This window comes from Rhodococcus sp. H29-C3 (genome assembly GCF_030063405.1).
In the GTDB taxonomy this organism is placed as follows: Bacteria; Actinomycetota; Actinomycetes; order Mycobacteriales; family Mycobacteriaceae; genus Rhodococcoides.
In genome coordinates this window covers 1-56,661 of record NZ_JASITC010000018.1, presented here as the reverse complement: position 1 = coordinate 56,661, position 56,661 = coordinate 1, and the positions used below count along the sequence as shown (strand labels likewise).

General features: G+C 63.7%; 47 protein-coding genes and 1 pseudogene. 28 read left to right on the top strand and 20 right to left on the bottom strand.

From position 1 onward, the window contains the following. Positions 1 to 129 precede the first annotated feature (129 nt). Positions 130 to 876, top strand: a pseudogene (locus QMK32_RS23010) (IS256 family transposase); the annotation flags it as partial. 139 nt (positions 877 to 1,015) lie between these two features. On the opposite strand, the gene QMK32_RS23005 reads toward QMK32_RS23010, so the two are convergent. From QMK32_RS23005 to QMK32_RS22985, 5 genes are all read right to left on the bottom strand, one after another. Then, positions 1,016 to 1,471: a hypothetical protein gene (locus QMK32_RS23005; protein WP_283477757.1), complete on the bottom strand. Its 456-nt coding sequence runs from the start codon at positions 1,469 to 1,471 to the stop codon at positions 1,016 to 1,018. Positions 1,472 to 2,094: 623 nt separating this feature from the next. Beyond that, complete coding sequence (locus tag QMK32_RS23000) at positions 2,095 to 2,535, bottom strand: SRPBCC family protein (RefSeq protein ID WP_283477756.1); 441 nt, start codon at positions 2,533 to 2,535, stop codon at positions 2,095 to 2,097. Beyond that, entirely contained in the window at positions 2,528 to 3,775 is a 1,248-nt protein-coding gene (locus QMK32_RS22995) for a hypothetical protein (RefSeq protein WP_283477755.1), read from the bottom strand. The genes QMK32_RS23000 and QMK32_RS22995 overlap by 8 nt, the downstream gene beginning before the upstream one ends. Next, complete coding sequence (locus QMK32_RS22990; protein WP_283477754.1) at positions 3,772 to 4,497, bottom strand: YdcF family protein; 726 nt, start codon at positions 4,495 to 4,497, stop codon at positions 3,772 to 3,774. Before QMK32_RS22990 ends, QMK32_RS22995 begins: the two co-directional genes overlap by 4 nt. 20 nt (positions 4,498 to 4,517) lie before the next feature. After that, complete coding sequence (locus QMK32_RS22985) at positions 4,518 to 5,099, bottom strand: DUF6461 domain-containing protein (RefSeq protein WP_283477752.1); 582 nt, start codon at positions 5,097 to 5,099, stop codon at positions 4,518 to 4,520. Between the two features lie 119 nt (positions 5,100 to 5,218). On the opposite strand from QMK32_RS22985, the gene QMK32_RS22980 reads away from it, so the two are divergent. Continuing rightward, positions 5,219 to 6,157: an esterase/lipase family protein gene (locus tag QMK32_RS22980; protein ID WP_283477751.1), complete on the top strand. Its 939-nt coding sequence runs from the start codon at positions 5,219 to 5,221 to the stop codon at positions 6,155 to 6,157. A 21-nt stretch (positions 6,158 to 6,178) separates the two neighbouring features. Here the strand turns inward: QMK32_RS22980 and QMK32_RS22975 are convergent, their stop codons facing one another. Genes QMK32_RS22975 through QMK32_RS22965 form a run of 3 tightly spaced genes read right to left on the bottom strand, consistent with a single transcriptional unit; the run spans position 6,179 to position 10,478 of the window. After that, complete coding sequence (locus tag QMK32_RS22975) at positions 6,179 to 7,276, bottom strand: saccharopine dehydrogenase NADP-binding domain-containing protein (RefSeq protein ID WP_283477749.1); 1,098 nt, start codon at positions 7,274 to 7,276, stop codon at positions 6,179 to 6,181. After that, positions 7,273 to 9,264 (bottom strand): condensation domain-containing protein, encoded by a 1,992-nt coding sequence (locus QMK32_RS22970; RefSeq protein ID WP_283477748.1) that lies wholly within the window; start codon positions 9,262 to 9,264, stop codon positions 7,273 to 7,275. Before QMK32_RS22970 ends, QMK32_RS22975 begins: the two co-directional genes overlap by 4 nt. A 2-nt stretch (positions 9,265 to 9,266) precedes the next feature. Continuing rightward, positions 9,267 to 10,478 (bottom strand): class I SAM-dependent methyltransferase, encoded by a 1,212-nt coding sequence (locus QMK32_RS22965; protein ID WP_283477746.1) that lies wholly within the window; start codon positions 10,476 to 10,478, stop codon positions 9,267 to 9,269. Between the two features lie 67 nt (positions 10,479 to 10,545). Between QMK32_RS22965 and QMK32_RS22960 the strand changes: the two genes are divergently transcribed. From QMK32_RS22960 to QMK32_RS22930, 7 genes are read left to right on the top strand one after another with little or no spacing between them, the layout of a single operon-like run. Beyond that, on the top strand, positions 10,546 to 14,526 hold the full coding sequence (locus QMK32_RS22960; protein ID WP_283477745.1) for a non-ribosomal peptide synthetase: 3,981 nt from the start codon (positions 10,546 to 10,548) through the stop codon (positions 14,524 to 14,526). Beyond that, positions 14,523 to 21,032 (top strand): type I polyketide synthase, encoded by a 6,510-nt coding sequence (locus tag QMK32_RS22955; protein ID WP_283477744.1) that lies wholly within the window; start codon positions 14,523 to 14,525, stop codon positions 21,030 to 21,032. The genes QMK32_RS22960 and QMK32_RS22955 overlap by 4 nt, the downstream gene beginning before the upstream one ends. Before the next feature lie 29 nt (positions 21,033 to 21,061). Next, positions 21,062 to 22,609, top strand: coding sequence for an ABC transporter substrate-binding protein (locus QMK32_RS22950; RefSeq protein WP_283477742.1), 1,548 nt, complete (start codon positions 21,062 to 21,064; stop codon positions 22,607 to 22,609). Between the two features lie 41 nt (positions 22,610 to 22,650). Next, a complete protein-coding gene (locus QMK32_RS22945; RefSeq protein WP_283477741.1) occupies positions 22,651 to 23,574 on the top strand; it encodes an ABC transporter permease in 924 nt (307 codons plus the stop codon). Then, entirely contained in the window at positions 23,571 to 24,374 is an 804-nt protein-coding gene (locus QMK32_RS22940) for an ABC transporter permease (RefSeq protein WP_283477739.1), read from the top strand. Before QMK32_RS22945 ends, QMK32_RS22940 begins: the two co-directional genes overlap by 4 nt. A 32-nt stretch (positions 24,375 to 24,406) precedes the next feature. Further along, positions 24,407 to 25,786, top strand: a complete 1,380-nt coding sequence (locus QMK32_RS22935) for an ABC transporter ATP-binding protein (RefSeq protein ID WP_283477738.1) — start codon at positions 24,407 to 24,409, stop codon at positions 25,784 to 25,786. After that, positions 25,783 to 28,305: a class I SAM-dependent methyltransferase gene (locus QMK32_RS22930; RefSeq protein ID WP_283477735.1), complete on the top strand. Its 2,523-nt coding sequence runs from the start codon at positions 25,783 to 25,785 to the stop codon at positions 28,303 to 28,305. The genes QMK32_RS22935 and QMK32_RS22930 overlap by 4 nt, the downstream gene beginning before the upstream one ends. A gap of 12 nt (positions 28,306 to 28,317) precedes the next feature. Here the strand turns inward: QMK32_RS22930 and QMK32_RS22925 are convergent, their stop codons facing one another. Beyond that, the gene (locus tag QMK32_RS22925) at positions 28,318 to 29,232 is read right to left on the bottom strand and encodes an NAD(P)/FAD-dependent oxidoreductase (protein ID WP_283477734.1); all 915 of its coding nucleotides are present in this window, start codon (positions 29,230 to 29,232) and stop codon (positions 28,318 to 28,320) included. Between the two features lie 110 nt (positions 29,233 to 29,342). On the opposite strand from QMK32_RS22925, the gene QMK32_RS22920 reads away from it, so the two are divergent. Further along, entirely contained in the window at positions 29,343 to 30,083 is a 741-nt protein-coding gene (locus QMK32_RS22920; RefSeq protein WP_283477733.1) for a class I SAM-dependent methyltransferase, read from the top strand. Between the two features lie 226 nt (positions 30,084 to 30,309). Here the strand turns inward: QMK32_RS22920 and QMK32_RS22915 are convergent, their stop codons facing one another. Then, positions 30,310 to 30,957: a TetR/AcrR family transcriptional regulator C-terminal domain-containing protein gene (locus QMK32_RS22915; protein ID WP_283477732.1), complete on the bottom strand. Its 648-nt coding sequence runs from the start codon at positions 30,955 to 30,957 to the stop codon at positions 30,310 to 30,312. 48 nt (positions 30,958 to 31,005) lie between these two features. On the opposite strand from QMK32_RS22915, the gene QMK32_RS22910 reads away from it, so the two are divergent. Further along, positions 31,006 to 31,989 (top strand): NAD(P)-dependent alcohol dehydrogenase, encoded by a 984-nt coding sequence (locus tag QMK32_RS22910; RefSeq protein ID WP_283477731.1) that lies wholly within the window; start codon positions 31,006 to 31,008, stop codon positions 31,987 to 31,989. 124 nt (positions 31,990 to 32,113) lie between these two features. Here the strand turns inward: QMK32_RS22910 and QMK32_RS22905 are convergent, their stop codons facing one another. Beyond that, entirely contained in the window at positions 32,114 to 32,746 is a 633-nt protein-coding gene (locus tag QMK32_RS22905; RefSeq protein WP_283477729.1) for a hypothetical protein, read from the bottom strand. A 64-nt stretch (positions 32,747 to 32,810) separates the two neighbouring features. Here QMK32_RS22905 and QMK32_RS22900 point away from each other — a divergent pair, with 64 nt between their 5' ends. Further along, positions 32,811 to 34,256 (top strand): HNH endonuclease signature motif containing protein, encoded by a 1,446-nt coding sequence (locus QMK32_RS22900; protein ID WP_283477728.1) that lies wholly within the window; start codon positions 32,811 to 32,813, stop codon positions 34,254 to 34,256. A 169-nt stretch (positions 34,257 to 34,425) separates the two neighbouring features. Here QMK32_RS22900 and QMK32_RS22895 read toward each other — a convergent pair whose 3' ends face one another. Then, a complete protein-coding gene (locus QMK32_RS22895) occupies positions 34,426 to 34,737 on the bottom strand; it encodes a cupin domain-containing protein (protein WP_283477727.1) in 312 nt (103 codons plus the stop codon). Positions 34,738 to 34,894: 157 nt separating this feature from the next. On the opposite strand from QMK32_RS22895, the gene QMK32_RS22890 reads away from it, so the two are divergent. Together QMK32_RS22890 and QMK32_RS22885 are read left to right on the top strand one after the other, a co-directional pair. Then, positions 34,895 to 36,367, top strand: a complete 1,473-nt coding sequence (locus QMK32_RS22890; RefSeq protein ID WP_283477726.1) for an MFS transporter — start codon at positions 34,895 to 34,897, stop codon at positions 36,365 to 36,367. Between the two features lie 38 nt (positions 36,368 to 36,405). Further along, positions 36,406 to 37,107, top strand: coding sequence for a type 1 glutamine amidotransferase domain-containing protein (locus QMK32_RS22885; RefSeq protein WP_283477725.1), 702 nt, complete (start codon positions 36,406 to 36,408; stop codon positions 37,105 to 37,107). A gap of 119 nt (positions 37,108 to 37,226) precedes the next feature. On the opposite strand, the gene QMK32_RS22880 is transcribed toward QMK32_RS22885, so the two are convergent. Further along, on the bottom strand, positions 37,227 to 38,210 hold the full coding sequence (locus QMK32_RS22880; protein ID WP_283477724.1) for an NADPH:quinone oxidoreductase family protein: 984 nt from the start codon (positions 38,208 to 38,210) through the stop codon (positions 37,227 to 37,229). Between the two features lie 24 nt (positions 38,211 to 38,234). Beyond that, positions 38,235 to 39,551, bottom strand: coding sequence for an MFS transporter (locus QMK32_RS22875; RefSeq protein WP_283477722.1), 1,317 nt, complete (start codon positions 39,549 to 39,551; stop codon positions 38,235 to 38,237). A 217-nt stretch (positions 39,552 to 39,768) separates the two neighbouring features. Here QMK32_RS22875 and QMK32_RS22870 point away from each other — a divergent pair, with 217 nt between their 5' ends. Together QMK32_RS22870 and QMK32_RS22865 are read left to right on the top strand one after the other, a co-directional pair. After that, the gene (locus tag QMK32_RS22870; RefSeq protein WP_283477721.1) at positions 39,769 to 41,433 is read left to right on the top strand and encodes a class I adenylate-forming enzyme family protein; all 1,665 of its coding nucleotides are present in this window, start codon (positions 39,769 to 39,771) and stop codon (positions 41,431 to 41,433) included. A 97-nt stretch (positions 41,434 to 41,530) separates the two neighbouring features. After that, positions 41,531 to 42,091, top strand: coding sequence for a TetR/AcrR family transcriptional regulator (locus tag QMK32_RS22865; RefSeq protein ID WP_502943744.1), 561 nt, complete (start codon positions 41,531 to 41,533; stop codon positions 42,089 to 42,091). On the opposite strand, the gene QMK32_RS22860 is transcribed toward QMK32_RS22865, so the two are convergent. Beyond that, positions 42,088 to 42,783 (bottom strand): phosphonatase-like hydrolase, encoded by a 696-nt coding sequence (locus QMK32_RS22860; RefSeq protein WP_283477718.1) that lies wholly within the window; start codon positions 42,781 to 42,783, stop codon positions 42,088 to 42,090. The genes QMK32_RS22865 and QMK32_RS22860 overlap by 4 nt on opposite strands. Continuing rightward, the gene (locus QMK32_RS22855) at positions 42,780 to 43,523 is read right to left on the bottom strand and encodes a GntR family transcriptional regulator (RefSeq protein ID WP_283477716.1); all 744 of its coding nucleotides are present in this window, start codon (positions 43,521 to 43,523) and stop codon (positions 42,780 to 42,782) included. The genes QMK32_RS22860 and QMK32_RS22855 overlap by 4 nt, the downstream gene beginning before the upstream one ends. A 170-nt stretch (positions 43,524 to 43,693) precedes the next feature. On the opposite strand from QMK32_RS22855, the gene QMK32_RS22850 reads away from it, so the two are divergent. The 8 genes from QMK32_RS22850 to QMK32_RS22815 all read left to right on the top strand — a co-directional run bounded on the left by QMK32_RS22850 (position 43,694) and on the right by QMK32_RS22815 (position 51,336). After that, entirely contained in the window at positions 43,694 to 44,791 is a 1,098-nt protein-coding gene (locus QMK32_RS22850; RefSeq protein WP_283477715.1) for a TIGR03364 family FAD-dependent oxidoreductase, read from the top strand. Between the two features lie 23 nt (positions 44,792 to 44,814). After that, positions 44,815 to 45,723, top strand: coding sequence for a phosphate/phosphite/phosphonate ABC transporter substrate-binding protein (locus QMK32_RS22845; RefSeq protein WP_283477714.1), 909 nt, complete (start codon positions 44,815 to 44,817; stop codon positions 45,721 to 45,723). Beyond that, positions 45,720 to 46,514 carry a phosphonate ABC transporter ATP-binding protein gene (locus QMK32_RS22840; protein ID WP_283477713.1) on the top strand — a complete coding sequence of 265 codons (795 nt, stop codon included), beginning with the start codon at positions 45,720 to 45,722 and terminating at the stop codon, positions 46,512 to 46,514. The genes QMK32_RS22845 and QMK32_RS22840 overlap by 4 nt, the downstream gene beginning before the upstream one ends. Next, the gene (gene phnE, locus QMK32_RS22835) at positions 46,511 to 47,332 is read left to right on the top strand and encodes a phosphonate ABC transporter, permease protein PhnE (protein ID WP_283477711.1); all 822 of its coding nucleotides are present in this window, start codon (positions 46,511 to 46,513) and stop codon (positions 47,330 to 47,332) included. Before QMK32_RS22840 ends, phnE begins: the two co-directional genes overlap by 4 nt. Continuing rightward, on the top strand, positions 47,329 to 48,345 hold the full coding sequence (locus QMK32_RS22830; protein WP_283477710.1) for a zinc-binding dehydrogenase: 1,017 nt from the start codon (positions 47,329 to 47,331) through the stop codon (positions 48,343 to 48,345). The genes phnE and QMK32_RS22830 overlap by 4 nt, the downstream gene beginning before the upstream one ends. A 120-nt stretch (positions 48,346 to 48,465) precedes the next feature. Then, a complete protein-coding gene (locus tag QMK32_RS22825; RefSeq protein WP_502943743.1) occupies positions 48,466 to 50,625 on the top strand; it encodes an MMPL family transporter in 2,160 nt (719 codons plus the stop codon). Positions 50,626 to 50,655: 30 nt separating this feature from the next. Further along, positions 50,656 to 50,886 carry a YgaP-like transmembrane domain gene (locus tag QMK32_RS22820; protein WP_283477709.1) on the top strand — a complete coding sequence of 77 codons (231 nt, stop codon included), beginning with the start codon at positions 50,656 to 50,658 and terminating at the stop codon, positions 50,884 to 50,886. Positions 50,887 to 50,925: 39 nt separating this feature from the next. Then, positions 50,926 to 51,336 carry a DUF302 domain-containing protein gene (locus QMK32_RS22815; RefSeq protein ID WP_283477708.1) on the top strand — a complete coding sequence of 137 codons (411 nt, stop codon included), beginning with the start codon at positions 50,926 to 50,928 and terminating at the stop codon, positions 51,334 to 51,336. 70 nt (positions 51,337 to 51,406) lie between these two features. On the opposite strand, the gene QMK32_RS22810 is transcribed toward QMK32_RS22815, so the two are convergent. From QMK32_RS22810 to QMK32_RS22795, 4 genes are read right to left on the bottom strand one after another with little or no spacing between them, the layout of a single operon-like run. Next, entirely contained in the window at positions 51,407 to 52,132 is a 726-nt protein-coding gene (locus tag QMK32_RS22810; protein ID WP_283477707.1) for an MFS transporter, read from the bottom strand. Next, on the bottom strand, positions 52,108 to 52,524 hold the full coding sequence (locus tag QMK32_RS22805) for an MFS transporter (protein ID WP_283477705.1): 417 nt from the start codon (positions 52,522 to 52,524) through the stop codon (positions 52,108 to 52,110). Before QMK32_RS22805 ends, QMK32_RS22810 begins: the two co-directional genes overlap by 25 nt. A 43-nt stretch (positions 52,525 to 52,567) precedes the next feature. Next, entirely contained in the window at positions 52,568 to 53,236 is a 669-nt protein-coding gene (locus QMK32_RS22800) for a class I SAM-dependent methyltransferase (RefSeq protein WP_283477704.1), read from the bottom strand. Positions 53,237 to 53,238: 2 nt separating this feature from the next. Beyond that, the gene (locus QMK32_RS22795) at positions 53,239 to 54,303 is read right to left on the bottom strand and encodes an NAD(P)/FAD-dependent oxidoreductase (RefSeq protein WP_283477702.1); all 1,065 of its coding nucleotides are present in this window, start codon (positions 54,301 to 54,303) and stop codon (positions 53,239 to 53,241) included. A gap of 106 nt (positions 54,304 to 54,409) precedes the next feature. Here QMK32_RS22795 and QMK32_RS22790 point away from each other — a divergent pair, with 106 nt between their 5' ends. The 4 genes from QMK32_RS22790 to QMK32_RS22775 all read left to right on the top strand — a co-directional run bounded on the left by QMK32_RS22790 (position 54,410) and on the right by QMK32_RS22775 (position 56,537). Then, on the top strand, positions 54,410 to 54,988 hold the full coding sequence (locus QMK32_RS22790; RefSeq protein ID WP_283477701.1) for a helix-turn-helix domain-containing protein: 579 nt from the start codon (positions 54,410 to 54,412) through the stop codon (positions 54,986 to 54,988). Between the two features lie 141 nt (positions 54,989 to 55,129). After that, positions 55,130 to 55,399 carry a metal-sensitive transcriptional regulator gene (locus QMK32_RS22785; RefSeq protein ID WP_283477700.1) on the top strand — a complete coding sequence of 90 codons (270 nt, stop codon included), beginning with the start codon at positions 55,130 to 55,132 and terminating at the stop codon, positions 55,397 to 55,399. A gap of 32 nt (positions 55,400 to 55,431) precedes the next feature. Continuing rightward, positions 55,432 to 55,932, top strand: coding sequence for a hypothetical protein (locus QMK32_RS22780; protein ID WP_283477699.1), 501 nt, complete (start codon positions 55,432 to 55,434; stop codon positions 55,930 to 55,932). Between the two features lie 224 nt (positions 55,933 to 56,156). After that, positions 56,157 to 56,537, top strand: coding sequence for a histone-like nucleoid-structuring protein Lsr2 (locus tag QMK32_RS22775; RefSeq protein WP_283477697.1), 381 nt, complete (start codon positions 56,157 to 56,159; stop codon positions 56,535 to 56,537). Positions 56,538 to 56,661 lie beyond the last annotated feature (124 nt).

The window sequence follows — 56,661 nt, the reverse complement described above, 5'->3', positions numbered from 1 at the left end:
CCCGGACAGCCCTTGTCTGATCAGTTCGAAGTAGCGACGCTTGATCTCCAGCGGTGACTTGTTCCACGCATACTTGGGCATGCGAATCCTCTCGGGACAGGATTCGCTTCGATCAGTAGAAACCGCCGCGTATATCCGGTGATGTTCATCGATGCCGTGCACGTCAAAGTCCGCGACGGGCAGGTCACCAACAGGCCGATGTACGTGGCGATCGGTGTCACCGTCAACGGTGAACGCGACATCCTGGGGATCTGGGCCGGCGACGGCGGTGAAGGCGCGAAATTCTGGCTCTCGGTTCTAACGGAGATCAAGAACCGCGGCGTAGCCGATGTCTGCATCGCCGTGTGCGACGGACTCAAGGGCCTGCCCGATGCGATCAACACCGTCTGGGAACTGGCAGTGGTGCAGACATGCATTATTCATCTGATACGCAACACCTTTCGGTTCGCATCCCGGAAGTACTGGGATGAGATGTCGCGTGACCTGCGGCCGGTGTACACCGCTCCGTCGGAGTCGGCGGCGAAGGAACGGTTCACCGAATTCGGCAAGAAATGGGGTGAGCAGTATCCGGCGATCATCAGGATGTGGGACAACGCGTGGAGCGAGTTCGTACCGTTCCTGGACTACGACGTGGAGATCAGACGGGTGATCTGCTCGACGAACGCGATCGAGTCTGTCAATGCCCGCTACAGGCGCGCTGTGCGGGCGCGTGGGCACTTCCCGACCGAGCAGGCAGCACTCAAGTGTCTGTACCTCGCCACACGAGCTCTGGACCCGACAGGGAAAGGTAAGGCACGATGGGCAATGAGGTGGAAGCCAGCGCTGAACGCGTTCGCGATCACCTTCGAAGGACGCATCACCCCAAACGGTAACTAGCCGACGCCGAGGTCGGATCCACCGTTAATCTGACACTCCCCCGTCGACTGCCCGCTCTTGATGAGAGCGGCCCAGTCGGCGGGCCCTTTTCGCGACGAAGCGCGGGGTGCACGGTTAGTCGAGGTCGCGTTCAGAGCCCCTATCCGGTGTGCTGCGTGATGACGTTCAGGAGGTTGTCCGTGGTGGCGCTGTATCCGCCAAGCGAGAGACGCTTGCAGCCGTCGAGTTCGACTTGCATCTGCGTTCCTCCGGAGCCGTCGGGACGCAGTAGCTCGATGGCGGCGAAGTGTTGGGCGGATTGCTCGCAGGGTGGTGCTAGCGGGAGTTGCAGGACTGTCTGCATCAGAGTTCGGCTCTGTTCGAGAGTAAGACGGTCCCGTGACCCCTCCACGGGTACATCACCATTGACGAACCGGCATATTCGCAGTCTGCCGACATCGTCGATCGGCGTCGCTAGTTTTGTAGCTTCTCGATACTGCGGGCGCTCGTCACCCGGGTCGCTTTCGTTGGTCGTGGAGAACGTCAGCACTGTCTGCACGCATTCTCCCGGATTGTCGGCGGCGATTCCATCGATGACGTGACGATCTCTCCCCACTTCGTGCAGTAGATCAAGCTTCTTCAAAGGGGATGGCTCGTATCCGCATGGGGTGGTGGGCCATTGGGGTCGAATCGCGTGGCCTTCTTGATTGACTAGCCACAGCCCTGAGGGAGGTTGTCCGACGATGGCGCAGCTGGAGTCCGAGTTGCTACCGGAATAGCGCTCAGAGGGGTCCTGAATGCTTCGTAGACGTCCCCGACCCGCCCCTCCAGCTGCACTGCGTCGATGGTCAGTTGCCCGTTCGGGCTTTCACCGCGTTCGCAGCGGACTACTGCAACGGGTTCGAAGTCCTCTGGGGGGGGTAGCCCGGCACGATCGTCGACGGTTCGTCCGCCTGAGGCCATTCGACCGCGGCGGCCAGCGGTGTCTGTATGTCAGGCAGTAGGCAGTCGGCCATGTCTACAACTGCGGCATCGTCGGGTGTGAACGTGTCGATGTTGTCCCCACCACCAAAGGGCGACCCGCATCCTGTGGTCACGAGAAGAGATGTCACACCGATAACGGATAGTTGAACTGCCCGTCGGATCATTGACCGGTACATAGGTCGAGAGTACGGCCACTGGAAGCGCCATCTCGAGCGGAGAGCGCGTAATAGGGCGGAGCGTCATGCATCAGATTTCTCAGCCGTCGAGCACGTCGTTCAGTTTCGACAAGGCGACCTTCCAACCCCGCTCCAACGCGTTCCGAGCCATCTTCTGCTTGCGGTCGCTGATATCGAAGCCTGCGTGCGTCAACAACAGTCGAGTACCGCGGCCTTGCGAAGCCAATGAGAAGTCGAGGGTCCATCGCGCAGGCGAAGGCGCCCGCAGATCGACCCAACTGTAACCAAGCCGCTCACCCTGTCGCACACGCAGGATTTCGCACGCGATCTCACCGGTGGGTCGCGTCGGCACTGCCAGAATGAATCGGTTCCCGATGGTCGTGTCGAACCCGACCGGACGCATCAACCACTGCGCGAGCAAGTCCGGCTCGGTGATTCCTCCCCACACCACCTCCGGTGGTCGGGCGTAGAACTTGCCGATCTCGACCACAGCCGGATCGAGCTCCATCGAATCAGACATCGGAGCTCACTTCCCGGCGCTTCCGGAGAATCACAAATGCCACACCCGCCGCCAGGACCGAGCCGACGGACACCGCAGTGGACGTCCACATCCAGGCGGTCGGAGAGAACGTCGGCTCGATCGTGCTGAGCGGGGTATAGGCCGTCCACCCGAACTCGGCGACGATCGGAATCGACACCGCGATCGGCGTCGTCACCGACATCGTCGCGGCGGGTGCATTCGTAGGAAGCAGCGATGCGTAGAGCAAGCCGACGGCGAAAGGAAGCACGAAAACGCTGGCGCCCATATTGATCCAGTCGAGAGGTGGATCGGTAAACAATCCCGTAGCAGCGACCACCGCCAGGAGCACGAAACCCGTCATCGGTGAACGCCATCGCCACCCGACCACCGAGCCCGCCAACAACAGCGCCACGAACACGAGCGCTGTCGACATCTCGAACGAACCGGTGGAGCCGGCACCCAGATACGCCAGCGCGGCGAGAACGACTGCCCCCGTCGCAGCAGGAAGAGCGAACGCCGCGCCGACCAGGAGCGGGATCACCACAAGCCCGAGCAACCACCGATTCTGCATGGCCTCGCCGGTCCCGAGGCTCCACACCGACCGCTGGAACAGCCAGTACAGCACCAACCCGGCAACAGGAATTACTATCCCTACAAACAGGACTCGACCCTTGTTGTCCACGGGTACGGGTTCTTTTTCGAACGCTTTCATCCACGCCGACGCAGCCAACAGGGCAGCGAACACACCCAGGGCAACCAGCAGATACTTTTGCGGAGCAGCAGGTTCGAGGTAGTCGGCGTAGCGAGCCGGGATGCCTTCGCTCTCCAGCGGGCCTGCCATGACCGTCGCGGAGACCACGCCGACCACCAGAGCGCACTGCAATGTACGACGCTCCCGCATGCCGGTGAGAGCTGCGACGCCGCCGAGAATCAGCCCCGCCGCAAGCGCCCGCAGTTGCAACTGTCCGGCCGGTTGCACCAGCGACACCACCGCAAGCAGCACGACGCCGAATCCTGCTGCCGCACCGGCAATCCGGGTACGCGAAACGACCGTCGCGATCACCACGGCAACAATCGCACCGAGGGTCGCCCCCGACGCCGCACTATAGAAGAAGACATCGAGGCGATCACCGCCGGAGAAGAATGCGAATTCTTGCGCGACTGTCGTCGTCAGCGTCAACGCCGCCACGAACGCCCCCGCGAATAGCGTCACGTGCGCGAGTGCGCGCTTCCCATTCATCCGTTGACGTTCTGTAGGAAGACCACGAAGGCAAGTATGCCAACGAGTAAAACGGCGTCGACTTTCCAATAGCGCTGCAGCACAGCCGCGAATTCGCGTAGGAAGGCCTTTTGTGAGTAGGGCCGGGCAGCTCCGGCCCCCGTCACATGAGCGTTGATACCCAGATCGCGGGTGAGCCCTGCTGTCCGCAGCACATGAAAGTCGCTGGTGACGACAATCATCGGCTCCGATGTCAGGCCCGCCGAGTCCAGTAACTCCTTGCTGAACACAAGATTCTCACGCGTATTCCGCGATTCCGTCTCCGAAAAGACCTTCGCCTCCGCGACCCCCCGCGCGGCGAAGTACTGCTTCATCGCAGTGGCCTCGGCCACCGACTCGTCGGTCCCCTGCCCACCCGACACGATCAGAGCAGGCCAGCCTCCGGCGTCGACCTGGCCGTTGTACACCTCGAGCGCACGATCCAACCGGCTCGCCAACAATGGAGTGACGCTGCCGCCCGGACCCAACGCACAGCCCAACGCGACGACGGATGCACCCCCCTCCGGTGGCTCGATACGTCCGTAGATCACAGCGTGCGCGGCAAACGCAGCGAGCTGCACAACCAACAACACCGCCGCCCACAGCACGAAAAACCACAACTCGAGAACGACCACCGCGATCAGAAGTACAAGCCCGAGCACCGCGACGAGGCCGAGCGCAACCGCACGTGCGTCAAAGGACATTTGTCGAACCTATCCGACAGCTATGCCCCACCGCAGGTCTCGGTGATCAAAGGTTCGATCGGATCAGCCGTCAGAGCAATCACTCCCGCGAGCCGCGCCTGCATACACAAACCACCCGACATCCATTCCTCCCAATCGATCTCGTCCTCTTCATCCAGGTAACCCTCGGGAGCCGAGCGATCCGACGGGTCCGCCACCCGCCCCAACTCGAAATGCCGCTCGATGCCGCCGTCGACGGCGTACACGAACGTCGACAGCAAATTCACATCCCACTGCACAGTGATGCTGGTGCCGAACGCATCCGACAGCCGCTCCGGCAGCGGCGACAACACCGCATTGATCGCGAACTCCTCGAGCACCCACACCCAGCCCCCGGCAACACCCGCAAACCTCTGCGCCAGATCATCATCGCCGAGCGAATCCATCCACTCGTCGTCACTCATCCCCGCAGCCCGGCGCACCTTCCTCGGGTTCACGGAATTGAACACCTCGAGCACAGCCTCCGGGTCAGCGGAATGGACCAGCGTGAAACACAAGCCCATATCGAAGCGGTCGTCCTCCTCGACCCACGCAAAATCGTCCTGAGAAATTTCTGTCGTCATCTGGATAGCTTCCCACCACACCGGCTTGTGGGCACAGTCGTCACCAGAGCGAGGGCTAGGCACTACCTTCTTTGGCCAATCAGACCCCCAGGCAACCAAGAATTGGCTAGGTTCTCGGGATGCAGAGGAAACTGATTGCGGCGCTCGGCTCAGTAGTTGCGTTGCTGTTCACCGCAACCGGTCAGGCCTCGGCGGCGGAGCTCCCGGTGTCGTACAACTTCTTCGGCGGTATCGTGCCGGAACTGACCAACCCCGGAGGTTCTCTACCCGGTTCCAACGACTACGGGTGCGTGCCGTCCGAGGAACATCCCGACCCAGTGGTGCTCGTTCATGGAACCGGCGGGGCGCAACAGACCAACTGGGGGACGTACGTCCCGCTGCTGAAGAACGAGGGATACTGCGTCTTTGCGCTCACCTACGGTGCGCCGAACGGATTGCCCTGGCCGGCTACCGCCGTCGGGGGCATGGAACGCATGGAGGACAGCGCAAACGAGTTCGCCACCTTCGTCGACGGAGTTCTCACCGCTACCGGCGCATCCAAGGTAGATGTCGTCGGCCACTCACAAGGCACGATTCTGCCTGCCTACTACGCGAAGTATCTGGGCGGCCGAGACAAGATCGACAAATACGTCTCGATCGCACCCGCATGGAACGGCACCACCGTGGCGGGAACGGACCTCATTTTCGAACAGGCCCGGCGACTCGGAATCAAAACCGAGGACTTACCGATCTGCCATGCGTGTGGGCAGCTCGATCCCGGCTCCTCGTTCATGCATGCGATCCGGGAGGGTGGCTATTACTACCCCGAGATCGAGTACACGAACATCGCGACGAAGTACGACGAACTCGTCGTCCCGTACACGTCGGCCCTGCAGCCCGGTGGCGACAACGTTCACAACATCCTCGTCCAAGATGGATGCGACGTCGACTTCACCGAGCACGCCGGCATCGCCGGATCCCGGCGAGCGGCCTACTTCGTGCTCAACGCTCTCGATCCCGAGAACCCGCGGCCGGTCCCCTGCGATCGTGCGGCACCACTGTCCGGCTCGACCTTCTGAGCTCCGAGCGTCCGGCAAGCCTTAATGCACCACCAACTCGTGCACCAACGGATCCGCTCGGAGCCAGTGCACCGCGTCGATCGGGTCGATCGCCTCGGCCGCCAAATGAACGCCGGGCGGGACTTTTCCCCGCACGATATGTTCTGTGGCAAGAGCTACCATCGAGCCGCTCAGACCGTACGAATCTTCGGCGCGCAGAACCACCCGAGTGATACCGCGGTCGTACCCACGCGCAGGCCTACCGGTGAACAGCATCACATAGAACGACCCGAACTCGTCCTCGTCCGCGACTGTGGCATCGACGATCGACGGAATGAACGGAGCCAACTCGTCGTGATCCGGAGAATCCGACAGTTGCGCCCACGCGTGCGTCATCACCCGAGTGAGTCGGTCGGAAGCGAAGACGTTGTACGCGCGCACCTCGGCGATCCCCGGAAGATGTCCCAGCGATTGCGCCTCGGTCGTCAGGTACGGCCACGCCTGAACCGGCCTCGGGAATCCCGGTAACTGGACGTCGCGAAGAGGCGCCACCGAGTTGGATGCGATCGCAGCGTCCTGCATCGACGCCATCGCCTCGCCGAATCGATCACCGCGAGTCAGAAGTCCGTCGGCTGCCGAGAGCGGGGTGAACCGAGCCACCCCGCCGACGTATGTTTCCAGCCGTCGCAACGGCCGTCCCTCGGTGATCAAGCGTGGCAACAGGCCGGACAAGCCCGGCATGGCCCCCGCCGAGAAGATTGCGGTCCGCTCGGGAAAGATGGCCGCAGCTCGAAGTGCATCGGCGGCCGGGAGGTCGCCACCGACATCGACGTAGTCCGCGCTGACGGAAAATGCCGCCTGCGCAACGGAATCGAGTACGAGGTACGAAGGACCGGCGCAGTTGACGACGACACTGCATCCCGAACAGAACTCTTCGAGATCGCCTCCGTCGGTCAAATTCAACCGCACCGCCTCGGCGGGCCCCACGCATTCTTCGGCGACAGCCATTGCCGCATCGAGGTTTCGGCCGCCGATGCGCAGCGATCCTAGGCCGGCTGCGGATATTCGTAACGCTGCGGTACGGCCCACCGTCCCGGATCCCCCGATCAGTCCGATTACCGGGACGCTACTGCCGCTCATTGAATAACCCCCAGCCGCAACCGAACTGCCGACGCTGCGCCCGCCACTGTCGGATCGTCGAGGAAGTCTCGGATGGCAATGGCTGCACCGGTTTGCTTCGAGAGCAACGCCACCACGCGAACGGCGAGCATCGAGTCTCCGCCGAGGGCGAAAAAGTGACCCCCGCGATCGAGGACCGGAACATCGAGGAACTCTTCGAACACCTCGCACACGGTGTATTCGAGATCATCGATCGGGGGACCGCTGTGTTCGTTGACCGGAGGATCAGGAAGCAAACCCAACCGCATCCGATCGTCGGCGACAGGATGGGCGGCGCGGGGAAGGTCGGGGGCAATGTCCCACCCTTTGCCTGCGGCGAGGTCGTGAATGGTGGAAACGAACTCTTCGAAGGCCACCGATACCTCTGCCGCGTCGAAGATCTCGTCGACCAGAGAGAACACGGTCACCACTTCGTCGCCGAGTTCGAAGCAGCGGACTTCGAGGGCGACCTGTGGAGTGCGAAGCTGATGGAAATAGTCCGCGATGTCGACCGTCCCCAGGGGTCCGGCGTCCGTCGAGGCCGTTCCGCCCATCGCAGCATCCACTCCGAGGACGCTCTGGAACACGATCGGGGCCGGCGGACGACGAGTCCCTCGCCGGCGGGCGAGCTCGCGACCAGCTTCGACACCGGAGACGAGGTTGTGTGATGTGTACTCACTGGACACCGATTGCACGGACGCCGCCAACTCGGCAAAGGTTGCGTTGGGATCGAGTTCGAGCGGCATGAGCATTGTGGCCGCGAATGCACCGACGACCCGATGCACGTCCGAATGTAAGGGCAATCGGTTGAGTTGCAGTGCATTCAGCAGCAGGTGCGAGTGTCCGGACCAGCGTGCGAGAACCGTGCCGAACGCGGTGATCATGACCGTCGAGGCAGTGACGTCGCGTGCGGTGCATTCCGCTCGCAACGCCGCCCATTCGCCTGCCGAGAATCGCGCCTCGCGATTACCCATCGTGACAGGTCGGACGGACTTGGGGTCGGCGATCAGTGGAAGCGCAGGCGGTGCAGGCAGGTGGTCGAGACGATCCCACCACCACACGCGGTCGGCCAGCCAGGCCTCGGTACGGCTCAGCCCCGACAGCGAGGACACGTAGTCACCGAAGTCTATCGACAGCGGAACAAGTGTCGCGTTCCAGTCGGCCGCGTAGGCCAGCAGGTCACGGTTCATCGCGCCCGACGACCATCCGTCGAAAGTCAACAGACTCATTCCGAGGTGAAGGCGTCCGCGCCCACCCGGTAGCAGGGTCAGACGAACGTCGATGCCCGGGCCCGTGATCGGGTCGGGGCCGTGCTCGCTCATGTCCCGGCGCACTTTCGCCAGCGTCGTTTCGATCTCCTGTTCGCCGCGATCGCGCAGGTCGTGCAGCGTCACCTGCGGCAGAGCCGATGGATCCGACTCCGCGAGTACGTACTGGCGGCCGTCCGGCGTCACTCTGGCCCGTAGCGTCGGCTGGTGGCGTGCCAGACGTCCGAGTGCGTCGGTCAGTGCATCCTCGGCCTCGTCGCTATCCATGCCGTCGAGCGCGTAGTCGAGATAGTAGTGCGCGGACTCGTAGGACAGTTCCCAGCCGTCCTGCTGTCCGACGAAGTACCCCTGCTGCAACGGCAACAGAGGAAAAGTCGAGCCTGGATCCTCGCGTCTCGAGATCTCGATGTTCAACGCACGGGCCGGTTCGTTGGAACTTCGCCGTTCGACGAGCTCTACGAGTTGATCGAGTGTGGTTTCGACTCGGACGTCGGAGAGCTCGAGTACTATGTCGAGGCGTTTGCGAACCAGCGCGGACATGCGGACGGTGAGCACGGAATCACCACCGAGTCGCAGGAAACTGGCATCACCGACGATGTTGTCCGGTTGCAGATCGAGCAGTTCCACCCAGATTTCTGTGAGCACTGGACGGATGGCGTCAGTGCTCGATAATGCTGGGACGCCGACTACTTGGGCTGTCATGTTCACTGTCGTCTCCGCGGGGGTTGTAGGGGATCGGGCCGGACTGCGACAAGTAGTCGCTGCGAGAACGCTTCGAGCGGATCGCCTGCGCGGGGTAGATCGACGCACGGCCGGAGCCCGGCGGACGTCATCGCAGCGGTCCACTCGTCGGAGGTGAGGTAGGTGCGATGTGACCCGGCACGGATATCGGTTCGTTCCGGCGGCCCGGACCCGTCCGGCATCGACAGCGCGAAGGGCATCGTCGTCAAAGATTGCGCATGCTCGACGACCGTCTCGATCAGCACGACAACCCCGCCCGGCGCGAGAAGATCGTGTACTTCACGCAGGAGGACGTCGACGTCGACGGCGTTGTGCGCCATCGTCGCCGCGAGGACGACGTCGTAGCTCACGCCGTCTGGACCACCGCCTCCAACCTGGTCGGCGACCGGTTCGGTGATGTCCACCGTCACGAACGTCATCGCCTGCGCCCACGGCTCGCGCGCGAATCGCGTTCGCGCGATGCGTAGAAAGTGCGGGGACAGATCAGTGAAGACGTAGCGCTCCACGCGTGCGTCCCCGAGCGCTCCCAGGATATGTTCGGACGTAGCGCCCACACCTGCGCCCAGTTCGAGGATCCTCAGGGGCGCCGCCCGGGTGCACGCGAGATCGGCGACCACAGCCGCAGCGGCCGCATTGAGGTAGCGGCTGACGACGTTGGTGCCGTAGACCTCGAGCGCTGTGGTCGCGTCGCCATCGGGGTAGAGAATCGATTGCACGCTCACTGTGCCCCGCAACAGGTCGACGGCATAACGGAGCGAATCGAGCAAGAGCGTGGGCAGTGACGTCGAATAACCCACTCGTACACAGGCATCGATCATACGTTTGCGCGCGGCCGTCAGGTCCTGCCTTCGGGGTCGTTCGACCAACCTGACCCGGCCGTCATCGACAACGTCCACCATTCCGGCGTCCGCGAGGTCCTCGAGCCAGCGTTCGACGACCCACCGATGTTCGGCGGAGGTGGCCACCCGTTCTACGAGGACTCGTCTGTCACAGCCATGTGTTCCATCGATGTCGGTATTGCGCGCAAGCACGTCCGCGAGACCGACGAGAACCAGACGATCGAGCGCGTCCACCTCGTCGGCCCAGCTCGCGACCGGCCATCCACTGATCGCTGCGAGACCGTACTCGTCGGCTACGAGCTCGAGTTGCCAATCCGGGGCGATAACGATATTCATTGTCATCTAAGCTAACAGACGAACCGCTCGTTTCAAGCCATCCCCCACAGCCGAAGGGACGCCACTCATGCCGTCGACCGAGAACAATGACGTCACGGATTTCCGAGCCGAGGACCCCATCGACGTCGTTCTCGACGCACTCGGGGACATCGTGGAGACGCCCCCCGAGGCCATCGACTCGACGGCAATTCTCACCGCGCTGGGTATCGACTCCTACACCGCAGTGCGGTTACGCCGCAGATTGCTCGAAGACACCGGTGTCGATCTCGAATTGACCGATTTTCTCGGTGCCGCAACGGCATCGAGCATCGCCCAGCGCATCGGCAGGCAGAGAAACGAAGCCGGCCCCGCGCCGTCACTCACATCGCCGACGACATCGGAAGCCGACGAGCACCCGGCCGACAACTCATTCGAGCTCGGCCCGGTTCAGCAGGCATACCTCGTCGGACGGGAACCGGCTTTTCCGCTCGGGGGCGTTGCCACCTACTACTACTACGAATACGACCGAGCGACAGCAGACACCCACGCAGATTTGCGCACACTCGAAAATGCTTGGAACGCAGTGGTTCAACGGCACCCGATGCTGCGATTCGTCGTCAACGCCGATGCGCGCGGTGTCGTTCGCGATGCCTGCCCCAGGTACAGCTTCGATGTCACCGATCTGACGCAGGCAGCACCGGAGGCATGCACAGTCGCACTGAACGAACTCCGCCGAGAAAATTCCCATCGCGTCCTTCCAATCGAGACCGGCCCGCTGTACGACATTCGCGTAGCTCTGCTCCCCGGTGGCATCACCCGCCTCTTCATCGGCTTCGACATACTCGCCCTCGACATGGCCGGGTGGATCACGCTGATGCGAGAGTGGGGTGCTCGAGTGAACGGGCAGAACGATTTCCCGCCGCTGGGCACGCCGTTTCTGGACATCGTCCGGGCCAAGACCATCGATCCGGACCACCTGTCCAGGCGCGCGGCCGACCTCGAATACTGGAGCGCGCGTTCACGCGAGCTCCCTGCCGGCCCGAAGCTGCCCTGGCTGGCCACCCCCGACAGCCTCGGCATCCCCCGGTTCACCCGCTGTTCAGCTGATCTGACTGCGCAGGAATGGGATTCGCTACGACGTGCGTGCGCATCGCGCGGACTGACACCGACTGCCGTGCTGCTGGCAAGCTTCGCCATGACACTCCGACAGTGGGGTGCCACCGAGAATTTCGCTCTCAACACCACTCTCTTCGACCGGGACCACTCGGACGACAAGCAGGCCACGACCGACTCGATCGGCGACTTCACGACCACGATACTGGTCGAGATTCAACCGGTCGAACACTGCGATTTCGAGACATTCTCGGCCGCCGTCAATCACCGGTTCTGGTCCGATATGGACCACCGCACCGTATCCGGGATGGAAGTGCGGCGACTGACCGCCGATGCATCGCTGACGCCCACTCATCCAGTGGTCTTCACCAGTGGACTGGGACTGTCCAACGGAAACGAATCCCCCACGGAATGGCTCGGCACCGAGATATTCGGCGTCTCGCAGACACCTCAGGTATTGCTCGATCACATCGTGCGCGAGGACAGTGGCCGACTGCTCATCGCGTGGGACACCGTCGAGGGAGCCCTCGATCCCGACTTCGTGCGCTCGATGGCAAGTGCGCATGCGCGGCTACTGCAGCGATTGGCCCACGACGACTCCACCTGGACGGACAACGCCCTCACCCACGATCCCACCTTCCTCCCTCCGGAACCCGTCACACCCAACGCATTCGATGCTGCGGGCCCCCTGCTGACCGATCCGTTCGACGCCCGCACAGACCGATCCACACCCGCCGTCATCTGCGGCAGCACCGAGTTGTCCGCGGACCGGGTCCACCGCGGTGCTGGAGATATCGCTGCGGCACTGGCCGGGCGCGGAATAGGCCCCGGCGACGTTGTCGCCGTCAGTTCCGAGAAAACTCCGGCGCAGATCATCGCCGTTCTCGGCATCGCGGCGAGCGGGGCCGCTTACGTTCCGGCCGAACCGAACTGGCCGGCGGAACGCATCGCCAGCGTCGTCCGCCAGGCCGACATCACGCACGCTCTGATAGCGGTCGACAACGACCGCAGCCAGTGGCCCGACCACGTCGAAGTCATAACATTCGACTCAGCCGGCAAGGTCGATACAGACGGCTCCGTGGACCTCCAGCCAACCGCTCCTTGCCGCCCGGACGCCGGCGATCTCGCGTACATCATCTTCACCTCCGGCTCGACCGGTGAACCCAAGGGCGTGTCCGTCGAACATCGCGCGGTACGAACCACACTCGACGACCTGATGGGGCGCTACCCGCTCACCGCAGACGATCGAGTGCTCGGGCTCTCCGCCTTCAGCTTCGACCTGTCGGTGTTCGACATATTCTCGGTGCTCGGGGCCGGTGGCGCATTGGTACTGCCCGACAGCACACGACTGCGCGACCCCGGGCATTGGATGGACGTGATGTCACGTCACCGCATCACACTGTGGAACACGGCTCCGGCGCTGCTCGAAATGCTGGTCGAGTACGTCGAAATCGAACCGGAACGGGCGCGACACGCCTTTGCCTCGCTCAGACTCGTCTTCCTCTCCGGCGACTACATTCCGACGACACTCCCGGACCGTCTGCGTGCTCTCGCGCCCGAGGCCACGATCGTGAGTCTCGGCGGTGCAACGGAGGCCTCGATCTGGTCCATATTCCACCCCATCGGCCACGTCGATCCGGAATGGACGACTATCCCCTACGGGCGTGCACTCGGCGGACAGAGCTTCCATATCCTCGACGACGGTGTGGCGTGCGCGGTCGGGCAGACCGGTGAGCTGTACATCGGCGGCGGCGGCCTCGCGCGGGGGTACATCGGTAACCCGGAACAGACCTCGGCGAGGTTCGTCATGCACCCCGCTACGGGCCTACGCCTTTATCACACCGGCGATCTCGGGCGGTGGCGTACCGACGGCGCTATCGAGTTCCTCGGCCGAGTCGATCGCCAGGTCAAGATTGCCGGACACCGAATCGAGCTGGGTGAGATCGACTCGACCCTCGAGCGCCTCCCCGAGGTCCGTGCCGCAGTCGCCTCCTCCGTTCCCGGCCCCGACGACCGCCCACGCCTGATCTGTTTCGTCGTCGACGCGGCAACCGGAAACCCTGCCGCCGACACCGATCTCGTCGCGGCCCTACAAGTTCACCTTCCTCCGTACATGATTCCGAGCCGATTCGTGCGTCTGCCGTCGTTGCCAGTCACACCGAACGGCAAGGTCGACCACCACGCCCTCCCGAATCCGTTCAAACGCGAACCCGCCCCGCAAGTCCCCACCCTCAGTGCCGAACCCGCCCCGCAAGTCCCCACCCTCAGTGCCGAAGACGTGCCGCAAGCTATCGAAACGCCCTCCGGTGACGCACGTCTCGACGTTCTCGCCGATGCGCTCGCCCGCGGTCTCGAGCTTCGCCTCACGGTGACAGCAGGGGTCCTGTCGCCACGCAAGTCCCTCGACGCTGCCATCCAGTGGGCCGATCGCACCGTGCGTCACCTCGGCGATGCCGTCGCCGTGCACGAGGTGCATGCGACGAACGGTTTACTCGAGCTGCACATTCGGGCCCTCGAATCGGCAGCGACGGGACCGGTTGGCCCGGCGGACTCGACAGAACGGGAGAACGCCGACAAACCGAGGAAACACGTCGATTCGAAGATCGAGGAGTTGGTGAACAGAGTGTTCACCGACCTCCTCGGCGAGGACATCGATCCGGCGACGCCGTTCTTCGACGCGGGAGCAACTTCGCTGACCCTGGTGCTCGCACACCGACGATTGAGCGCCGCCGCATCCTTCGACGACTTCACGGTGATCGACCTGTTCGCCAACCCGACCGTCAACTCGCTCACCTCGTTCCTTACCGATCTCGGCAAGGCCCCCGCCTACAGCCCAATAGCGGCACCGCCTCTGGAACACGCATCCAGACTGCCCCGCACATCGAAACCCGGCGCAGTCGACCGCCTCGACGCCCGACTCGCTGCTCGCCTGCACGCAGCCGAGGTCGCACGATGACCGGTCATGTTGCCGTCGTCGGTCTCTCGACGCGCTTTCCCGGCGCCGCGACAGTCGATCAGTACTGGTCACTGATTCGCGAAGGACGCAGCGGGCTGTCACGGCTGAGCACCGAGGAACTTCTCGCCCGCGGCGTATCGCCATCGATGGTCCGCGACCGCAACTACGTACCGGTCGCCGGCATCATCGACGAGCAATCCCACTTCGATTCGGCAGCATGGGGATTCACCGAAGCCGAGGCGTCGACTCTCGATCCACAACACCGCATGTTGATGGAGTGTGCGTGGCTCGCGCTCGACGACAGCGGACACGGTCACGGTCGTGGTGCCGGCGCGGTCGGCGTCTTCGTCGGATCCACCCAGAGCGGCTACCTGGCGCACAACTTGGCCGATCGATGGGATTCGACGGGAGGCGGGCACGATCCACTGGGAAGTATGCAGACGGCAATTGCGACACAACCTGACTACCTGCCCCTGCAGATCGCCTACCGCCTCGGCCTGACCGGACCCGCGATAGCGGTCTCGACCAGCTGTTCGACGTCCCTCGTCGCCATACACCTTGCGACGCAATCGTTGCTGTCGGGCGAGTGCGATACCGCGCTCGCAGGCGGGGTGTCGGCAATCGTTCCCCAGGGACGCGGATACCTGCACGTCGAGGGTGGAGTGTTCTCGCGGGATGGCGAGATCGCTCCGTTCGGGGCCCGCGGTTCAGGCATCGTCTACAGCCAGGGCGCCGGCGCCGTCGTCCTGCGAAGACTGGACGACGCGATTGCCGACGGCGACCCGATCCTTGCAGTGCTGCACGGATCCGCAGTCAACAACGACGGTACCGACAAAGCCGGATTCACGGCACCCTCCGTACGAGGTCAGGCCCGGGTCGTAGCGGAAGCGCTAGCCGCTGCCGATGCGGTGCCGTCGGATATCGGATTGATCGAGGCGCACGGAACAGCGACGAGGCTGGGCGACCCGATCGAACTCGCAGCGTTGCGCACGGTATTCGGCCGAAGCGGGCCGCCCTGGTGCGGTCTCGGTTCAGTGAAAGGCAACATCGGACACACCAATTCCGCCGCCGGTATCGCCTCCTTCGCCAAGACAGTCCTCGCGATCCATCACCGGACCCTGCCCGTCTCGCTCGGCTCCGATGTGCCGGCGGAAGGCCTGCGGCTAGCGGAGTCACCGTTCGAACTGCTCCGCGAAACCCGCCCCTGGGACACGCCCCCACTGGCAGGAGTCAGCTCGTTCGGCATCGGCGGCACCAACGCCCACGTCGTGCTCGGCCCCGCACCGGTCGTGTCCGCCCGGCCGACGGTATTCGAACGGCCCGTACTGCTGATCTCATCAGGCGCCACAACCGGTGGGGTCCGTGCCACCGCCGATGCCATCGCAGACTTCGCGCCGCTGACATCGCCGGTAGATCTCGCGCACACCCTCGCCGTCGGCCGCGCCGAGCTCGAGCACCGGACCGCTGCCGTGCTCGACCCGGCGCAGCCGCTTGCACGTCCATCGTTCTCCGAACCAGTCGCGGCGCGCACACAGGCGCCCTCACTGATTTTCACCTTTCCCGGTGCAGGCGGGCACTACCGCGGCATGGGCGCAGATCTATACCGCGACGAGCCGGTGTTCCGCACCGTAGTCGACGAGGTCGCCGAACTACTCGTCCCGCACATCGGTGCCGACGTCCGCGACATCTTCGACCGCAACGACACCTCCGACCGGATCCGCGATGTCGCCTTCGCCGTGCCTGCCCTGTTCGCAATCTCCCTCGGAACCGCTCGCCTGCTGCAATCCTGGGGTCTGACTCCGACTGCGATACTCGGCCACAGTCTCGGCGAATGCACGGCCGCAGCTTTCACCGGCGCATTGACGCTGCCCGACGCGTGCACACTCGTCGCTGCGCGATGCACCGCTGCCGCGCGATCTGCGGGTATCGGCGCGATGATGTCCGTCGCACTCCCCGAGGACGAAATCCGCAGCATACTGACCGACCTACCTGCACTCGACTTGGCCGCAGTGAATGGGCCGAACTCCTGCGTCATCGCCGGTACACATGACGAATTGCGTTCCGCTGAGGACCTTTTGAAGGGTCGCGGTGTCGATGTCAGCATGCTGAACCTGGCCGCGGCAATGCATTCCCGGCACGTCGAGTCCGCACTGGGAGACGTCGAGCGGGCAGTACACTCGTTCGCGCAACCATCTTCTCCCTCCCGTGTCGGCTCGGTATTCAGCACGGTCACCGGCGATGTCGTCGAGGACGCCACCCTTCGGCAATCCTCGCACTGGGTCGGGCAACTTCGGAGTCCCGTTCAGTTCTCGCGGGCACTCACCGCAGCGGTGAACTCTGCGCGCGGCGATGTGGCAGTGGTCGAGGTCGGACCTGGTTCGTCGTTGACGGGTCTGGCCCGCGCTCACGGATTCGGCAACGCCGCAGCGACCGTATCGACGATGAATCGCGATGAGTCGGAGTCCATTACCGTTCGCGCAGCCGTCGGTCGGCTCTGGTCGGTCGGTGTGCCCGTCGATGTCGCGGCAGTATCCGGTGCCAGCGGCCGGCCGGTACGGGCGCCCGGCTATCAATTCGATCGCAGACATCTGTGGATCGAACCGGCAGACGCCGAATCGGTGACCACCACCGCATTCGTCGACCTGCTACAGCTTCCGCTGTGGCGGCAACTACCGCCCGCGGGCACCGTCACCGCACCGAGCGGGGTATGGGTGATCGTCGGCAAAGGCCCTGTCGCAGAAGCACTGCGTCGCCGGTTCGAGCAGTTGGAGGTCACCGTCCTCGAACCGGACGGCAGCCCGACCGAGGTCAGCGGTGTCGTCACTATCGCCGACGCCGCCGAACACGGTGACGAGGCGGTGGAGGCCGTAACCACGTTCGCCGAGACAGCCGCGCATCTCGTTCCATTACTGATCGACGGTGCGCTCTGGATGTCGGTGACCTACAACGGGACAGCCACCGCTCACAGCGACACCATCGACCCGGTGGCCGCTGCGGTGCGAGCATTGCCCCGGATTCTCGGCCAGGAATGCCCCGGTCTGCGCTGGGCTGCAACCGATCTGGGTATCGACATCGCCGTCGATCCGCAGAAGTGCGCCGACGTTGTCGTGCACGAGGTAACCGACGCGCTCGGACGCCCGGCAACTCGCCCCTCCTCGGACGTCACCGTGGGTGTGGGTACGCGGTGGACGAGCACCCTGACATCGTGGCCCGCCGTCGAAACGCCCGAGGCCGCTGTGCAACCCGGAACACAGGCATTGATCGTCGGTGGATCAGGGGCGGTCGGTCGACTTCTGAACCGACACCTGTCCGAGCTCGGATACGACGTCGTGGTCACCTCTCGTCGAGACCGCTCCCACACCGACGCAGATTCCGGCGCGGACCGTCACATCGTCAGCGATGCAACGGACGCCGCCGACCTCGCCGACGTGATGGCATCGATCGACGCGGAGGGCGGCCCGATCGGCCTCGTCGTCCACGCAGCCGGGGTAGCGGCCAGCGTCGCTCCCATCACGCTCACTACCGGAGTATCGGAGGCCGCTCGTGCTCACCTCGATTCCAAACTGACCGTGGCACAAAACATTCACCGAGCCATCTCGGGACTGACCGAAGACCGCCGACCCGTCGTGGTGCTGTGCATGTCCTCGGCCACCGGAATGCTCGGCGGTATCGGGATGGGCCCTTACGCCGCGGCGAACATGGCAATGGACGCGTACGCCGCGGCGACGTCGAGTCACCGCACCCGGTGGGTCAGCATCGGGTGGGACGGGTGGCGCCCCGACCTCGGGCAATCGGAGGTGGGATCGACCATCGCCATGTCGGGTGCCCTCGACGCCGACACCGGACTGGCCGCCTTCGACCGCATCCTCGGCTTGGCTCGCACCGGACGCTGCCCGGCCGTCGTGGCGGTCAGCACATCCGATCTCGACGCACGTTCCCGCACAGCATCGGTTCCCCGGAAGCGAACGGCGGCCGACTCGGATCTGTCGGACCTGACCGACACTCAACAGGGTGTGGCCGAAATCTGGTCAGAGCTGTTCGGTACTCCCGTCGAGGAAGCCGACGCTGACTTCTTCGCGCTCGGCGGGCATTCACTGCTGGGGACCCGCATGCTCGATTCGGTGCGTCGACGATTCGGCGTCGAACTCGGTCTGCGGGACCTACTTACAGCTGCGACGCTGGCGGAGTTCTCCGGACGCGTCGATGCCGCAGGCGAATTCACGGCAACTCGAAACGCGGAGAGCGCAGTCCCGGCGTTGTCGGACGTTCTGGGAGCTGACGCAACATTCGAGATGACCCGCGTCCAACATGCGTACTGGATCGGACGCGACGGCGGATACGAGTGGGGCAACGTCCCGTGCCACTTCTACCTCGAATACGACTGCGTCGGATTGGATCTGGAGCGATACGGCAGAGCGCTCGACGCGGTCATCGCACGTCACCCGCTGCTGCGTAGTGTTGCCACACCCGACGGACGCCTGCGGACACTCGACTCGGTTCCGCCATACCGAATCCGAACCCGCGATCTCACCTCGGCAGACGCTGAAACCAAGGCGCGCTCCCTCGCGGCGATGCGGCAACGCATTGCCGAGAAGCCTGGTCCGCCCGATCGCTGGCCGCTCGTGCAGATTGCCGCTGCCACGGTCGAAACGAACCGGGTTCGCTTGTTCATCGGCGTCGACGTCCTGATCTGTGACGCTGCGAGCTGGTGGATTATCGAATCGGAACTGAAGACCTTGTACGACGACCCCGATCTACCGCTGCCGGCGCTCGATCTCCATCCGGCACAGTGCTCGTCGGCGATGGTGATACGACGGCATGGACGGGCAGGGGTCGAGGCCGAGCGTTACTGGCTCACCCGCGCGGACTCGATTCCCGGCCCGCCCGAACTGCCGATTCGTGCGGGACTCGATCGACGTCCACGGTTCGTACGACGGGCCACAGCGCTGCGCCCCGAGCAGTGGAGTCGATTCGTCACCGAATGCCGACGCCACCGCATCACACCGACAGCTGCCCTGCTCACGATGTATACCGATGCACTGCGAACATGGTCCACGACTGAACACTTTTCGGTGGTACTGACATTGTTCGACCGCCCGCCGGTTCACCCCGACGTCAACAAGGTGGTCGGCGACTTCACCTCGCTGATCGTGCACGAATCCGAGGCACATGCCGGTTCGACGTTCGCGGACCGGGCACAGGCGACGCAACGCAGGATGTTCGACGACCTCGATCACCGCGAGTACTCGGCGCTGGAACTTCTGGCCGAGCAGTCGACGCGCTCCGGGGAGCGGCGCTCTATTCCCGTCGTCTTCACCGGGGCTCTCGGAGTGCACGACATGGTCGATGACTCGGGCTCACTCGAGTGGGTGGGTACGCAGGTTCACGCGGTCGGTCAGACACCACAGACCTGGCTCGATCATCAGGTGCTCGAACAGGACGGAGAGCTGCGGTTGCAGTGGGATGCTCTGGACGGGCTGTTCGCTGACGACGAGCTGGATCAGCTCGTGGCCCGGCACACCGAAACGATCGCGCACCTCGCCGACAACGACGAGGCGTGGACACACTCGAGTGGTACCACCGATCTGCCAGCAGTCGATCCCGCCGACGTTCTCGTCCCGTTGCGGGGCGCGAGGGCCTCGGGAGGGGCTGATGGGCCCACACTATTCCTGATTCATCCGTCAGGCGGAGACGTACTGTGCTACGCCGAGCTGTCCCGGCGATTGGCAACCGACGTCGCTGTCGTGGCGCTGACCGATCCGCAGCTCACCGGGGACATCCCCGGCCAGAATTCGATCGAAGCGATTGCCGCGCAGTACCTCTCGGCACTGCGGAACCGGTATCCGACGCCGCTGAGAGGTTGGCTGCTCGGCGGCTGGTCCATGGGCGGAACATTGGCCCAGGAGATGGCACGGCAACTCTACGACGACGGCGAGCACACGGCGCTGATCATCATGCTCGACTCCAACGACCCGACCTACATCACCGCCATCGAAGGCACGACCACACAACGCGACACAGAGGTCGCGCGTCGCCAACTGGGTGCACTGGAGGCGTTCCTCGACATCGACCTCGACATCGGTGAGGCCGCGTGGAGCGAGATCGCAGACCTCGATGTCTGCGAGAGAAACAACGTGATCGCCGCGAAGCTCCGCAGTCGTCGACTGCTCGGTCCTCGCGACGACGGTTCGTCACGGCGCGAGGTATTCGGGCGCCACCTCAGTGCTCTCGCACGTCACGAACCTCGTCTGCTCAGCGACCCGAACACCGAGACCGTTCTCGTTCGCTGCACCGAACTCGCGCCGAACAATTCGGGGATCGGCATGGGCATCGACGACACACCAACCGAATTCGCGGTGGACCTCGGCTGGTCACGTCATCTCACCGGACCACTGACCGTGGTCGACGCCGACGCCCATCACTACTCGATTCTCCGGGCCCCCGCCCTCGATGCTGTCCTCGCCCATCTTGATCGCGCTCTCACCAAAATCCTCGACCGCCACTGATGTCATCAACCGAAAAGAGTAAGAAACTCATGCGATATCGCACCCATCGTTCTCCATCGACTCCGCTTCGCGCGGCCACAGCGCTGGCCGCGTCGGTCGCAGTGTTGACCGGTTGCGCGACCTCGGAAGACCCGAACACCAGCGGCAGTGAAGTCGGTTCGTCCGACGTCTTCCGTTATGTCGCACCGGGTTCGTCGGCCGCGAGCACCTACGACCCGCACGGACTCCTGCCCGCAGAGAGTGACGTGGTCCGAATGGCCCTGACCTACGACCCCTTGACCGTTCCCGGTGCCGACGGACAGACGCAACCGCGCCTGGCCGCATCCTGGGAACCGGACGAGACGTTGACCGAGTGGACCATCACGCTGCGTGACGACGCGACGTTCTCCGACGGCAGCAAAGTCACCGCCGCAGATGCACTGTTCTCCTTGCGCCGGATGGGCGAGAAGTCCGCGGAAAACTCCGGACGCATGGAGCGTTTCGATCTCGCGGCCTCCGAGGCGACATCGGAGACGACACTTTCGCTGCGCACCAAGGAACCGTATGCGGAGGTCGGTCAGGCGCTGGAAGGATCGACCTTCGTCGTGCCCGAGGGCAGCGCCGACTTCACCGAATTGGTCCCGGGATCGGGCCCGTTCCGTCCGGCCGCCACCGACGGTCAGGTAGAGGTATTCGAGCGCAACGACGACTGGTGGGGCCCCGTTCCCCCGATGGGCACCATCGAGATGCGAGCGATCCCGGATCCGCAGGCCAGGGCCGAGGCCGTCATGTCGGGGCAAGCCGACCTGGCCGCCGGAGTCCCTGCGTCGGCGGTCGTCGGGCTCGGCGATGAATCGGACATCGACGTGGTTCGCCACCCGGGCGCAACTCTCTACCCCCTGGTGATGCGCACCGACACAGCACCCTTCGACGACAACCGTGTCCGCGAAGCCGTCCGCAATGCCCTCGACCGCGAGCAGCTTCTGGATGTCGCGTTCCTGGGTCAAGGGCAACTCGGCAATGATCTCATCAGTCCGCAGGACCCGGCCGCGCCCGATCTTCCGCAGCGGACCCGTGATCTCGACCGTGCGCGCGAACTGATGGCAGAAGCCGGTCTGGCAGACGGCGTCGACGTCACACTGAACAGCACCACCGCGTACCCCGGAATGGACAGTGCTGCAACGCTCATCGGTCAGCAGCTCGCCGACATCGGCATCCGGGTGAACGTCGAACTCTCGCCCCCGGATACATATTTCCAGGACGTGTACGCTCAACGCCCCTTCTACGTCAGCTACCTCGGCGGCATTCCATTTTTCGACATCACCCAGGTGGTCCTGCGTCCGAATGCACCGACCAACGAGACGGCGTGGAGCGATCCCGCGTGGTCGGCGGAGCTTGCCGAGACCGTCGCCGAGCCCAACGACACGACCCGCAACGAGGGCGTCGCCGGGCTGATGACCACCCTCCGCGACGAGGGCGGGTACGCCATCTGGGCAGCCTCGGACCGCCTCGACCTCGCGGCACCTGGAGTGACCGGAGCGCCCGAAGGTATCGGATTCGCCAGTGCGTTCATCGACCAGGTCGAGCTCCTCGATTGATACCTTCATCACCCGATTCGAATGGGTTGCGGCTGTGTGCGGTGCTTGCTTCAGCGGCGCGCGCAGCCGTGGTACTCGTGGCAGTCTCGATCATCGTCTTCGCCGTCATCGCTCTTCTTCCCGGTGACGCCGTCTCACTGCGCGCGGCGGGGCGCATGACGCCCGAACAACTGTCTACGACGCGTTCCGCGTCCGGTCTCGACGATCCACTCACTACTCGCTATTTCGCATGGCTGAGAAGGATAGCCACAGGTGATCTCGGCACGTCGACAAGCACGGGCCGGAGCGTGGCGTCCATGCTCGGCAACCGGTTGGCGGTTTCCGCGAGCATCGTGTTCGTCGCTCTCGTCATTGTCATCCCGCTGATGGGAGTTCTTGCGGTGCTCACTTCGCACGGTGCGGGGCGTCGATCGGCCGGAGCGGCCGCGATGACGGCCGTTGCGGCACTTCCACAGATCGTGGTTGCGGCTCTCGGTGCCGCGATCCTGTCCGGGTGGGCGGGACTCGTCCCACCCGTCTCCCTTCTGCCCCGTGATGAGTCACCGCTGGCTAATCTGGATTTGTTGCTGTTACCGGCGCTGACCCTGGCCCTACCCGCGAGCGCGTATGGAGCGCTGATGCTGCGTGGGCCGCTGGTCGACGCCGCGGCGACGGCATACATCGTCGATGCTCGGATGCGTGGCGTTGGCCGCATGCGGTTGGCCGGGTCCTACCTTTTTCCTGTCGTCGTGGCTCCGGCCGTTCGCGTGTTGTCGTTCATTCTCGCCGGCCTCGTTAGCGGAACTGCATTGGTGGAGAGGATTTTCGGCCTGTCCGGTCTCGGTGAACTGTTCGTGACCTCGATCGCGACGCGCGATGTGCCAGTGGTACAGGCGATCTCGATGCTCGCCGCAACCGTGGCAGTGGTCGGTATGACCGTCGCCGACGTCGTCGCCGCTCGCACCACCAAAAGGGATGCAACATGATCGGGAGCTCTCGGTGGTTGCTGCGGTGGCTCGCCATGCTCGTACTGGCTGCGGTACTCGTCTTCGCATTGTTCGGCCGGTATCTCACCGATCTCGACCCGCTGGAGACAGTGGCCAGTCCTTGGACGTCGCCGAACGGCGACCACCCTCTCGGAACAGACGCTCTCGGACGCGACGTACTGTCGCGAATCTACTGGGGTGGAGCAACTTTGACTTCCGTCGCTCTCGTCGCCGCTGCGGTCGCGACGTCTGTCGGCGTTGCGGCCGGCCTCTGGGCCGGGTGGTCGGGCCGTCGAATCGGCCTCGGCGTCAGCACCGGGGCGGACTTGCTTCTGGCAGTCCCTGCCGTTCTCGTCGGACTGATTCTGGCCGTCGCACTTCCGATGCCCGTCGCGGTCACGGCTGCGACCGTCGTGGCGGGTGCTCCGCTCACCGCACGTGTCGTCGCCGACGTGTCCGCCGATGCCCGCCATGCGACGTACATCGACGTTGCGCGCATGCGCGGTGATTCTCTGACGTCCATTCTCGTGCACGAAATCTTGCCGTCACACACGGCAGTGATCACGGCCGACTACGGACTGCGGGTCATCGTCGCCCTGCAACTAGTGTCCACTATTAACGCGCTTGGCTTGGGAACGTCACCACCGCAGCCAGATTGGGCGTCGATGATCCTCGAGAACTATTCCGGCATTTCACTGAACGCTGCGGCGACCGTCGCGCCAGCGGTGGCACTCGCGGTACTTGCAACGATGATCGCTGTCGCCTCGACGGCGCTGAGCGCTAGGCGAGACCCGGTATGAACACGATGCCCTGCGCCCTTACCGTCCGGGGATTGACGGTCACCGACACACGCGGACAGTCCCCGCTGCGCGGATTCGACTTCGACACCGCAGCCGGAGAGGTCGTCGCACTCGTCGGCCCTTCCGGCTCGGGCAAGACCACTGCGGTCTCCGCTTTCCTCGGGGCGCTCCCAGCGGGATTGGCCGTCACCGCCGGGTCGATCGACTGGTCCGGCACGGGCTCGCACGGGAGTAGGGCATGGCGGAGAAGCTCAGTCGGTTACGCCGCTCAGGACCCGTCCTCTGCGCTGCATCCCGGCTACTCTGCGTGGCGCTCGGTTGCCGAGGCGGCACGCATGCGCGGTTGTTCGCGGGATGCCGCAGCCGCATCTGCACGCGCCATTCTGATCGAACTAGGGCTTACCGATGACCAGATCGACTCGCCACCACATCGGCTTTCGGGTGGCCAGGCCCAGCGCGTTGCGGTGGCCCGCGCATTGGTGGCTTCACCGGAATTGGTGATCCTCGACGAACCCACCTCCGGTCTCGACGATAGCTCCCTTGAACCGGTACTGGCAGCTATCACTGCCCGGCGGCACTCCAACGGCGTGACGGTCGTCATCACCCATGACCGGCGCATGAGTGAGGTCTGCGATCGAATGCTGCGAACCGCACCAGCTGCCTTACACCGGCACGCGTGTGCGACCGGCACCGCGCGAACAGGCAGAACTGCACTCGAACTGACCGGCTTCGGAATCAGTACGCACCAGGGACGTGTGCTCTTGGCTCGAGCGGCCCTCACCATCGGCGCCGGCGAGCTCGTTGTTCTGCGCGGCCCGTCCGGGTGCGGCAAGACCACATTGCTGCGCGCGATATGCGGACTGCACACTTTCGACGGCACAATGCAGCTCGACGGTCGTGCTGTGGCCAGCCGGGTCGGTAACCGATCAGCGGACACCCGCGCCGCCATCGCACTGGTCGGTCAGAACCCGAGAGATGCGCTCAACCCCACCCACACCATCGAACGCATCCTCCGGCGGCAGATCACACGTCTACGTCCACAGGCGGACGCGCAGGCCGAGGCCGAACACCTTCTTGGCCTCGTCGCTGTGCCCGCGGCCGCTTTGCGTCGCCGACCGCACGAACTATCCGGTGGTCAGCGCCAACGCGTGTCCATCGCCCGTGCACTTGCGGGTCGCCCGCGACTCCTCGTTGCCGACGAAATGACCACATCGCTCGACCACAACACGGCAACCCTGATCAGCGACCTGCTCGACGAGCTCAGAGAATCCAACATCGACACCGACGGCGGGATGGCGGTCCTGGCCGCAACTCACGACGAACACTTGATCAGCCGCGCTGATCGCGTCGTCGAGCTGAACAGCCGATCCATCAACGAAGTTCGACAGGACACGAGGAGAACACAACGATGACCGACACCCGATTGCCCAATCACACCGACCTCACCGCGGCCGCCGCTGCTCTTTCCGCGCACCCCTGGGTCGCCCGTGTCGACACCGACGACATTCACGGCGAAGGCGAACACGGCCTTCGAATCGTCGTCACCGACGAGTCCGTGGCAACGACGAGAGCTGCGGGCTCGGCGATTGTCGGCGGGCTCACCAACGAACATCTGACGCACTGGACGGAAGTCTACGACTGGACCTACAGTACTGCGCAGCAACATGATTCGGACGATGATTTGGCGGGCTGGCGTGCCACCGACACAGGCGAGCCACTCCCGGCCGAGCACATGACCGAATGGGTCGAGCGGACAGTTGATCTCGTTCTCGCGCAGCATCCGCGGAACATACTCGAGCTCGGGTGTGGAACCGGATTGCTGATGCGCAGGCTCGCCCCGCACGTCGAGCGATACGTCGGTACCGATGTGGCGGGCGATGTGGTGGAAAGGCTTTCGGCGCAGGGTATTGCCGGAACCAGCTTCGTGAAAGCCGGCGCACACGAACTGCGCGGACAACTCGTCCAGGACGCCGTCGCGGCCACCGGCGCCGTCCCGGACTGCATACTGCTGAACTCCGTCACGCAGTGCTTTCCCGACACACGGTATCTCGCAGCCGTCGTACTCGACGCGATCGACTACGTTGCATCCGGCGGCACGGTTATCGTCGGTGACATCCGCCACTCGGGCCAGCTGCTCGACTTTGCCCGCTGGGCCGAGACGGCCAAGAATCCCGACGGTGACCCCGGAACTCTCGACAACCGGGTCGCGCACCGTGCGGCTACGGACAGTGAACTGTCGGTGGACCCTTCGACGCTGGCATCCATCGCGTCCGCATCGGGCCGCGAGGTCTCGGTGCTCACGTACGCGAAGACGTTGCAAGACGATTCCGAACTCACCCGGTACCGGTTCGACGCCGTGTTCACCGTCGACGCACCCGCAGAAGGCGGACCCCCTGCCGTGACGTCATGGCAAAGCCTCGATCGCAACGGAACCGGGCTGACGGAACTGCGAGGCCATGTCGAATCCGGACCCACTCTTGTTGCCGGGATCCCTCGCTCCGTCACCGCCGCGGCACTGCGCTCGGCCCTGACCGGGACGGATGCCGTGGTGTTGATCGACCCGACCGATACCGCCGTGTTCCGGGTGGCCTCGCCCCCTGGCGCCGGCGCGATCATCCCCGCCGATCCACCAGCGACCGGTGTTCCTCACGAACCGCTCGGCGCGTTCGCACGCAGCCGGATGCTCGACGTCGCGCGCACGGTACTGCGTCGAGCCGGAATAACCCGTCCGGCAGGCATGCGCGTCGAACTTCCCTCAGGTCGCGGCCTCGACATCGTGGCGGCGACTCGTCGACGACGCGAGATCGACCGTGCAGGACGATGCGCGGTATCCGGCACACCGGAACCCATCATCGATGCGGCACTGGCACGCGTGCCGGGCGCAATCGAACGGCTCGACGCCATCGCGCTCAGTGCCCTGACAGGTTTCCTGCACTCTGACGCCGGTGTCTGCTCGGGTGTGCCCGTGCTCGTCGACGAGGTGGCATCGACACTTCGTGTTGCCGATCGGCACCGATGGATACTGCGTCGCTGGATCGAGGTTTTGTGCGAGCAAGGACACGGATCGATGCGCGGCGCCGACACATTCGTCCTCGGCGATTCTCGAACGGCGTCGAACGATGCGGACGACCGAGAGCTCGCGCGCGCATGCCGTTCCCTAGGATATCCGTCTGCAATGGCCGAGTTCTACTCGACAGCGTTGTCCTCGCTCGGCCCGCTTCTACGCGATGAGATGTCGGCGCAGGCGATGATGTTTCCGGACGGTGACATGACCACCTCGCTCAGCAAGGACGAAAACAACATCAGCAACCGGTACCTGCACGGGGCCGCCGCCGCGGTCATCGCCGAGGCGGCTCGGACCCGCCCTGGGCCCCTTCGCATTCTGGAGCTGGGTGGTGGCGCTGGCGGTGGAACACAGGCGGCGCTCGCTGCACTCGGCGACCGGGATATCGACTACCTCTTCACCGATATCTCGCGATTCTTCACCACCTCGGCCGCTGACCGCTTCGGTGATCGACCTGGGTTTCGAACGGCCATCGCCGACATCGATGTCCAGCTGACTGCTCAGGGTCTCGAGGCGCGCTCGTTCGACGTGGTGGTGGCAGCCAATGTTCTCCATTGCGCGAAGGACGCGGCGGTATCCGTTGCAGCCCTGAGTGACATGCTTGCGCCGTCGGGGATCGCGGTCGTGATCGAGGCAGTCCGGGAGCACTACCTGGTACTGCTCACGATGCAGTTTCTTCTCTCGCCGCGAAACGGCGCACTTCATCCGGGTAAGCTCGACCGGCGCCGTGGGAGCGTCTTCCTCTCCGGTGCCGACATCCAGCACTACCTGTCCGTCAACCGTATTCGTCCGTCCCTCGACCTCCCAGAGGAAGGGACACCGCTGGCAGCCCCGTCGCAGCGCCTGTACGTCGGGCAGACGCTGTGACAGAGGCGGACGTCAGCTCGCGAATGCCTCGCTGAACAGATCCTGTTCCAACCACACTGCGGCGCGGACACCGTCCGCGGCCGCCGAGGCCACCAAGGTCACCGGCTCGGGCACCGCGGCAAGGTGCGCCGCGTCGCCACCGGCGGACACTCCCGGAACGGTAGTCTTTCCGAATTCGTCGACCCGCACGCAACCGTCGTCGAAGTGCTCGCACCCCAGCGTACGGGTGAGTGTGGTGTTGGGAGTTGTCGGCGCACGGTGATAGAGGGCTTGCCGTTCGAGAACGGAGCCGTCGGCGAAATGCACCGTCAGGGAGCCGAGTTCGCCTTCGATATGGGTAACCGGAGTCTCCACTACCTGTGCGCCTACCTTGTCCAGCATCGCGCGCAACGGATCCGGAATGGTCGAAGGGCCGTCGGTGCACACCACTACATCGTCGGAGAACCGGTCTGCGACGTAGGCTGCGAGCGCAGCATTCGAACCGTTCGCCAGGACAGCGAGCGTCAGTCCGTCAGTTTCGAATCCGTGGCAGAAGGGGCAGTGAAACACCCCCGACCCCCACAGTTCAGCTAAGCCGGGGATCTCCCACGGAACATCGGTGACGCCGGTGGCGAAGAACAGCTTGTGAGCCTGCAGCGGTGCCCCGTCGCCGATCGTCACCTCGAATGCACCGTCGACTCCGCCGACCGCGCTGACCTGACCGGCCACCCGCTCGACCGTCGGGTAAGCGTCGATCTCGGCGCGCCCGTCGGCGAGGAGCTGAGCCGGTGCGCCGCCGTCGCGGCCGAGGTACATGTGCATTTCGGCCGCGGGTGCGTTGCGTGGCTTCCCACCGTCGATCACCAGGACTGACCTTTTCTGGCGCCCGAGCACCAGCGCTGCGCTGAGTCCGCTTGCACCTGCGCCCACGATGACAACGTCGTACATGACAAGCATCTCCGATCGGCGGCCAATTGGCCGCTATTGTTGCAAGTGATTATCATTGTCAATGATAGCCGACGCTTGGCTGGTCGGATGGGACAACCTGAAGGACCCACGTGTTCGCGTATACAGACCCGTACATTCGATCTGCCGACCATCTCGATCTCCTCAGCGCAGGGCAATGGCAATCCATGGCCCCCATCGTCAGTGAGGCCTTGACCGGGATCCGCGATGGTGTCCGAGAGATCGTGGAACTCGGGGCTGGTACCGGTCTCGGAATCCGTGTCATCTGCGATGCGGTACCGAACGCACGGATCGTGGCGATTGAGCCGTCGAGTCCCCTCCGCGCTGTTTTGTTACATCGCATCGCATCCGATACCGACATGCGTTCCAGGGTGACGGTCGAGAACCAGCCGTTCCCGGCGGCGCGACTCCCCGAATCGTTCGATGCCCTTGTCATGATCAATACTCTCGGCCATCTCGACCGCTCTGCGCGAGAGAAACTTTGGCAGGTGATTGCCACAGGGCTGCGGACCGGAGGCTGCGCGGTAATCAACCTCCAACAGCCGACCACATCGACTGCCGTCCCGGAGTTCGAGATGGCACGCGAACAGGTCGGCAATCGCACTTACCACGGCTCTGCGTGGGCGGAGCGCATCGATGACACAACCATGAAGTGGCACATGACCTACCGAACGAGTGAGGGTAGCAACGAGATCGACGCGACGGACGTCGAGTACCTGTGGAACGTGATCGACTCCCGCACGCTGGAATACGAACTAGCACAACATAATTTGTGCGTCAGTGCTACAGGTGACGAGCGAGCCGGGGTGTTTCTCATCGAATCGAGCAACTAGGGTGCCCACCGCCCCGTGCCGCAGTAGGGCCATGTCGGCGATACCGTCTGCACCGACAATCCGATCTTTCGTCCGGTACGGGTCGGTTTATCCAGCATAGGAGCCCGGTTGATTCGATTGAGCCTCGAGAACAAAGACCTCGATGGAGCGATCGTTCGAGGTTCGTCACCCCCGCCATCGTCCATGCCGTGGTCCCCGTTCTGCGGAAGCCTTGTGTGCACGGTCGTCACCGAAGCGCGCCCGCGCCGTCGATGACCATCGCCAGCCCCACTTCGAAGGAATCCGCGAACGAATACCCCGGTTGCATCACGTGCTCCCCGGCAAACTGGGCCATCCGCGGGAAGCTCGTCAGATCCATCGACTCCCGAATCTTCGGCGCCGAACTCGGAAGGTCGATGCTCGCGAGCATGCTCTCCTGCAGCGCGAAACCATAGACGAACGCGTCGACCACCGCGTAAGTGTGCGCAGCGCCGGACAGCGAAAAGCCGTTCGACAGAAGCACATCGAGCACAGATTCATGGCTGGTCAACGTCGCCTCCCCTGGACTCACCCGCGTCTCCATCAACGCAGTCGCCCACGGATGCCGACCCAGCGCCAGGCGAAGAGACCGCGACCTACTCGCCAGCTCTTCACTCCACACCCCGTCCGCGACAGGCAGGTAGACCTCGCCGAAAACGTGATCGACGAGCGCGTCGAGAATGTCCTCCTTGTTGGCGACATGGTTGTAGATCGCCATGGGGCGAACCCCGAGCTCGCCAGCGAGCGCCCTCATCGTCAGCGCCGGTACGCCGTCACGATCCGCCAAGGTTACAGCGCAGGCCACGACGCGTTCTCGCGTCAGCGAGTTTCGTGGAGCGCGTGCCTTTACCATCATTCCAGAGTAACGTACTTTGTACGTTGTCAACTTTCCGGAGGCCAGCTGATGGATCAAGCACACACGATGCGCGCGATACTGCAGCCGCGCTACGGAACCAGCGAAACACTCGTACTCGGCCACACCGCCATCCCCACGGCTGGACCCGGCCAAATACTCGTGCAAGTACGAGGCGCCGGCATCTCCCGAGGCACCATCCACCTCCTCACCGGCCTCCCCCGAGTGATGCGCCCCTTCACCGGACTCCGAACACCACGCCGACGCATCCCCGGCCTCGACGTCACCGGAGACATCGTCGCCATGGGCAAAGGCGTCACCGAATTCCATGTGGAACAACGAGTATTCGGCATCGCGAAAGGCTCACTCGCCGAATACGCCATCGCCGACGCAAAATCCCTCGCACCCGCACCTACCGGCCTCGACGACGCCCACGTTGCCGTCCTCGCCGAATCCGGGCTCACCGCACTCCAATCCCTCGACGCCGCCCGCGTCGAACCAGGCACACGCCTGCTGATCATCGGAGCCTCCGGCGGGGTCGGCAGCTACGCCGTCGCGCTCGCCGCCGCCAGGGGCGCCGAAGTGACCGCAGTCTGCAGTAGCGCAAAAGCCGAAGCCGTAACCAGTTGGGGCGCAAAGCACGTCATCAACTACCAACGCGAGGACTACACCACCACCCAACACAAGTACGACGCCATCCTCGACATCGCCGGCGGCACACCACTACCGCAGCTCCGCCGAATCCTCGCCGACGACGGAACAGCAGTCTTCGTCGGAAACGAAACCGGCGGCCCCTGGACCGGAGGCTTCGAAAAGTCATTCCTCAACGCTGCGCGCATGATCCCGAAGCGACAGCGCTACGCAGTGGTGACAGCGCGCACCCGGCGCGAGGAGTTGGAGCGCCTCGCCGACATCATCGAACGCCACCACATCGTCCCCCACATACACCGCACCTACCCGCTCGATTCCGTGCCCGAAGCCCTGGACGAACTGCAATCAGGAGGTGTCTGCGGAAAGATCGCCATCACCATCTGAAACCGCGGGTCAGGGACGAGACAGAACGGCGAGGACCGCGTCGGGCAACTCCCGGAACCCATCGAATCCTACGGCACGTCGACACCCGTCGAGCTCGAACGACACCCGAGTTCCACCCGAGCCATCAGGCCGCAGCAGAACGGTCGACGCCATCTGCGTCGCATCCAGCGAACAGGGCTGTGCAACAGGCGCATCCGCGAGCGATGGCGACACCCGTCGGGTGGACGGATCGCGACACCTCGTCCAGCATCCCGAGGGGTTCCAACGGATCATCCTGAAACCCACACGGAGCGCTCGGCCACGCCGGCCGAAAAGCCTGTCCAGCATCATCAACGAGCCACAACCCCGCCGGAACCTCCACTGCAAAGACACAGCTGGCCGAGATATTGTCCGCATACCGCGACGAACTAACCGAGAACGCGTCCGCGACAGCACCCACATCACCCTGCAGACCCACCGAATCCACCGACATCTCACCCGAGCTGCTGACCCCGCGCTCGCACCGCACCACCGCGACCGGCTCGAAACCCGAAGGTGGATAAACAACTTCCGGCGTCGTGGACGTAATAGCCGGATCCCAGGGCCCCACACCTGTCAAGGCTGTATAGACGTCCCGCGACAAGCAATCCGCGGACTCCACCACTGATGCAGTCGGCGGCCGAAACGACACCGTGTCGATGCCGACCATCTGCAACCCAAAACTGCACGAGCTACACACCACCGCCACGAGCGACAACCACACAGCTGAGCGACGCATGCCGTCGAGGCTACGCCCGGCTGCTTTCGAGTTCTTGTCGGTAGGGCGTTGTATCTTTTTTCGTATGCACAAGTTGGGGGACTTTCGCAGCGCAGACACACTCTCCGATCAGGAGATCGTGTCCGGCATCAGCGACATCACCCACGCCGAAAACAACTTCGCTGCACAGAAATACGCACTCCTCGCCGAATTCTCCCGACGCGGCCTCAACGTCACCCTCAAATATTCGACGCCGACGCGGTGGCTCGCCTCCGGAACCCGCGTCGCCGACGGAAACGCCGCCCGACAATTCGACACCGCCAACTGGCTCACCCACTGGCCCGCAGTATCGAAGGCCCTCACCGACGGCGACATCCACGTCGCGCACGTCAGAGAAATCTACGACGGCTACACCCACATCCGCACCGCCGATCCAACGCTCGGCAGCACCCGAATCGCCGACATCGTCGACGACCTACTCGGCGTCGCATTCGACGCGACCGGCGCGAAGGTACAGAAGCGGGCACACGAACTCGCCCACGCCGTTGCTCACGACGCCCGCGCCCGCTACGACGAAGCCCAGCGCGAACGTCAACGACGCGAAGACGAACGCCGGGAGCAGGAAAAGCTTGGTGACACAGTCGAACCCGAAGACAAATACGAAGACCAGCACGAAGAGAAGGCCGAAGACTGTAACGGTGGTGTGCCCGAGGGTCCGCCTCCGCTACCGGCATCGGAGAACCCAGCGCTCAACAGGTTCGACCTCTACCTCCAATCCGACGGACGCACCTCTCTGAGAGGGGACGTCGACAAAATCCTCGCCGAAAAGCTGCGGGCGGTCCTCTCACCGCTGTCGAAGCCGCAACCGGAACCCGACGCCACCCTCGACACCAGGAGTCCATCGAATCGCCAGGCCGACGCGCTCTCCGAGCTACTCGACACACACCTCACCGGGAACGCCTCCGAGCAGGGTGCGTCGAGGCCGCAGGTGAACGTCACCGTCAACCTGCGGGACCTACTCACCCCCGAAGCACAGGCGAAAATGGGCGGGAACGCAGCAGCCGTTTCCGCCGAGACAGGGACAGGGACAGACAGTCCCGACTGGCCCTTCCGCCTCGGGTGGACCGGCCCCATCAGCAAAAACCTCGCTCAACTCCTGAGCTGCGACGCCGACCTGACGCCGATCATCATCGACCACAACGGAATCCCCCTAGCAATGGGCAGGACAGTCCGCCTCGGCACAACCGCCCAACGTACCGCCGTCATCCTTCGGGACCGATGCTGCGTCATGTGCGGGCGCCCTGCCGACTGGTGCCTGCTCCACCACGTCGTCTTCTGGCGGAACGGCGGGCCCACCGACGTGACCAACCTCGCCCTCGTCTGCAGCGAATGCCACCGCGCCATCCACAACGACGGATGGGAAATCGCATTCGGCGACGACGGCCACCCCGTCGTCATCCCGCCAGTCACCGTTGACCCGCACCGAACACCCAGACCCAGCTACCACCGAAGACGAAAACCTGCCGTGTAGAACGGGATTCATATCAACACCGGGCGGGCGCCGCCGCCCAGCCACACCACATCGACGCCAGGAGCTGCTGCGCGCGCATGATAAAACTGCTGCACCCCAACCCATTCAGAGCTCGAACACTCCAGCCAGAAGCACGCCGACAAGACCAGAGCTACCCAGGAGGCACCCGTCAGATCGATCCAGCCTGCTCGATGACCAAGATCCGCGCTTCCCCGACCGGCACCGCCTTGTGCTCGTCACCGACCTCGGCCACGCACATCATTCCGGGGACGAGTCTTTCGACGTGCTCGCCCTCAGAGTCCCGGTAGTGCATGTCCACGATGCCGTCGACGACGACGAACACTTCGGTGCCATCGTTGACGTGCCAGACGTACGCACTGTCAGTCCAATGCAGGCGGACAGTGGCGTTGTCGACGGACGCGAGCAGCTGCGCGCCCCAAGCTTGCTCCGCGGTAAATTCACCGGCCGTCACGAAACGCATTTATTCGTCCCCTTTATGTGTCGAAGTCGGTCACCAAACGCTACCGTCCGACTTATGGCGCAGCTCACAGCTCCCTCAGTTGTACACAACATAGTTGTGGACTACTGTTTTCCGAGTGCAGCGACACCGCGCCGTCTGCACAAACATGAGGAGACCTATGAGCACCACCGAAAAGCAGACCGGCCGAGTGCTGATCCCGGCGCTCGCAGTCACCGTGATGGTCGTCGCGCTGCTCCAAACAGTGGTCATCCCGGTACTGGCAGACATCGGCAAAGCTCTGGACGCATCCACTTCCGCGGTCGGCTGGACGGTGACCGCAAACCTGCTGGCCGCTGCAGTCCTGACCCCGATACTCGGACGGCTCGGTGACGTACGCGGCCGACGCCCGGTACTTCTGGGGATCCTCCTCGTCGTAGCGGCGGGTTCGCTGCTGGCGGCGCTGACCACCTCGCTACCGTTGCTGATCCTCGCGCGGATTCTGCAGGGCGCGTCGTTCGGTCTCTTCCCCCTCGCTATCGGGGTGCTGCGTGACGAACTACCCGCGCAGCGGCTCACCGGCGCGATGGCCGTGGTCAGCGGCACTCTCGGCATCGGCGGCGGCATCGGGTTGGTGCTCACCGGGCTACTGACCCGCGACGGCGGCGACTACCACCGCATCTTCTGGCTCTCCCTAGGCGTCACGTTGGTGTCTTTGGTACTGGCAGCGGTCACTGTCCCCAAGCACGGCCCAGCGGGCGGCGGCAAGATCGACTGGCTCGGCGGCGGCGTGCTCGGCGCCGGATTGGTACTACTGCTCCTACCGCTCTCACAGGGTCACGAATGGGGTTGGGCCTCGCCCGCCACCATCGGCTGCCTCGTCGCATCGGTGATCGTCTTCGCGCTCTGGATCGTTCTCGAACGCCGGGTCGACGAGCCGCTCGTGCTGCCGACGCTTCTGGCCAACCGCCCGTTCATGGTCACGAACGCCGCAGGCCTCCTCATCGGCGTCGCGATGTTCGTCTCGTTCCTCGGTGTCTCCGGGTTCGTGCAGGCCCCCTCTGAGGTCGGTTACGGGTTCTCCGCCAGCGTCCTCGCCGCCAGCAGCGTCTATCTTCTGCCCGGCGCGCTGGCCGGAGTCGTCGTCGCACCGATCGGCGGACGCCTCGTGCACCGCTTCGGTGGCCGCTTCACCTTGATCCTCGCCTCCCTGGTCGGCGCTGTCGGCTTCGCATTCATCGCCGTTCTCCACACCGCCAGCTGGCAGATCATCCTCGGAGTGCTGTTCATCAACAGTGCAGTCAGCCTCGGCTACGCGGCGATGCCTGCGCTCATCGTCGACGAGGTGCGCCCCGATCAGACCGGTGTCGCCAACAGCGTCAACTCCATCGCCCGCTCGGTCGGCAGCTCGCTGGCCAGCGCGGTAGTCATTACCCTCCTCAGCAGTCAGCTGCTCCCCATCGGGCTGCCGAAGGAGTCGTCGTACGTCATTGCCTTCGTCATCGGCGCCGTCGGACTCACCCTGAGCGCCGTCATCGTCGCCGTCGGCCTGCCCCGCACGGGCTCACGCGTCGACACCCGGAACCCCCTGGAAATCGAGCAGGAACGGGCGACTTCCCTCGCCGCGGAATGGTCGACGGTCAACGGACGTTGAAGACAACATCAAGCCAACCAAGAACGGAAGGTACAACTATGACCTCAGTACTGATCGTCGTCACAGGCTCGGACCATTGGACCCTCAACGACGGAACCCTCCATCCGACGGGATTCTGGGCCGAGGAACTGCTGAGCCCGCTGTCCGTTTTCAACGACGCCGGAATCCCCTTCACCATTGCCACTCCGGGCGGAGTCCGCCCGACGGTCGACGAAACCAGCCTCGCCCCCGAATCGACCGGTGGCGCAGACGAATCCGCTCGCCAGCGCGCCGCACTGGACGCACTCGACGACCAGCTCGCAGCACCGCTGAAGCTCGAGGACGTCTCGGCCGATGACTATGCAGCCATCTACATCCCGGGCGGGCACGGCCCGATGGAAGACCTCGCGGTCTCCCCGGTTCTAGGCAAGCTGCTTATCACCATGCTCGACGCCGGAAAGGTCATCGGCTCGGTTTGCCACGGCCCCGCTGCCCTGCTCTCCGCAACGAAGCCCGACGGCGAATGGGCGTTCGCCGGGCGTGTGATGTCCGGGTTCACCAACGACGAAGAGCGCCAGGCAGGATTGGCCGACAAGGCACCGTGGCTGCTCGAGGACCGACTCCGCGCCGCCGGCGCCGATCTGAAGGTCGGGCCTGCGTGGGGACCGTTCTCCGTCGTCGACGGCACCGTCGTCACCGGCCAGAACCCGCAGTCGAGCACCGAGGTTGCAGAAAAGATCGTCGCGCAACTCCAGAAGTAACGCACCATCTCCAGAAGTAACGCACCAGGCAGGAGCGGAGCGCGAAAGCACTCCGCTCCTGCTTGCAGCCATGGGTGATGAACATCCTCGTGAGCGCGGAAGTTCTCGTGTCAGGTAAATCAGAACTGAAATACGATGCGGCCGACGGTCTTTCCCTCGCCGAGGCGTCCAATCCCGTCTGCGACGTCAGCAAGGGGCAGCCGCTCACTGATCATCGGTTTGATAGCACCAGAATCTGCAAGCCTGGTCAGCTCGGCATGACACTCGTGCATCGCTTGCTGGTTGTACTGCTTATACAACCCCCAATGCAGCCCGATGATCGAGTAGTTTTTGATCAGCGCATGATTGAGCCCGGGGGTTTGGATAGTGCCGCCGGCGAACCCAATGATGAGGATGCGCCCTTCGAATGCAATGCATTTCGTGGACTTCATGTACGAGTCGCCCCCGACCGGGTCGTAGACGACATCGGCGCCGCGGCCGTCGGTGAACTCTTTGACGAGTGGGACGAAGTCCTCACGCCGTCGATCGATCACCAGATCCGCTCCAAGTTGGCGACAGTACTCCACCTTGTCTCGACCGCCGACGACACCGATCACTTTGGCACCTGCCGCTTTTCCCAGCTGTACTGCGGCACTTCCCACGCCACCCGCGGCGGCGTGCACCAGTAGCGTCTCACCGGGCTGCAACTGGGTGCGCCGATGCAGAGCGAACCAACTCGTCTGGTAGCCGATAGTCAACGCAGATGCTTCAGCATCGTCCAATGATGCAGGGGCGGCAAACGCATTCTCTTCGTCCAGTACGGACAACTCGGCAAAGCCACCGATAGGTAAGGTCGGGGTGCCGACCACTCGGTCACCGACTGCAAACCTGGTGACGCCGTCTCCGACCGCGACGACCCTGCCGCAGAGTTCGACACCAGGGGTGAAGGGCAACGTCGGCTTGACTTGATATTCGCCTCGGCACAACAACACGTCGGGAAAATTGGCCGGTGCAGCGAGTACTTGCACCAGTAGCTGCCCTGCTCCTGGCGCTGGATCGGGCACCTCCTCGAAGTCGAGAACATTTCGGGGCTCGCCGAGTTTGTTTATGCGCCATGCTTTCACGATGCTTCTCCTGGTCTGGTTGGTTCAGTTTGCTTGCAGGTCGGCACGGGAGGTGTGGCTGTGCCGAATAGTCGAGAGTGCGATCAGTCCGACGATCGCAAGGGCGATGACGAAGTACGCCGGGGATTGCACGTTGCCGGTGTATTCGACGAGCCAGACAGCAACGAAAGGCGCTGTACCACCGGCGATGATGACACCGAAGTTCCAGCCAAGAGCAACTCCGGTGTAGCGGGATTCCTTCTCGAAGAGTTGAGGAAGGACCGTGTATGCACCCACTTGCGCTGCAACGGTATTCAGCATGATCACCACGTATGCAAGGGTGGCGACGAGCAAACTGGATTGCATGATGCTCATCATCGGGTAGGTCAGCACGATGTACCCGACGAAGCCGATGGTCATCAGTCGCACCAATCCGATTTTGTCGCCGAGCATTCCACCCAGCGGCATGCATACTGCCGAGATGCCGATAGCTATCGTCGCTACCCAGTACACCGGGGTGGCGTCGTATCCGAGCTGCTTGGCCAGATGGATGGTCATGTACGTCAGACCGATGTACGCAGTTCCGTTGACGGCTGCACTGATGGCCACCGCTTGGGCGAGCGCCCTCGGCTGACGTCGGAAGATTGCGCCGGCCGGTGAATGGATCGACTTGTCGGCTTCGGCAGAATCGTATGTTTCTTCCACTCGCGTGCGCGCCCAGAGGCAGAACAGCGTGAGTGGAAGTGCTAGCAGGAACGGAAGCCTCCATCCCCACGATTCCATCTGACTATCGCTCGTCAGGGCAGAAACGACGCCTGCCACCGCGGCGGCCAGGGCGAAACCACCTGTCGCACCCAGTGGCGTGAACGAGCCATAGGTGGCTTTGCGGTTCGCCGGCGCCGATTCGGCAATGAACGTCGCGGACCCGCCGACCTCTCCACCAGCGGAGAACCCCTGCACTACACGCACCGCCACGAGAAGGACCGCGGCCCAGATCCCGATGTGGGCCGGCGTGGGGAGTAGCCCCATCGCCGTGCTTCCCGCGCCCATGCAGATCAGTGTTGCCATCAGGGCTTTCTTGCGCCCGTATCGGTCTCCTATGTGGCCGAATACCAGGCCTCCGAAGGGGCGGACGAGGTAGGCGGTACCGAAAACCGCGAGAGCAGACAGCAACGAGGTGACGGGTCGATCGCTCGGGAAGAACAGCGGCCCGATGATCACGGCCATGTAGCCGTAGAGGCTGAAGTCGTAGTACTCGATCAGCGTGCCCACACCGCCTGCGATGGCTGCTCTGCGCGCTTTCGTCGTTTTTTCTACCGACTGGACCACCGGTTGGATGGTCGTGGTTTGTTTTTCGGACACTGACAACTCCTCGGGTGGGCATGTGAGCAAGATCATTCAAAATGATGTTACCCGAACGATCGTTTGTCAATATTTCGTCGACTAAATGCACAAATTTATCCTTCCAGCTGTGCTTAGCCCCGGCTCCCAGGTTTATTGACAAACGAACGTTCGAGTGCCAATCTCAGTGGGTCGACAGTCCTGCGCACGCAGTCGAGGCAGAGAGAAAGGTGATCGAATGGACGTCATCGAGACCCCGTGGGCGATCCATTACCCCGAGGGCGTCACACCAGAATTGACAACCCCGTTTCCGACGATGCTGGCAGCGTGGGACCACCAGGTCCACACCCGATCGACCGATCCTGCCGTCCATTATCTGGATGTAACGCTGACGTTCGCGGGCCTGGACGACGCCGCGAATGCCCTCGCTTCGGCTCTGCTCGAAAACGGGCTCCGTCGCGGCGAACGTGCGGCGATCTACCTACAGAACGATCCTCAATGGCTAGTCTCGATGCTGGCCGTATGGAAGATCGGGGCGGTCCCTACCGCAGTGAACCCGATGCTACTGAGCAAGGAGTTGGCACATCACCTAGCCGATTCCGAGGCAAAGGTCCTCTTCTGCTTGGAAAGCCTGTACGCCGACGTAGTGGCGGAGGTTCGAGATGAATTGCAACTGCACACGGTGATCACCACGCACCCCCTCGACATGACCCCCGATGCCGTTCTCTCGCCGAAGATGTCCACCATTATCGGTCGACGACAGGGCTTCGCGGAGACGCTCGACTGGACATCTCTGATGAACACTTACCGCGGACAGCGGCCACCGCCGTTGAACACTCGTGGTGACGACATCGGGATGCTGACGTACACCTCCGGAACGACGGGCGCGTCCAAAGGTGCGATGAACCTGCACAGCGCCATGGTGCACAGTTCGACAGTATTCAGTCAGTGGTGGGATTTGCATCCGCAACGCGACGTGATCGTCGGCATCGCACCCGTATTCCACATCACCGGACTGATCGCCGGATTCGGTGCGCACATCGTCAGTGGCGTACCCCTCGTACTTCTGCACAGGTTCGACGCAGAGGAAACGCTTCGCGCGATCGAAAGGTGGCGAGGCACATTCATGATCGCAGCGAGTACTGCGTTCATTGCGTTGAGCACCCATCCCTCGCTCGCGAGCACAGACACTTCTTCCTTGACGAAGACACCCTCCGGGGGTGCATCCGTCAGCCAGGCACTCCTCGACCGTGTTCGAGCTTCTACCGGGTGGGTTCTTCGCGGTGCATACGGCATGACAGAAACGACATCACCTACACATCTTGGACCACCCGATGCCGACGCCCCGACAGACCCCGATACCGGCGCATTGTCAGTCGGCATTCCAGTTCCAGGCGCCCGCGTGCGGATCGTGGACCTCGCAGACGGCCACGATCTGGGCCCTGGTGAGATCGGTGAGATCGTCGTCTCCGGTCCGATGGTCGTACCGGGTTACTGGCAGCTTCCCGAGGAGTCCGCCCACGCGATCCGGGACGGTTGGCTGCATACCGGCGACATCGGCAAGACAACCGATGACGGGTGGCTTTTCGTCGTCGACAGGCTCAAGGACATCATCAACGCAGGCGGCTACAAGATCTTCCCGAGGGATGTCGAGGACGTCCTATACCAGCACCCCGCGGTGAGGGAGGCGTCGGTGCGCGGAATTCCCGACGAATACCGCGGTGAGACCGTGCAAGCTTCCGTCTCCCTCCTATCAGGAACCAAAGCCTCACCCGAGGAGATCATCGAGTTCTGCCGCGGCCGAATGGCTGCATACAAGTACCCTCGCTCTGTGATAATCCTCGAAGAACTTCCGAAAACTGCAAGCGGAAAAATTCTGCGAAGAGAGCCGCGCCATGCCTAGGTCAGCCTCGACTACCGAATCCGGCGAAAGGGACGCGGCGAGCCATCCCCCTCGCCGCTACCCAACTCGTCCCGACACAACCGCGAGCCGGAACGCCATCATCGCGGCGGCCACGGAGAACTTCCAAAACCGTGGCTACCATGGCACTTCGATCCGAGATATTGCCCGGGACGCGGACATGACTGCAGCCTCGATCTATCACCACTTTCCATCGAAGCAACACATCCTCCAGTACCTCATGGAGAGTGCACTGAAAACCGTTATCTCTCGGACCCAATCGGCGCTGATAAACGCCGGGAAATCCCCGGTGGAGCAACTCGAGGCGGTGGTGCGCGCGTGGGTCCAGTTCCACGCCTGCAACACCGCTGAAGCACTGATCAGTTCGACCGAGATCCGCAGCCTCGATGCGGTCGGCCATCGATTGGTGATATCGCTCAGAGATCAACAACAGCAACTGTTTCGCGACATCATCCACCGCGGAGTCACCGACGGAGTCTTCACCACGGTGTATCCGGTCGAAGCCTCGCGAGCAATCATCAACATGGGCGTCGCCATCTCGTCTTGGTATCGACCGAACGGCAGTTTGACCCCCGATGACATTGCTGAGCGCTATGTCTCCATCGCGTTGGGTGCGGTCGGTGTTCGCGCAGAGGTCTAGAGCAGCCGACCGACAGTGGCGAGGCTAGGCAACACGTGCGTGAGCGGCGACTTCCTGAGCACGTCTTCGCCGAACGAGCCACTGAGCACGCCGACGACGATGCCGGCGCCCGCATTGTGTCCGGCGAGAACATCGTTGGGCGTGTCCCCAGCCACCAGGACGCGTCGAACATCGGTGACTCCGGTTGCTTCCATGCTGCGGAAGATCAGGTAAGGCGCGGGCCGGCTCGCCGCAACGAGGTCGGAGGTGACGAGCGCGTCGACCGTGTCTTCCTCCCCCGCCCCGACGGTCCAGCCCATCCCGGTGAGGATGGCGTCGGCGATGTCCGCGGAATACCCGGTCTGCAGTGCAACTTTCACGCCCTGCGCACGCAATTCCTTCAGGGCCTCCGGTACGCCTGCCACCGGTTTCGGCGGGGTCTGCCGGTAGGCGGTTATGAGGCGCGCGCGAAAGTCCTCGAACACTTCGTCGACGAACTTCGGATCGGTGGACGCGCCCAGCCCGTCGAGTAGACCGGCGATCGCTTCGAGTTTGCTGGTCCCCTTCCACTTGGCCAGCAGTTCGGCCGGTAGTGGGCAGCCGGCTGCGTCGGCGACGGTCTGGGAGAGCACCTCGTACACGAGCCCTCCCTCGTCCACGGTGGTACCGGCCATATCGAGGCTGGCGAGGTCGAACGAGCGTGCAGTGGTCACGAAATCTCCTTGACGATGCGCAGGTCGTGCGCGGATCGGGTGTTGTCGATGGTGAATGCGACCCGGTCGGGTCGGTAACGGTCGTCGGCGTATTCGAGTGGAGTACCGGAAAGGTCTACCGCTCTGCGTCTTTCGCGTAGCAGGGGCGCGCCTGGGTCGATGTCGAGGTGCGCCGCATCGACGTCGGTGGCGGCGACGGCATCGATGGTGTGCCTACCTTCGTGCAGGTCGACGCCCTGCCCGATCAGGTATGCGTAGATGGAACCGGAGTCGGGGTCGAAGTCGAACAGGGTGCGTCCGACGGATTCGATGAAGCTGGATCGCTCGAGCATCGCGGGCATACCGTCGAGCGTCCGGAGCCTGAGGACGTCGACGACGGCGGTGCCTGCTTCCAGGCCGAGCGAGGCTGCGGCCAGCGGAGTCGCTGCGCGGCGCGCTATCTCGAGGGTGCGCTGGCCCGGGGTGCGTCCGATCGCCTCCGCCCACGCGGTGAACGACATGAATGTCTCGAACGGTTGCCCGACGGCGGTGTCGCACACCACCGGTGGGCGTCCACGGCCACCGGCGATCAATCCTTCGTTACGTAGCGCGGCCAGCGCGGCCCGCACCGTTCCGCGTGAGGCCTCGAATCTCGTGCACAACGTTGCCTCCGAGGGCATGGGGGCACCGACGGGCAGGGTTCCGTCGACGATCTGTGCACGGAGAGCATCGGCGACGCGGGAATGCAGCGGAAGTGACACTGAGGCTGGCCTCCAACATGATTGAACAACTTTGATGCTGCGCAGTCTAACCACTCGAGCCTGGCAGAAACAATGCTGCACAACGGACATGAACGCATGGTGAACTTGTTCGAACAACTTGCTCCGAACCGTTGACGCTTGCTCATCGAACGGGAACTGTTGCCCAGGTGATGATCGACCGAACCCCCCACCACCGATTCGACCTCGTCGTCGTCGGCGCCGGCATCGTCGGCCTTGCCCATGCCGTCGACGCAGTTTTGCGCGGTATGTCCGTGGCCGTAGTCGAACAGGACGACCGTGCCGTCGGCGCGTCCATCCGAAACTTCGGACATATCTGCGCCACAGCACAATCCGGGCACGCCCTGACGCTGGCACTGTCCGCACGCGAACGCTGGCTGATGCTCGGAAGCAAGGCCGGCTTCGAGGTACGCGAATGCGGCACCCTCGTTCTCGCCCGTGCACCGGACGAGCTGGCTGTACTCGAAGAGTTCGCAGCCGAACGCGGATCCGAACAGGTGACCCTCGGCGCCGCTACCGGTCCGTTCAGCGGCGTCGGCGCCGCGCACCTGCCTCTCGACCTCCGCGTGGATCCTCGCGAGGCGGTGCCGGCGATCGCAGCGTGGCTGGCAGCGGAAGGCGTCGAATTCTTCTGGAACACACACGTCACCGGCATCGACACGAACGCAGTGCACACCTCGCGCGGTGAGATCCACGGCCAGAACATGGTTCATGCCGTCGGCCACGACGTCGATCGGCTCTTCCCCGACATTGCCGCCGAATGGAACGTTCAACGCTGCCGCCTCCAGATGCTCGAAGTGGCCCCGCCCGGCGACGTCGTCATCGACGCGGCCGTACTCACCGGACTGTCGATGCTGCGTTACGACGGGCTCGCGGCGATGCCCTCTGCCACCGAAGTACGCGAGCGGATGAAGGCGGACTCACCCGAACTGCTCGACGCCGTCATGAATCTCATGCTCACTCAACGCCCCGACGGTGCCATCGTCCTCGGTGACACCCACCATTACGCACGCACCCACACCCCGTTCGACGACGAACGCAACGCCGAACTGCTTCTGCGGGAGGGTGAATCACTGTTCGGCGCGCCACTGACTGTTCGGCGCCGCTGGCGTGGGGTCTACGCCAGCAGTGACCGCACCGACTTCCTCATCGCCTCCCCCTCCTCGAACGTCCGGGTGGTGTCGGTGACCTCCGGAATCGGCATGACCACCGCGCTCGGCCTCGCTCCCACCGTCCTCGACTCGTTCTGACCTTCACCCCACCAGGAGAACCGATGTTCAAGCCCCGCCACGCGGCCCTCATGATCGCCGCGCTCACCCTCACCCTCACCGCCTGCGGCGACAGCTCCGACTCCGCTGCAAGCACTCCCACTTGCCCAGGCGGAAAGATCCGCTTCGGTGTGGAGCCCTTCGAGGATCCCGCCAAACTGACCCCGGCGTTCCAGGTCGTCGGCGAAGCTCTGTCGGAGAAGCTGAACTGTCCCGTCGAGGTGACCGTGGTGGACAGCTACTCCGCCGAGGTCCTCGCCATGCGCAACGGGCAACTCGAGCTCGGTGTCTTCGGCCCGCTCGGTTACGTTTTCGCGAGCCAGGAGGCCGATGCCCGCGCGCTCGCCTCCTTCGGGACGGCCGACGGCCAGCTCTCGACCTACACGGCCGGGATCTGGGTGCCCAAGGACTCCGACATCGACTCGATCGACGATCTCCGCGGACGCACGCTCGCCCTCTCCGAACCTGGATCGACCTCGGGTGACGGTCTCCCCCGAATGGCGCTGCGCGAGAGCGGAATGAAGGACGACGACGTCAATATCACCTACGCAGGCGGCCATCCCGAGGCGCTGCTGGCATTGGCCAACGGCAAGGTCGACGCCGCCGAGATCAACTCCCAGCAGCTGGCGACCTCCACCGGGGAGGGCCAGTTCGACACCTCGAAGTTCCGTCAGGTGTGGACCTCCGACCCGATCCCCAACGACCCGATCACCGTCGCAGGCGGAACAAGCCCAGAATTCCAGAAAGCCGTCGCCGACGCCCTGGTGGACCTGCCGCCCGACGCCGTCGCCGAGGCGGGCGCTCTGCTCGACGTCGACCCGGCCGGACAGCTCCTGCCCGTAGACAAGAGCACGTATCAGCCGCTGTTCGACCTCGCCGACGCCCTCGGTCTCACCTCCAAGGACGCGGAATGACCGCCGACGTGTTGTCCACAACAACCAGGGGCGCAATTACTTTCGATCGCACCGCTCCCGCATTGTCGATCCGTGCGTTACGAACTTCCTTCGGTGACCGTACCGTCCTGCACGGCGTCGACCTCGACGTGCACGCCGGGGAACTGGTGGGCATCCTCGGCGCCAATGGGTCCGGGAAGTCGACGATGCTGCGATGCGTCGTGGGCCTGACCTCGGTGGACGGCGGCAGCATCGAGATCGGCGGCGAATCCGCACTGACCCAAGGCCGTGTCCGTAAGGCAGCCATGGTGTTTCAGCAGATTCATCTTGTCGGTCGAAGATCGGTCCTCGACAACGTCTGCGCAGGCGCCCTCGGCAGATTGTCGCTCCGCCGGTCGTGGTCCACCCTCGCATTCCCCCGAGCCCTGCGGGAGGAGGCGATGGGATGCCTCGACCGCGTCGGGCTCGCCGACCGAGCACACGACCGCGCCGACCGGCTCTCCGGCGGCCAGCAACAACGCGTCGCCATCGCCCGTGCACTGTGCCAACGAGCTCCCGTCCTCCTCGCCGACGAACCCGTCTCGGCCCTCGATCCGGCCTCGGCCGAACAGGTCATGACGTTGCTGCAGTCCTTGGCTTCCGACGGCATCGCCGTCGCCGCGGTACTGCATCAACCAGATCTTGCGCGACGGCATTGCCATCGCATGGTCGGGCTCGATCAGGGCCGGATCTCCTTCTCCTGCGCGGCCTACGACCTGGACGACGACACCATCACCGCGCTCTACAGCCCCTCCGAAAGAGTTGAACAATGACCACACTCGATGTTCGACGCCTCGAGGTACCACCTCACCCGCGCCGCCGAATGGGCCTGATCGGGGGCGCCGCCCTCGTCTTCGGTTTGGTCGCCGTGCACATCTGGGCGGTGGAGGAAACCGATGTGTCCGCAACCGCTCTCATCAGCGGGTGGCAGGGCATCGCCTCGTTCCTCGGTTCCGCTTTCCCACCGGACTTTTCGTGGACGACCGTCGTTCAACCCGGCATCGAAGCATGTCTGGTCACGCTGGCGATCGGACTCGTCGGCACGACGTTCTCGATCCCGTTCTCGATCCTGTTCGCCGTACTCGGATCACGGTCGACGAACCGCAACCCGTTCGTATATCAGGCCGCTCGCGCCGTCATGTCGTTCCTGCGCGCGGTTCCGGACATCGTGTTCGCGCTCATCTTCGTCACCGCCGTCGGGCTCGGACCGTTCGCAGGCGTGCTTGCGATCATCCTGCACAACACCGGAGTGATGGCCAAGCTGTGGTCCGAAGCGATGGAAGAAATCGACCAGGGACCCATCGACGCACTACGCGTCGCCGGCGCGTCGAGCACGCAGGTAGCGGTACATGTAGTCCTGCCGACGGTCGTTCCGCAGTTCGTCGGGCTGCTGCTCTACCGGCTCGACGTCAACGTCCGGTCCTCGCTCGTCCTCGGGCTGGTCGGCGCAGGTGGTATCGGATTCCTCATCAACCAGTCGATCTCACTGTTCCGTTTCGATGAAATGATGACTTACATCCTGATGGTTCTGGTGCTCGTCGTCGCCGTCGACCTGCTCAGCGGTGCAGTGCGCAAGCGCCTCGGGGCATGACCGCTCTCGCGGCGGTGTGGTCAGGGACCTCGTTCTCCCTCCAGCGGGTGCCGTTACCGGACTTGGCCGATGGTGAAGTCCTCGTCGAGATCGAACTGTCCACGGTGTGCGGAAGCGACCTCCACACTGTCGCCGGACATCGCAGCACACCGGTCCCCACCGTCCTCGGGCACGAAAGCGTCGGACGCGTGGTCGCCATCGGCGCGAACGCGACCGTTGACTTCGGAGATCGGGTGGTGTGGACCGTCGGCACAGCCTGCGGCACCTGCAGGAGATGCATGCGCGGGGTACCGCAGAAATGCGTCGACCTCCGCAAGTACGGGCACACCGCGATCAGCGACCGGTGGACTCTCAACGGCGGCTTTGCAACTCACATACACCTCCTCGCCGGAACGCGCGCCGTCGTCGTACCGGAAGACCTGCCCGCTGCGCTCCTCGCCCCGGCAGGTTGCGCCACCGCCACCGTCGTCTGCGCGGCACGGCGGATCGGGCTCACCGCGGGTGACGCCGTGGTGGTCCTCGGCTGCGGCATGCTCGGGCTGACCGCAGTGGCCTACGCCCTCGACCGCGGTGCTGTATCGGTGGTGGCCTGCGATCCGGACCCGGCCCGTCGAGCAGCAGCCTCGGAGATCGGGGCGACTGCGGTGTGTGCGCCGGAAGAGTTGGCCGAGGTGGCCCGCGGAGCCGATGCCATCTTCGAACTGTCCGGGAGCTCGTCTTCCGTCGCCGCTGCACTCGACGTGGTGGAGCTGGGTGGGCGAATCGCGTTGGTGGGATCGGTGTTTCCCAGTTCAGCTGTGGCGTTCGATCCAGAATTTTTGGTCCGCAACCTCGTCACCGTCTCCGGAAGTCACAATTACGCGCCGTCCGACCTCGTCGAGGCCGTGGAGTTCTTGCAGCGCACACCGGCGGCGCATCTACTGGCTGCTGCCGTCGGCGAGCGTCATCCGCTGGAGGAGATCGATGCTGCCTTCGCCTCTGGGCGGTCCGCTGTGCGGGGCGCCGTCGGCTAGCTTCAGATGGGGTACCCCCGGGGGTACTTGCATACCCCCCTCGGTATGTGCGACAGTGGAACGACAGAGCCACCGCTGACCGCTGTCGGTCATATACCCCCACCCGTATAGGAGTAGCTGATGTCCGAGTCGGACACCGTTCTGGATTCACGTCGTGAATCGGAGAAACAACAGCGCCGCAAACCCGGCATACTCGGCCGACTGGGTAGCACCATGGTCACCCGTCGCAAGTGGGTGTTCGGGGTCTGGCTCATCGCTCTCGTCGCCCTCGGGTCCGCGGCACCATCGGTCTTCACCTCGCTCGCCGGCGCAGGATGGCAGGCCAACGGCTCCGAATCCGTCCAAGTCCGCGAGCTAGCGCAAGAACACTTCGGCGGAAACTCCTCCGCCGCGGTGCAGGTCGTGGTGCATTCCGACACCGCGACAATCGACGACCCCGCAGTGCAGCAGACACTCGCCGCAGTGACCGGAGTTTTCGACGGCGACGCCCGGTTCGGCGAAATCATCGCCCCACAACCCGGTATGACGATCAGCCCCGATCAGCACACCGGCATCGTCATCGCCGGCGCCAATGCGAGCACCGACGACATGGTCAAAGCCGTCGACGACGTCAAAGAGGACCTGACCGCGCTGTCCGGTGACGGCATCGAGGTCTACCCCACCGGATCGTCCGCACTGTGGTCCGACTTCAACAAAGCCAACCACGACGCCATGATTCAGGCCGAATTGATCTCCTGGCCAGTCACTTTGGCGATCATGGTCCTCGCGTTCGGGTCCCTCGTCGCCGCTGGCCTCCCGCTGCTGCTGACCGTCGCCGGACTCGTCGCCTCCGCAGGCGGGCTCGTCCTGCTGAACCAGGTGACGCCGATCTCGGTGTGGGCGATGAACTTCGCGATGATGTTCGCCCTCGCCCTCGGAATCGACTACGCCCTCTTCATCGTCTCCCGGTTCCGTGACGCCCTACGCAAGTCCGATCCGCGGGCTGCGGTCGCCGAAACCATGGACACCGCCGGTAAAGCAGTGGTGCTCTCCGGCCTGACCGTGCTGGTCAGCCTCACCGCCGTCCTACTCGTCCCTGCCCCCGCTGTGCGGACGATGGCCGTCGGCATCATGCTCGCAGTGTTCTTCGTCCTCGTCGCCACCCTGACCTTGCTACCGGCGACACTCGGCGCCCTCGGCCACAAGGTCAACGCCGCTTCACTGCCCTACGCCAAACGCCAAACCCATCGCTCACCGAAGTTCGCGGCCTGGGGCGAACTGCTCCACAAGCACCCCTGGCCGTTCGCAGTCGTCTCCGTCGGCATCTTGATCGCACTCGCATTGCCCGTCCTCGGGCTCAAGGTTGCGATGCCATCCATCGCCGTCGTCCCCGAGGACGCACCCGTCCGCCAAGGCTACGAACTGGTCCAAGCACAGTTCGGCGACGGAGCACCCGGCGCACTGCAGATAGTCGTCGCCGACGCCGACGCCCAACAAACCGCGTCAGCGGCAGCAGGCGTCGACGGAATCGCCATGGTCACCCCACCCCAATCCGCCATGGACGGATCAGGTTACTCCCTCCTACAAGCACTTCCGGCGGTCGATCCTTCGGACGAAGCGATGGGCACCATCCTCGCCGACCTCCGCGCAGAACTACCGGAGTCCGCACTGGTCGGCGGCGCACCGGCGGAGAACCTGGACCTGCAGCAGGCCCTGAACGACTACCTGCCGCTGGTCATCGGCATCATCCTCGTCCTCGGCTTCATTCTGTTGCTCGTCGCTCTGCAAGCTCCGCTGATCGCGGTGCTCGGTACCGTCGTCAGCTTGCTGTCCACCGCCGCCGCATTCGGCGTCGCGAAGCTGATCTTCCAGGACGGTCACGGCGCGTCACTGCTCGGCTTCACCCCACAGGGCTTCCTCGACGGCTGGGGACCGGTGTTCTTCTTCGCGATGATCTTCGCCATCGCGATGGACTACACCGTCTTCCTCCTCGCCACCGCGAAAGAACACTACGAGAAGTCCGGTGACGCCAAGATCGCCCAGGTCGACGGCCTCGCCCACTCCGGTCGCGTCATCCTCGCGGCAGCAGCGGTGATGGTCGCGGTGTTCTTCACCTTCGCGCTCTCCGACCCGCTACCTCCAAAAGAGATGGGGATCATTCTCGGTGTCGCAGTGCTACTCGACGCGGTACTGATCAGGCTCATCCTGCTCCCCGTCCTACTACGCCTGACCGGCCACGCGGCCTGGTGGTCACCGGCATGGCTCCGCAAGGTCCTACCGTCCATCAGCTTTTCCCACTGACATTTCGATACCGAAGATCGGAGACAAAAAATGATCGACAAGTTCTCGGGCTGGCCCATCGAACGCACCGTGCCCGCCCTCGCGGCCGTCGCCGTCACCACAGGTCTGGTCCTCGGCGAAACCAGCTCGCCGCGTTGGCGCTTCCTGAGCGCCTTCGCCGCAGCAAACCTGGGCCTCTACGCTGCAGTCGGATGGTGCCCGGCGAGCCTGCTACTCGCAAAAGCCGGCGTGCCCAGTCTTCGTAACGTTCGAAACGGGTAGTCCTTTCACAGGACCGCTCACAACCGAAAGGAATCACTTATGAACATTGCACTATCGACCACTTTGACCGATACCGACTTCGACACTGCCGTCGCCAAAACCAAAGAAGCACTCTCCGCGCAAGGCTTCGGCGTCCTCACCGAAATCGACATGCAGGCCACCCTGAAAGCCAAGCTCGGCGAAGACATGGAGCAGTACCTGATCCTCGGCGCCTGTAACCCGAACCTCGCCCACCGCGCGGTCGGCGTCATGCCCCAGATCGGGCTGCTGCTCCCCTGCAACGTCCTCGTCCGCGCCGACACCACCACCGCGGGCTCGTTCCTTGTCGAGGCAATGAACCCCGCCATCATGGTCGAGGTCACCGGTGAAGCCGAACTGTCCTCCGTCGCAAAGGAAGCGACGACCAAGCTGCAGGCAGCGATTTCCGCTCTCGGCGGCAAGAACTCCTGATCCAACCGACGGGGGCAGCCGGGTTCATCCTGGCCGCCCCCGTCTGCGTGCTAGGACGCAGGCACAGCAGCTAGGTTCGCTGCCGATCTGCGCGGAGCATCGCGATGATGACCACCAGTGCTCCCGCGAACAGTGCCGCACCTACCGTGAAAGCGACGGTGTAGCCGGCGAAAGTGCCCTCCAGTACAGCCTGCTCCCGTGGTAACCCGGGGCTGGCGGTGACGTGACGGTTCAACGCTGCTGCGTAGAGGGTATTGAGCAGTGCGAGCCCCAGCGTGCCGCCGATCTGCTGGCTGGTATTGAGCATGGCACTCGCCACGCCGGCGTCGTGAGGTTCGATACCGGAGAGAGCCACTGTCGACATCGGCACGAACACGAGCCCGAGCCCAATGCCCATCATCAACTCCGAGGGCAGCACCGAGCCGAGATACGTCGACGAACTGTCGAGAGTGATCATCCAGGCCAACCCTATTGTCGCGGTAGCCATTCCGAAGGCCATGAGCGGCTTGGGGCCGAAGCGCGGCAAGAGTGAGGATGCGAGAGAAGCAGTGCCGATAATTCCCGCACTGAACGGCAGGAATGCAAGACCGGCCATCAGTGGCTCGTATCCGAGGTTAACCTGCAGGTAGTAAGTGATGAACAACAACATCCCGAACATCCCGGCACCGAGAAGGAATGCGGTCAGATACGCGGCGCCGCGGTTGCGGTCGGTCACGATTCGGAGTGGGAGGAGCGGATGTATGGTGCGTGCTTCCACGAGGACGAAGGCGATCAACGAAGCGATGCCGACGGCCAAGGGAACCAGCGTCTGAACAGTGAGCCAGCCGGCGCCGTCCTTACCCGCCTCGGTGAAGCCGTAGACAAGTGCGACCAGTCCGACGGTAACCAGGATGGCACCGCGAATCCGAGCAGGCCGATGACGAACATCCGTTTGCGGCCGAGTACGTCGGCCACCCGCCCTCCGAGCAGAAGGAGACCACCGAAGGAGAGGGTGTAGGCCGTGATAATCCAGTGCCGGTCGGCATCGGTGATCGACAGTGCTGATTGCGCATGTGGAAGTGCAATATTCATGATCGGCGCATCGAGAACGACCATCAGTGTCGAGGTGGCGATGACGATCAACGCGATCCAGCGCCGCGGATCGACCGCAGCCTGCGTCGCGTCCGGCGCGAGAAGATTCGAACTCATCGAGAATGTGCCCTTCCTATGATCGTGGGAATTTCGTGAGATGTCAGTTTTCGCGGCCGATGCGGCGCAGCGCGATGACATTGTCGGTCACCGTGGCCGACTGCCCGTCGGGTCCCGATGCGGTTCGCTGTGCTGCGTCGACGCGTATCGGCTGCCAGTGATCGTCGTCGAGGTCGAGCTTTTTCAGGGCGTCTTGTGGTGTCGGGAAACGAATGTCGGGGTCTTGGTTCCAAGACCAGGGGGCCGTCGAGGCATGATCGACGATCAGAAGCAGACCCTGCACCGCGACGCTCGCTGCCGCTCTGCGGAGGACCTGTTCCCGGGGAATGTCGATCGGGGTGTGGAAGTACTGTGCGGACACCAGATCGAACGATCCGCCTGGCAGGGACTGCGATACATCGTATTTCTCGAACTTCACGTTGGCGGTGAGACCCCGTTCAGCAGCTTGGGCGCGGGCGCGTTCGAGGACAGTGGCGGAAACGTCGACCGCCGTGACCGTCCATCCCCTGCCTGCGAGCCAGAGTGCGTCCCCGCCTTCGCCGCAGCCGATGTCCAATACCGATGCCGGAGTCAGGTCGGCAGTGATATCGGCGAGCACGGCATTGGGCAATCCCGTCCACGGTCGAATATTCCTCTGGTAGTGAGGTTCCCAAAACGACTCGGACGCGACCGTGGGGTGTGGAACGGTAGAGCTGTCTTCATGTGTAGTCACTGTCAAGCCTTCGGTTCGGGGGATAATCCATGTCGTCTTACGCCCAGGATTCGTTCGCACACTTCCGCTTCTGCCGCGGCGGAGAACGGATCAGGTGCTGTCGGGGCGGCGGTTCGCTTCTCGGCAACGGCGCGACGCACGTCCTCGTCGAGGAGGCTCGCATTGATCGCCGCCGCGGCGGTGAATCCTGCCGCTGCCGAATTAATCACTCCGGCATACATATCGGTGACATTTCCGGCCACCCAGACGCCAGGCACCTGCGTAGTGCCGATCGGATCCGCGGCGAACACGGAGCCGAGGAGCGCCTCACCCGCTCTCTGTTCGGTTGGATTCAACTCGAGTGACTCGAGCACCTTCGAGTGCGCGGAGAAGAGCGGCGCAACTACCAATGCGCGGCAGGCGAGTGTGTCGCCCGCGTCCAACCTGACACCCGTCATGCGATCCTCGTCGACGAGCACGGTGGTGACGAGGCCGTCGATCACCGAGATTCCGCGGGCGGCGAGTGCTTCCCACTGCTCCTCGGTCGGTTCCGGAGCTGTGTGCAGAAACAATGTGACATCGTCACTGAGCTGACGGAACATCAGTGCCTGATGCACGGCGCCCGGCCCGGTGCCGAGGACCCCGATGGCCTGGTCCCGCACTTCCCATCCATGGCAGTACGGGCAGTGCAGCACGTCGCGGCCCCACCGCTCACGCAGGCCGGCGATGTCGGGGAGTGTGTCGGTGAGTCCGGTTGCGACCAGAAGCTTCCGGGCGATCACCTTCTGCCCATCGGCCACATCGATTGTGAAGCCAGTATCGGTGCGCTCCGCAGCAACAGCACTTCCGGAAATCACCGTACCGCCGTAGGACGACAGTTCGTCTCTACCGACAGCAGTCAACTCCGTCGCGGAGATGCCGTCACGAGTCAGGAAATTGTGCACCCCCTCGGCGGGCGCGTTGCGGGGGCGTCCGGCATCGACGACGATCACCGAGCGGCGGGAACGCGCCAGAGTCACCGCTGCGCTCAGCCCGGCAGCACCACCACCGATCACTGCAACATCCCAGGTACGGGATCGATTGTTCATGTCTTGTCCGTTCATTGTGAGTACCTCCGCGATGAATATGAGCTGCCTATATCCTCGCTGACAAGTTCTCTTGCTGATCTGTCAAGATGAAGGCATGAACTCCGACATGAGCACCTACTTGGAGCAGACCATCAGCGCAGTCGGGCCCCGGCTACGGGTCCTTCGCAGACAACGCGAGACCACACTCGCCGACCTGTCCGCGGCCACCGGGATCTCCGAGAGCACGCTGTCTCGGCTGGAGTCAGGGCATCGCCAACCCACCCTCGAGCAACTACTCGCTCTAGCGAGGACGTACCGGATGCAGGTAGACGAACTGATCGGCGGCCCGTTGACAGGCGACCCGAGGGTTCACCTGCAGCCGGTGACCCGTTACGGGATGACATGGCTACCGCTCACTCGCCGCGCCGGAGGAGTACAAGCACACAAGCTCATCATCCCGGCGGCAAGGTTCGGTGATACGCCGATACCGTCCTCGCACGAAGGTTACGAATGGCTGTACATACTCAACGGACGGGTCCGACTCGTGCTCGGCGACCAAGATCTGACACTCAGCCCCGGCGAAGCAGCCGAATTCGATACCCATGTCCCGCACTGGTTTTCTACCGCAGACGACGCGTCCGCCGAGTTGATCATTCTCTTCGGCCAGCAAGGTGAGCGCGCGCATCTTCGTGCCCGGTCGGAGTAATGACGCCTGATCGGAGACAGGGGCTACTCGCCCCCGACGCCGTTCTGCTCGATAGGCTGCAGCTCAGATGACGTCGGTGCCGTCTCTATGCCCCCAGGGGTACCATTGGGGAACGCCCAGCACAATCCGAAGGAGACCGACATGATCGGCGACGAAGACAGCATCGCATTGATACTCAACCGACTGCGACGCGCGCACGGCCAACTCGCTGGAGTGATCGGCATGATCGAAAACGGACGCGACTGCAAAGACGTCGTCACCCAGCTCGCCGCCGTATCCCGCGCACTCGACAAAGCCGGATTCAAAATCGTCGCCACCGGCCTACGCGAATGCATCACCGGCGAGACCGCAGACAACACCGCACCGATGACCGAAGCCGAACTAGAGAAGCTATTCCTCGCGCTGGCCTGACCGTCTGGAAGTGGCTGACGGGGGCCATCACAGTGCTGGTAACAGTGGTGTGCGGGGTGATCATCTTCACCTTCACACCACCAGTCGTCTTCTTCCCGGCCTACGCACTGGCCTCTGCGGTCTTACTGTTCCTGGGCGCACTATGGCTCGTACTCGCCCTGATCGGGTGGTTCAAATACCACTCGCTGCGATGGACCGCATTTGCACCGGCCATCGTCATCGTCACAGCTGCACTCGTCTTACTGTCCGTACCGTCGAAAGGCGCATTCGCGGTATCGAAAGGCGCACTGGAAACCGTCGCTCAGGACTGCACGAAATCCACGGACACCCGCCGAATCGGGGCATACTCGGTCCGTTCGGTCCGCCCCACCGACAGCGGATGCCTGTTCTTCATCGTGGGCGGCCTCATCGACTCGATCGGCTTGGCCTACCTACCCGACGGCGCCCCCTACCTCGGCGAACCGCGTCACGACGGAGACATCGGATACGAAGAATACGATGGCGATTGGTATCGGTTCGTCCAGCGATTCTGAGCCCGCAAGAGCATGTTTCTGTGTGCGGCAACAACTACTTATCGGCAACTCTGGTAATTCTAACTAGTGAATGCACTGGGGAATGGCTCGCTACTTAGCGACCGAACACCATCCACTCTTTTACGAGCCTTGAAACAGGCATATCGGTCCATTCTCAGTTTTCGCACAACCCGCATTTATTCGCTACTCTCGAGAGGAATACACACCTCGAAGGGATCTCGCACGTGGCGAAGCAAGTAATCTATGAATTGGTCGACGACATCGACGGCACAGCAATCGACGAAGGCGAAGGCGAATCGATCGAGTTCTCCCTCGACGGCGTCGACTACGTCATCGACCTTAAAACCAAGAACGCCAACGAATTCCGCAAGCGGCTCGAACTGTACGTCGGACACGCAACCCGCGTCGGCGGCCGCAAGCGCAAAGTAGCGTCAGCCGGCGTCGCCCCGAAGGCCACATCTTCCTCAGCGCCGACAGCCAAGCGTGACCCCGCTCAAACCCGTGCTATTCGCCAGTGGGCATCGGACAGCGGCTATGAGATCAACGACCGCGGACGCATTCCCGCCGACATCGTCGAAGCATACGAAACAGCAAACGCTAGCTAGCCTCGATCTTTCTTCCTGCTGATGTGGTGGCCTGATCGGTTCGAGATTGTCGTTTTCGGCTGCGTTCACGTCGATCGGGCGCGATGTGTCGGCCGATGTCGATCGGTTGAACGCTCGGTTCCAC

Bases quoted from the DNA above. Each gene is read 5' to 3' on its own strand.
- QMK32_RS23000 (WP_283477756.1), bottom strand. From the start codon at position 2,535: ATGTCTGATTCGATGGAGCTCGATCCGGCTGTGGTCGAGATCGGCAAG.
- QMK32_RS22995 (WP_283477755.1), bottom strand. From the start codon at position 3,775: ATGAATGGGAAGCGCGCACTCGCGCACGTGACGCTATTCGCGGGGGCG.
- QMK32_RS22990 (WP_283477754.1), bottom strand. From the start codon at position 4,497: ATGTCCTTTGACGCACGTGCGGTTGCGCTCGGCCTCGTCGCGGTGCTC.
- QMK32_RS22985 (WP_283477752.1), bottom strand. From the start codon at position 5,099: ATGACGACAGAAATTTCTCAGGACGATTTTGCGTGGGTCGAGGAGGAC.
- QMK32_RS22980 (WP_283477751.1), top strand. From the start codon at position 5,219: ATGCAGAGGAAACTGATTGCGGCGCTCGGCTCAGTAGTTGCGTTGCTG.
- QMK32_RS22975 (WP_283477749.1), bottom strand. From the start codon at position 7,276: ATGAGCGGCAGTAGCGTCCCGGTAATCGGACTGATCGGGGGATCCGGG.
- QMK32_RS22970 (WP_283477748.1), bottom strand. From the start codon at position 9,264: ATGACAGCCCAAGTAGTCGGCGTCCCAGCATTATCGAGCACTGACGCC.
- QMK32_RS22965 (WP_283477746.1), bottom strand. From the start codon at position 10,478: ATGAATATCGTTATCGCCCCGGATTGGCAACTCGAGCTCGTAGCCGAC.
- QMK32_RS22960 (WP_283477745.1), top strand. From the start codon at position 10,546: ATGCCGTCGACCGAGAACAATGACGTCACGGATTTCCGAGCCGAGGAC.
- QMK32_RS22955 (WP_283477744.1), top strand. From the start codon at position 14,523: ATGACCGGTCATGTTGCCGTCGTCGGTCTCTCGACGCGCTTTCCCGGC.
- QMK32_RS22950 (WP_283477742.1), top strand. From the start codon at position 21,062: ATGCGATATCGCACCCATCGTTCTCCATCGACTCCGCTTCGCGCGGCC.
- QMK32_RS22940 (WP_283477739.1), top strand. From the start codon at position 23,571: ATGATCGGGAGCTCTCGGTGGTTGCTGCGGTGGCTCGCCATGCTCGTA.
- QMK32_RS22930 (WP_283477735.1), top strand. From the start codon at position 25,783: ATGACCGACACCCGATTGCCCAATCACACCGACCTCACCGCGGCCGCC.
- QMK32_RS22925 (WP_283477734.1), bottom strand. From the start codon at position 29,232: ATGTACGACGTTGTCATCGTGGGCGCAGGTGCAAGCGGACTCAGCGCA.
- QMK32_RS22915 (WP_283477732.1), bottom strand. From the start codon at position 30,957: ATGATGGTAAAGGCACGCGCTCCACGAAACTCGCTGACGCGAGAACGC.
- QMK32_RS22910 (WP_283477731.1), top strand. From the start codon at position 31,006: ATGGATCAAGCACACACGATGCGCGCGATACTGCAGCCGCGCTACGGA.
- QMK32_RS22905 (WP_283477729.1), bottom strand. From the start codon at position 32,746: ATGCGTCGCTCAGCTGTGTGGTTGTCGCTCGTGGCGGTGGTGTGTAGC.
- QMK32_RS22900 (WP_283477728.1), top strand. From the start codon at position 32,811: ATGCACAAGTTGGGGGACTTTCGCAGCGCAGACACACTCTCCGATCAG.
- QMK32_RS22895 (WP_283477727.1), bottom strand. From the start codon at position 34,737: ATGCGTTTCGTGACGGCCGGTGAATTTACCGCGGAGCAAGCTTGGGGC.
- QMK32_RS22890 (WP_283477726.1), top strand. From the start codon at position 34,895: ATGAGCACCACCGAAAAGCAGACCGGCCGAGTGCTGATCCCGGCGCTC.
- QMK32_RS22885 (WP_283477725.1), top strand. From the start codon at position 36,406: ATGACCTCAGTACTGATCGTCGTCACAGGCTCGGACCATTGGACCCTC.
- QMK32_RS22870 (WP_283477721.1), top strand. From the start codon at position 39,769: ATGGACGTCATCGAGACCCCGTGGGCGATCCATTACCCCGAGGGCGTC.
- QMK32_RS22850 (WP_283477715.1), top strand. From the start codon at position 43,694: ATGATCGACCGAACCCCCCACCACCGATTCGACCTCGTCGTCGTCGGC.
- QMK32_RS22845 (WP_283477714.1), top strand. From the start codon at position 44,815: ATGTTCAAGCCCCGCCACGCGGCCCTCATGATCGCCGCGCTCACCCTC.
- QMK32_RS22840 (WP_283477713.1), top strand. From the start codon at position 45,720: ATGACCGCCGACGTGTTGTCCACAACAACCAGGGGCGCAATTACTTTC.
- phnE (WP_283477711.1), top strand. From the start codon at position 46,511: ATGACCACACTCGATGTTCGACGCCTCGAGGTACCACCTCACCCGCGC.
- QMK32_RS22830 (WP_283477710.1), top strand. From the start codon at position 47,329: ATGACCGCTCTCGCGGCGGTGTGGTCAGGGACCTCGTTCTCCCTCCAG.
- QMK32_RS22825 (WP_502943743.1), top strand. From the start codon at position 48,466: ATGTCCGAGTCGGACACCGTTCTGGATTCACGTCGTGAATCGGAGAAA.
- QMK32_RS22820 (WP_283477709.1), top strand. From the start codon at position 50,656: ATGATCGACAAGTTCTCGGGCTGGCCCATCGAACGCACCGTGCCCGCC.
- QMK32_RS22815 (WP_283477708.1), top strand. From the start codon at position 50,926: ATGAACATTGCACTATCGACCACTTTGACCGATACCGACTTCGACACT.
- QMK32_RS22805 (WP_283477705.1), bottom strand. From the start codon at position 52,524: ATGAGTTCGAATCTTCTCGCGCCGGACGCGACGCAGGCTGCGGTCGAT.
- QMK32_RS22795 (WP_283477702.1), bottom strand. From the start codon at position 54,303: ATGAACAATCGATCCCGTACCTGGGATGTTGCAGTGATCGGTGGTGGT.
- QMK32_RS22790 (WP_283477701.1), top strand. From the start codon at position 54,410: ATGAGCACCTACTTGGAGCAGACCATCAGCGCAGTCGGGCCCCGGCTA.
- QMK32_RS22785 (WP_283477700.1), top strand. From the start codon at position 55,130: ATGATCGGCGACGAAGACAGCATCGCATTGATACTCAACCGACTGCGA.